The 57,671-nt window shown below is 44.8% G+C and carries 50 protein-coding genes (1 of these 50 only partly in view); 25 read left to right on the top strand and 25 right to left on the bottom strand.

Annotated elements, in window-relative coordinates; genetic code table 11:
- Both upp and I3255_RS09900 read left to right on the top strand, forming a co-directional pair.
- Positions 1-426 carry the 3' portion of a uracil phosphoribosyltransferase gene (upp, locus tag I3255_RS09905; protein ID WP_201600324.1) on the top strand. 234 nt of this gene lie to the left of the window's left edge, so the window shows 426 of its 660 coding nt (coding positions 235-660); its start codon lies off the left edge, out of view; it ends in the stop codon at positions 424-426.
- A 72-nt stretch (positions 427-498) separates the two neighbouring features.
- Positions 499-1,251 (top strand): SDR family NAD(P)-dependent oxidoreductase, encoded by a 753-nt coding sequence (locus I3255_RS09900; RefSeq protein WP_238038680.1) that lies wholly within the window; start codon positions 499-501, stop codon positions 1,249-1,251.
- A 19-nt stretch (positions 1,252-1,270) separates the two neighbouring features.
- Here the strand turns inward: I3255_RS09900 and I3255_RS09895 are convergent, their stop codons facing one another.
- A complete protein-coding gene (locus tag I3255_RS09895; protein WP_238038679.1) occupies positions 1,271-1,924 on the bottom strand; it encodes a hypothetical protein in 654 nt (217 codons plus the stop codon).
- Between the two features lie 173 nt (positions 1,925-2,097).
- Here I3255_RS09895 and I3255_RS09890 point away from each other — a divergent pair, with 173 nt between their 5' ends.
- Complete coding sequence (locus I3255_RS09890; RefSeq protein ID WP_238038678.1) at positions 2,098-3,054, top strand: alpha/beta hydrolase; 957 nt, start codon at positions 2,098-2,100, stop codon at positions 3,052-3,054.
- 174 nt (positions 3,055-3,228) lie between these two features.
- Positions 3,229-4,065: an alpha/beta hydrolase gene (locus I3255_RS09885; RefSeq protein WP_238038677.1), complete on the top strand. Its 837-nt coding sequence runs from the start codon at positions 3,229-3,231 to the stop codon at positions 4,063-4,065.
- 86 nt (positions 4,066-4,151) lie between these two features.
- On the opposite strand, the gene I3255_RS09880 is transcribed toward I3255_RS09885, so the two are convergent.
- Positions 4,152-4,385 carry a DUF1653 domain-containing protein gene (locus I3255_RS09880; protein ID WP_238038676.1) on the bottom strand — a complete coding sequence of 78 codons (234 nt, stop codon included), beginning with the start codon at positions 4,383-4,385 and terminating at the stop codon, positions 4,152-4,154.
- A gap of 59 nt (positions 4,386-4,444) precedes the next feature.
- Positions 4,445-5,659 (bottom strand): tyrosine--tRNA ligase, encoded by a 1,215-nt coding sequence (tyrS, locus tag I3255_RS09875; RefSeq protein WP_238038675.1) that lies wholly within the window; start codon positions 5,657-5,659, stop codon positions 4,445-4,447.
- Between the two features lie 143 nt (positions 5,660-5,802).
- Between tyrS and I3255_RS09870 the strand changes: the two genes are divergently transcribed.
- From I3255_RS09870 to I3255_RS09860, 3 genes are all read left to right on the top strand, one after another.
- Positions 5,803-7,179, top strand: coding sequence for an anhydro-N-acetylmuramic acid kinase (locus I3255_RS09870; RefSeq protein WP_238038674.1), 1,377 nt, complete (start codon positions 5,803-5,805; stop codon positions 7,177-7,179).
- A gap of 153 nt (positions 7,180-7,332) precedes the next feature.
- Positions 7,333-8,667, top strand: coding sequence for a beta-ketoacyl-ACP synthase II (gene fabF, locus I3255_RS09865; RefSeq protein ID WP_238038691.1), 1,335 nt, complete (start codon positions 7,333-7,335; stop codon positions 8,665-8,667).
- Between the two features lie 180 nt (positions 8,668-8,847).
- Positions 8,848-9,672 (top strand): hypothetical protein, encoded by an 825-nt coding sequence (locus I3255_RS09860; RefSeq protein ID WP_238038673.1) that lies wholly within the window; start codon positions 8,848-8,850, stop codon positions 9,670-9,672.
- A gap of 109 nt (positions 9,673-9,781) precedes the next feature.
- Here the strand turns inward: I3255_RS09860 and I3255_RS09855 are convergent, their stop codons facing one another.
- The 5 genes from I3255_RS09855 to I3255_RS09835 form a co-directional block, all read right to left on the bottom strand.
- Positions 9,782-11,599 (bottom strand): aminopeptidase P family protein, encoded by a 1,818-nt coding sequence (locus I3255_RS09855; RefSeq protein ID WP_238038672.1) that lies wholly within the window; start codon positions 11,597-11,599, stop codon positions 9,782-9,784.
- A gap of 272 nt (positions 11,600-11,871) precedes the next feature.
- Positions 11,872-13,437: a peptide MFS transporter gene (locus I3255_RS09850; protein WP_238038671.1), complete on the bottom strand. Its 1,566-nt coding sequence runs from the start codon at positions 13,435-13,437 to the stop codon at positions 11,872-11,874.
- Positions 13,438-13,728: 291 nt separating this feature from the next.
- Complete coding sequence (locus I3255_RS09845) at positions 13,729-14,184, bottom strand: hypothetical protein (RefSeq protein WP_238038670.1); 456 nt, start codon at positions 14,182-14,184, stop codon at positions 13,729-13,731.
- Between the two features lie 191 nt (positions 14,185-14,375).
- A complete protein-coding gene (gene lnt / locus I3255_RS09840; RefSeq protein WP_238038669.1) occupies positions 14,376-15,950 on the bottom strand; it encodes an apolipoprotein N-acyltransferase in 1,575 nt (524 codons plus the stop codon).
- A gap of 276 nt (positions 15,951-16,226) precedes the next feature.
- Complete coding sequence (locus I3255_RS09835; RefSeq protein ID WP_238038668.1) at positions 16,227-17,126, bottom strand: CBS domain-containing protein; 900 nt, start codon at positions 17,124-17,126, stop codon at positions 16,227-16,229.
- 263 nt (positions 17,127-17,389) lie between these two features.
- On the opposite strand from I3255_RS09835, the gene I3255_RS09830 reads away from it, so the two are divergent.
- Entirely contained in the window at positions 17,390-18,745 is a 1,356-nt protein-coding gene (locus tag I3255_RS09830; protein WP_238038667.1) for a DUF4105 domain-containing protein, read from the top strand.
- A 23-nt stretch (positions 18,746-18,768) separates the two neighbouring features.
- Here I3255_RS09830 and I3255_RS09825 read toward each other — a convergent pair whose 3' ends face one another.
- Positions 18,769-19,362 (bottom strand): YcgN family cysteine cluster protein, encoded by a 594-nt coding sequence (locus tag I3255_RS09825; RefSeq protein WP_238038666.1) that lies wholly within the window; start codon positions 19,360-19,362, stop codon positions 18,769-18,771.
- Positions 19,363-19,521: 159 nt separating this feature from the next.
- Here I3255_RS09825 and I3255_RS09820 point away from each other — a divergent pair, with 159 nt between their 5' ends.
- From I3255_RS09820 to ylqF, 3 genes are all read left to right on the top strand, one after another.
- Entirely contained in the window at positions 19,522-20,259 is a 738-nt protein-coding gene (locus tag I3255_RS09820; RefSeq protein WP_238038665.1) for a dienelactone hydrolase family protein, read from the top strand.
- Positions 20,260-20,430: 171 nt separating this feature from the next.
- Entirely contained in the window at positions 20,431-23,541 is a 3,111-nt protein-coding gene (locus tag I3255_RS09815; RefSeq protein ID WP_238038664.1) for a DUF2339 domain-containing protein, read from the top strand.
- Between the two features lie 125 nt (positions 23,542-23,666).
- The gene (ylqF, locus tag I3255_RS09810) at positions 23,667-24,623 is read left to right on the top strand and encodes a ribosome biogenesis GTPase YlqF (protein WP_238038663.1); all 957 of its coding nucleotides are present in this window, start codon (positions 23,667-23,669) and stop codon (positions 24,621-24,623) included.
- A gap of 21 nt (positions 24,624-24,644) precedes the next feature.
- Here ylqF and I3255_RS09805 read toward each other — a convergent pair whose 3' ends face one another.
- Together I3255_RS09805 and I3255_RS09800 are read right to left on the bottom strand one after the other, a co-directional pair.
- Positions 24,645-25,040: a hypothetical protein gene (locus I3255_RS09805; RefSeq protein WP_238038662.1), complete on the bottom strand. Its 396-nt coding sequence runs from the start codon at positions 25,038-25,040 to the stop codon at positions 24,645-24,647.
- 6 nt (positions 25,041-25,046) lie between these two features.
- Positions 25,047-26,171, bottom strand: coding sequence for a hypothetical protein (locus I3255_RS09800; RefSeq protein WP_238038661.1), 1,125 nt, complete (start codon positions 26,169-26,171; stop codon positions 25,047-25,049).
- Positions 26,172-26,362: 191 nt separating this feature from the next.
- On the opposite strand from I3255_RS09800, the gene mutY reads away from it, so the two are divergent.
- On the top strand, positions 26,363-27,601 hold the full coding sequence (gene mutY, locus I3255_RS09795) for an A/G-specific adenine glycosylase (RefSeq protein ID WP_238038660.1): 1,239 nt from the start codon (positions 26,363-26,365) through the stop codon (positions 27,599-27,601).
- Positions 27,602-27,763: 162 nt separating this feature from the next.
- On the opposite strand, the gene I3255_RS09790 is transcribed toward mutY, so the two are convergent.
- Positions 27,764-28,666 carry an acyl-CoA thioesterase II gene (locus I3255_RS09790; protein WP_238038659.1) on the bottom strand — a complete coding sequence of 301 codons (903 nt, stop codon included), beginning with the start codon at positions 28,664-28,666 and terminating at the stop codon, positions 27,764-27,766.
- A 374-nt stretch (positions 28,667-29,040) separates the two neighbouring features.
- Positions 29,041-31,929 (bottom strand): RNA polymerase-associated protein RapA, encoded by a 2,889-nt coding sequence (gene rapA, locus I3255_RS09785; protein WP_238038658.1) that lies wholly within the window; start codon positions 31,927-31,929, stop codon positions 29,041-29,043.
- A gap of 450 nt (positions 31,930-32,379) precedes the next feature.
- On the opposite strand from rapA, the gene I3255_RS09780 reads away from it, so the two are divergent.
- A complete protein-coding gene (locus tag I3255_RS09780; RefSeq protein WP_238038657.1) occupies positions 32,380-33,327 on the top strand; it encodes an NAD(P)-dependent oxidoreductase in 948 nt (315 codons plus the stop codon).
- Between the two features lie 24 nt (positions 33,328-33,351).
- Here I3255_RS09780 and I3255_RS09775 read toward each other — a convergent pair whose 3' ends face one another.
- Positions 33,352-34,977, bottom strand: a complete 1,626-nt coding sequence (locus I3255_RS09775; RefSeq protein ID WP_238038656.1) for an NAD(P)/FAD-dependent oxidoreductase — start codon at positions 34,975-34,977, stop codon at positions 33,352-33,354.
- A gap of 89 nt (positions 34,978-35,066) precedes the next feature.
- Complete coding sequence (locus I3255_RS09770) at positions 35,067-35,780, bottom strand: RluA family pseudouridine synthase (RefSeq protein WP_238038655.1); 714 nt, start codon at positions 35,778-35,780, stop codon at positions 35,067-35,069.
- 407 nt (positions 35,781-36,187) lie between these two features.
- On the opposite strand from I3255_RS09770, the gene trxA reads away from it, so the two are divergent.
- The 3 genes from trxA (at position 36,188) to I3255_RS09755 (ending at position 38,844) form a co-directional block, all read left to right on the top strand.
- Positions 36,188-36,514, top strand: a complete 327-nt coding sequence (gene trxA / locus I3255_RS09765) for a thioredoxin (RefSeq protein WP_201600264.1) — start codon at positions 36,188-36,190, stop codon at positions 36,512-36,514.
- Between the two features lie 524 nt (positions 36,515-37,038).
- Complete coding sequence (gene rho, locus I3255_RS09760) at positions 37,039-38,307, top strand: transcription termination factor Rho (protein WP_055125334.1); 1,269 nt, start codon at positions 37,039-37,041, stop codon at positions 38,305-38,307.
- Positions 38,308-38,613: 306 nt separating this feature from the next.
- Complete coding sequence (locus I3255_RS09755; protein ID WP_201600262.1) at positions 38,614-38,844, top strand: glycine zipper 2TM domain-containing protein; 231 nt, start codon at positions 38,614-38,616, stop codon at positions 38,842-38,844.
- Positions 38,845-39,002: 158 nt separating this feature from the next.
- Here I3255_RS09755 and I3255_RS09750 read toward each other — a convergent pair whose 3' ends face one another.
- Positions 39,003-39,893, bottom strand: coding sequence for a neutral zinc metallopeptidase (locus tag I3255_RS09750; protein ID WP_238038654.1), 891 nt, complete (start codon positions 39,891-39,893; stop codon positions 39,003-39,005).
- A gap of 526 nt (positions 39,894-40,419) precedes the next feature.
- Here I3255_RS09750 and I3255_RS09745 point away from each other — a divergent pair.
- Positions 40,420-40,794, top strand: coding sequence for a hypothetical protein (locus tag I3255_RS09745; protein ID WP_238038653.1), 375 nt, complete (start codon positions 40,420-40,422; stop codon positions 40,792-40,794).
- Positions 40,795-41,031: 237 nt separating this feature from the next.
- On the opposite strand, the gene I3255_RS09740 is transcribed toward I3255_RS09745, so the two are convergent.
- The 5 genes from I3255_RS09740 to rpmI all read right to left on the bottom strand — a co-directional run bounded on the left by I3255_RS09740 (position 41,032) and on the right by rpmI (position 46,239).
- A complete protein-coding gene (locus I3255_RS09740) occupies positions 41,032-41,331 on the bottom strand; it encodes an integration host factor subunit alpha (protein WP_201600256.1) in 300 nt (99 codons plus the stop codon).
- Between the two features lie 247 nt (positions 41,332-41,578).
- The gene (gene pheT / locus I3255_RS09735; protein WP_238038652.1) at positions 41,579-43,978 is read right to left on the bottom strand and encodes a phenylalanine--tRNA ligase subunit beta; all 2,400 of its coding nucleotides are present in this window, start codon (positions 43,976-43,978) and stop codon (positions 41,579-41,581) included.
- Positions 43,979-44,166: 188 nt separating this feature from the next.
- A complete protein-coding gene (pheS, locus tag I3255_RS09730; RefSeq protein ID WP_201600250.1) occupies positions 44,167-45,222 on the bottom strand; it encodes a phenylalanine--tRNA ligase subunit alpha in 1,056 nt (351 codons plus the stop codon).
- Between the two features lie 327 nt (positions 45,223-45,549).
- Positions 45,550-45,906: a 50S ribosomal protein L20 gene (gene rplT, locus I3255_RS09725; RefSeq protein ID WP_011281252.1), complete on the bottom strand. Its 357-nt coding sequence runs from the start codon at positions 45,904-45,906 to the stop codon at positions 45,550-45,552.
- A gap of 135 nt (positions 45,907-46,041) precedes the next feature.
- Positions 46,042-46,239: a 50S ribosomal protein L35 gene (gene rpmI / locus I3255_RS09720; RefSeq protein WP_058023536.1), complete on the bottom strand. Its 198-nt coding sequence runs from the start codon at positions 46,237-46,239 to the stop codon at positions 46,042-46,044.
- 436 nt (positions 46,240-46,675) lie between these two features.
- On the opposite strand from rpmI, the gene I3255_RS09715 reads away from it, so the two are divergent.
- From I3255_RS09715 to I3255_RS09685, 7 genes are all read left to right on the top strand, one after another.
- Positions 46,676-47,119 (top strand): thioesterase family protein, encoded by a 444-nt coding sequence (locus I3255_RS09715; RefSeq protein WP_238038651.1) that lies wholly within the window; start codon positions 46,676-46,678, stop codon positions 47,117-47,119.
- 177 nt (positions 47,120-47,296) lie between these two features.
- Positions 47,297-48,154 carry a phosphoribosyl-AMP cyclohydrolase gene (gene hisI / locus I3255_RS09710; RefSeq protein ID WP_238038650.1) on the top strand — a complete coding sequence of 286 codons (858 nt, stop codon included), beginning with the start codon at positions 47,297-47,299 and terminating at the stop codon, positions 48,152-48,154.
- 211 nt (positions 48,155-48,365) lie between these two features.
- Positions 48,366-48,608: a Sec-independent protein translocase subunit TatA gene (gene tatA, locus I3255_RS09705; RefSeq protein ID WP_201600244.1), complete on the top strand. Its 243-nt coding sequence runs from the start codon at positions 48,366-48,368 to the stop codon at positions 48,606-48,608.
- Between the two features lie 26 nt (positions 48,609-48,634).
- Positions 48,635-49,324: a Sec-independent protein translocase protein TatB gene (gene tatB, locus I3255_RS09700; protein WP_238038649.1), complete on the top strand. Its 690-nt coding sequence runs from the start codon at positions 48,635-48,637 to the stop codon at positions 49,322-49,324.
- Positions 49,324-50,211, top strand: a complete 888-nt coding sequence (gene tatC, locus I3255_RS09695; protein WP_238038648.1) for a twin-arginine translocase subunit TatC — start codon at positions 49,324-49,326, stop codon at positions 50,209-50,211. Before tatB ends, tatC begins: the two co-directional genes overlap by 1 nt.
- 161 nt (positions 50,212-50,372) lie before the next feature.
- Positions 50,373-51,872 carry a UvrD-helicase domain-containing protein gene (locus tag I3255_RS09690; protein ID WP_238038647.1) on the top strand — a complete coding sequence of 500 codons (1,500 nt, stop codon included), beginning with the start codon at positions 50,373-50,375 and terminating at the stop codon, positions 51,870-51,872.
- A gap of 76 nt (positions 51,873-51,948) precedes the next feature.
- Positions 51,949-52,983, top strand: coding sequence for a tRNA-dihydrouridine synthase (locus I3255_RS09685; protein ID WP_238038646.1), 1,035 nt, complete (start codon positions 51,949-51,951; stop codon positions 52,981-52,983).
- Between the two features lie 46 nt (positions 52,984-53,029).
- Here the strand turns inward: I3255_RS09685 and I3255_RS09680 are convergent, their stop codons facing one another.
- Complete coding sequence (locus tag I3255_RS09680) at positions 53,030-53,455, bottom strand: MAPEG family protein (protein WP_238038690.1); 426 nt, start codon at positions 53,453-53,455, stop codon at positions 53,030-53,032.
- 14 nt (positions 53,456-53,469) lie between these two features.
- A complete protein-coding gene (locus I3255_RS09675; RefSeq protein WP_075106436.1) occupies positions 53,470-53,883 on the bottom strand; it encodes an OsmC family protein in 414 nt (137 codons plus the stop codon).
- Between the two features lie 451 nt (positions 53,884-54,334).
- On the opposite strand from I3255_RS09675, the gene I3255_RS09670 reads away from it, so the two are divergent.
- Positions 54,335-54,856, top strand: coding sequence for an RNA pyrophosphohydrolase (locus I3255_RS09670; protein WP_114701778.1), 522 nt, complete (start codon positions 54,335-54,337; stop codon positions 54,854-54,856).
- Between the two features lie 147 nt (positions 54,857-55,003).
- Here the strand turns inward: I3255_RS09670 and I3255_RS09665 are convergent, their stop codons facing one another.
- Positions 55,004-55,837, bottom strand: a complete 834-nt coding sequence (locus I3255_RS09665; RefSeq protein ID WP_238038645.1) for an NRDE family protein — start codon at positions 55,835-55,837, stop codon at positions 55,004-55,006.
- 90 nt (positions 55,838-55,927) lie between these two features.
- Positions 55,928-57,583 carry a DUF4139 domain-containing protein gene (locus I3255_RS09660; protein WP_238038644.1) on the bottom strand — a complete coding sequence of 552 codons (1,656 nt, stop codon included), beginning with the start codon at positions 57,581-57,583 and terminating at the stop codon, positions 55,928-55,930.
- Positions 57,584-57,671 lie beyond the last annotated feature (88 nt).

Raw genomic sequence — 57,671 nt, 5'->3', positions numbered from 1 at the left:
ACTATCGTACCGATTCTACGCGCAGGTATTGGCATGCTTGACGGGGTGCTCGACTTGATCCCTACTGCTAAGATTTCTGTAGTCGGTCTACAGCGCGATGAAGAAACCTTACAGCCAGTCCCTTTCTTTGAAAAATTTGTTAGCCACATGGATAAACGTCCTGCGCTTATCATTGACCCAATGCTAGCCACGGGCGGCTCAATGGTTGCGACCATCGAGATGCTAAAGAAAAACGGCTGTACGAATATTAAAGCATTGGTACTCGTGGCTGCACCTGAAGGCGTACGCTTGGTCAATGAAGCACATCCTGACGTGACTATCTATACCGCTGCATTAGATAGCCATTTAGATGAGCATGGTTACATCATTCCAGGTCTAGGCGATGCTGGTGATAAGATTTTTGGTAAGCAATTATCAAATAGATAAGTTGCATTAGGATAAAAAAGCCGTCATCAAGGTTATGATAGAAACATGCAGCATCAACAATAAGGACAAATCATGAACGTATTGATTACAGGAGCAAGCGCAGGTTTTGGTAAAGCGCTGGCAGAGCGTTTGGTTGCGAATGGTCATCGCGTGGTTGGGTGCGCTAGACGTATCAATAAGCTAAATGCTTTGGCAGATACTTTGGGTGATGCGTTTTTGCCTGTGGTGATGGATGTGAGCGATACGGATTCTATCCCGCAAATCATTGCTGACTTGCCTGATGACTTTAAACAGATTGATGTCTTGGTCAATAATGCAGGATTGGCACTCGGTACAGAGCCTGCCCACAAAGCCAGTCTCGATGATTGGATGCGCATGACGGATACCAATGTTAAAGGTCTAATGGCATTGACTCATGCCGTCTTGCCAGCAATGGTTGAGCGCGATAGCGGATATGTCATCAATGTCGGCTCGATTGCTGGTAGCTGGCCATACTTTGGTGGCAATGTGTACGGCGCAACCAAAGCCTTTGTCAAACAATTTAGCCTAAATCTACGTGCTGATCTTATCGGTACGCAGGTGCGTGTGACCAATATTGAACCGGGCGTAGTTGCGGGTACTGAGTTTTCAAACGTGCGCTATCATGGTGATGATGACAAAGCGGCTAAAGTCTATGATGGCTTTAAGACCATGACAGGTGAAGATATCGGCGATATATTATTGTGGTTGATTGAATCGCCTGCGCATATCAATGTCAATCGTTTGGAAGTGATGCCAGTCGCACAAACCTATAACGGTCTGACGGTGGCTAAAAAAGACAGTTAAAAGCGCATCTATTTAACAATCAGCGTAACTCGTAAGACCGAAGCAATATAGATGTCTCTATATTGCTTTTTTTTATGTCCTCAATCGTGACCTCATTGACCAAGCGCAAGTCCTGAAAGTCCATAATCAATACTTCATTGCGTAAGCGCTCGCTAGTGCGCTTATTATGACGTATCGGAAACCCTAATACTTGCTTACCGACGATGGTGATTTGATTAACAATCATCTTTGAATGAGAAACCTGATGGGTCGCCACTTTTTGCGCGTTAATGATTGCCGTGGCTGGATTTACGGTGGTGGTGAGTAGCTTTGTTTGTCGTACCACTTTGGGCATCTCTCCTGCAAAGAACAGTACCTGATCTAATGGCATATACTGCGCATGACGGGTCAGCTCTTGACGAAACAAGGCAGGCATTTCTACATTAAAACTGTCTTCTGTTTGTTGATAAAACGCGGTAAAGTTGCGATGCAGATACCGTCCAAACACCGTGGCATTGATCCATTCTTGATAAATATCGTTCGCCAGTAGTCGCTTGGAATAGCTATTGGCATCTACCGTAACCTCATTATTTAGCATCGATAATAAAAGCGCTTGTGGACTGATAAATGTCTGTTGCTCCCAGACTTGTGGATACAAGCTACTATCCAATGACGAAAATATCGATTTGCTCATACCCTTCTATCCTTATCAGTGATCGCTACTGCTTTTACCATTAGTCAAATTCTATGCTATGGTCAGATGACTGCTTCAATATAGCAGCCTTTTATTCGCGGTAAAGCCCATTTTGTAGCGATATGTCCCGAAAAATTAAAAGATGGCTTGATAACCAAAAGTGATGTCATTCTATGAAAAGGCCCCTTCTTTCTCTACTCACATCATATCAATTACGAACAATTGACATAAAGACAGCTGATGGTACGGCGCTACCCGTGTCTGTCATTGGGAATGGTAAACCCGTCATGATGATGCATGCTTATGGCATGGATGCACGTGAGTTTTTGCCTTTTATACTGCCACTAATGGGTAAATATGAATTTTACTTGCCACATTTTCGAGGTTTTGGTGCGGCAAAAAATATTGAGTTGACGCAGTTTGATTTCGTGCATCAGTACGCTGATGATATCGATGCGGTAATTGAGCATGTCTGTCTTGAACGGCAGATAGAGTCGTTACCTGTGGCCGCGATTTCTATGGGTGCATTGGTGATGTGGTCTTATTTTGAACGTTTTAGTTCATCACGGGTGAGTCGCTATCTGAATATCGATCAAAGCCCTGTGATTCACAATCAACCAGATTGGCAAGGCGGACTGTTTGGGGATCGGCAAAAAGAGATGTTTGCTGTGTTTCAAGACATTGTCGATAGGACACTACCCTATGCGCAAGTTGAACACTTTACGCACTTGCCGTTTTCTCTCAAACGCCATGTGACCGATGTCGAAAGATTGTTTTCTTTACTCTCTGTCAGCCGTCCACGCTCGAAAGCTGTCGTACAAGCACTTACTCATCAAAACGATCATAAGCTGGCATTTTATAATCACCAAACATGGCAACATAAAATGCGCTGCCTGCAAGCATATTTGGCGATACCTTACGATTTTCGTGCAGGTATAGCGAACGTCACCATCCCAGTGGTCAGTCTCATTGGTGGACAATCAAAACTCTATGACCCCAAATGGCAGCAAGAAATCACACGTATGCTACCCAATGCTCGTGACGTTATTCTGCCACGCTCAGGACATGCCGTGCCAATAGATGAGCCATTGCAATTTCATAAGATACTAAAAGAATTTCTACAAGATTGACTAGGATTTTACACAACCACTTTATAATTACTACTATAACTTTACAACCTGTCATAGTAATTAACTTGGGCTGATTCTATACTAAAAAACTGATGCCAATCACTGCGAATAGTAGTTACTGACAAGCATCAACATAAAAATATATGAATATAATAATATCAAAAGGATAAGATCATGCCCTACGCTACCGTTGCAACACAAGACGATCAACCGGTCGAACTCTATTACGAAACCCAAGGTACTGGCAAACCTGTCGTACTCATTCATGGCTGGCCACTTAGTGGACGCGCTTGGGAAGCGCAGCTGCCTGCGCTAGTCGAAGCTGGCTATCAAGTCATTACCTATGATAGACGCGGCTTCGGTCAATCGTCCAAACCATGGAATGGCTATGATTACGATACCCTAGCTCAAGATTTAAAAGGTCTAATGGAAGCGCTCGATTTACAAGATGCGACTATCGTTGGATTTTCTATGGGCGGCGGCGAAGTGGCTCGCTATTTGGGTAAATACGGCTCAGAGCGTGTCAGCAAAGCGGTACTTGCCTCTGCTGTTCCGCCGTACCTGTTTAAGGCAGATGACAACCCTGATGGCGGTCTTGAAGAAGCAGATATTCAAGGGTTCTTGGATGGCGTCAGCGATGATCGTATTAACTTTTTAAACGACTTCACCAAGAATTTCTTTACGCCAAAAGACGGTAAGTCGCTGGTCAGTAAGCCTATGCGCTTATACAACCGCGATATCGCTGCTTTCGCTTCTGCTAAAGCAACCTTTGATTGCGTCAAATCGTTTAGCTATACCGACTTCCGCGATGACTTAAAAGCGTTTGATGTACCAACCTTAGTCATACATGGTGATGCGGATCAAATCGTTCCGTTTGAAGCAAGCGGTGAACGCTCTCACGATATGATTGCAGACAGTAAACTGCATGTCGTTGAAGGTGGTCCACACGGTATCAATGTAACCCATAGCGAAGAGTTTAATAAAACATTGATTGCCTTTTTGAATAGCTAATTGACTGTCTATATATATAATAAAAAAACGACCTCAACGGGTCGTTTTTTTATTTTCTGAAATTAATGTTTGATCGTTATTAAGCACTAATCGTTTAAGGGTTGAATCAATTCAAACCTTGGAATCTCTTTGCCATCAACGGTGACCGTCTCAGCAAACATCGCAAGTGGGCGTACCCACACGCCGTACTCACCGTACAGACAACGATAGACCACGAGCGACTCTTCAGTCTCTGAATGCTGCGCGATATGTAACACTTGGTAAAGGTTACCTTTGTAATGGCGATAGATGCCTTGGGTTATGGTAGCTTGATTTGTCATTATTACAGTTTACTCTTTATGCTTGGTTATTTACTCGCTATGACAGATTGAGCAATCACTTAAGCAACCGTCACTTTTGCATAGGCTTTCTTGCCTGCTTGAATCACAACCGTTTGACCTGAGCTTAAGCTAAAGCCAGCATTGACCTCTTCGCCATCGACTTTGACCGCGTTGCGCTTAATCATGTCTTTAGCCGCTGCACTATTTTTAGTCAAACCTGCTTGGTTTAATATCTGTGTGATAAACAAGGCCTCTTGACCGTCCTCAAGCGTCAATGTCACTTCTGGCAAATCCACTGGCAACTCACCATCTGCTAAGACGTTACCCGCTGATTTGTGCGCATTTGCAGCCGCATCAGCATCATGGAAACGCTCGATTAGCTCTTCGGCTAGGACACGTTTGATTTCTTGTGGGTTACGCCCGTCTTCCATCTCACGCATTAAGCCTTCCACTTCTTCCATTGGCTTAAAGCTTAAAAACTCAAAGTAGCGATGGATCAAGGTATCTGGCATCGATAGAATTTTTTGGTACATGGTGCCTGGCGCATCATAGATGGCGACATAGTTGCCGAGTGATTTGGACATTTTATTGACACCGTCCAGTCCTTCTAAGATCGGCACCGTAATACAAACTTGTTGCTCTTGGTCATAGCGTCCTTGCAATGTGCGACCCATCAACAAGTTGAAGGTTTGATCCGTACCGCCAAGCTCAACATCCGCTTTTAGCGCGATAGAATCATAGCCTTGCACTAACGGGTAGAGAAACTCATGAATTGAGATAGGCGTTTGCGAGGCATAGCGTTTCGAGAAGTCATCGCGCTCAAGCATACGCGAGACCGTCTGCTGGCTCGCAAGCTGAATCATATCGGCGGCGCTCATGTCTTTAAACCACTCAGAGTTAAAGACCACGCGGGTTTTTTCTTTGTCCAAGATTTTGAATACTTGCTCAGCATAGGTCGTAGCATTGGCTTTAATTTGCTCATCAGTCAATGGCGGACGCGTGCTGTTTTTGCCAGAAGGGTCACCAATTTTAGCGGTATAGTCACCGATTAGAAAATAAATCTCATGACCCAAATCTTGAAAATGCTTAAGCTTATTGATCAGTACCGTATGACCTAAATGCAGATCAGGCGCGGTCGGATCAAAGCCTGCCTTGATACGTAGTGGACGATTTAGCTTTAGCTTAGCGACTAAGTCGTCTTCAGATAAAATCTCTTGCGTGCCGCGCTGAATAAGGGCCAGCTGTTCTTCTAGGGTATAAGTTTGATTGGTCATGGTTCTCTCTATATGTCGCTTTAATTAGGATTTTTATAAATGACAGTTACTGGCTCAACACCTTATGACGTTTAGAAGCTCAAAAGGTTGGAAAAAATGCTAGAATTTGACGGATATACTAGCGTTTTTTAAGGTAAATTGCCATGACCAACCCCGCATCGATTGCTGATACTGACCATAATGCCCTCGCAGACTTGCTTATGAATAATGGTTTGGATAATAGCTCAGACGATATTGATGATTTGACCTCCGATAATTCGAACTATGCCACACTGACCGATGCGCTTGAGCAAACGGTGTTTGAAAGCTTTGATGACGGCTTATATATCGGCATGATGTCAGGCACTAGCTTGGATGGTATGGATGCGGTTGTTTGTCAGTTTAATAATGACATGGGCGATACCGAAAATACCAGTAATAAAGACAGCACCCAACCGCCAATGCAGCTGCTTGCGACGTATAGTCAAGACTTCCCACCACGATTGCGTGAGGTCCTACTGGCATTATGTCAGCCCAATGGTGTGAATCAACTCGTACCAGAGGCCGATGAGCCGAATAGCGAGCTTGACTGGTTTGGTTGGGCAAGTCGCGAATATGCGGAATTTGCCAGCGAGGTAGTCAATACCTTATTACAGCAAGCAAATATCGATGCAGAATCAGTACTGGCAATTGGCTGTCATGGGCAAACAGTACGCCATCGTCCGCAGATGGGTTTTAGCTTGCAATTGGTCGATGCCAATATCATCGCTGAGCGTACAGGCATTAGCGTTGTCAGTGATTTTCGTCGCCGTGATATGGCCGTCGGTGGTCAAGGTGCGCCATTGGTTCCTGCCTTCCACCAAGCACTGTTTGGCGCATCCGATAACACACGCGTGATATTAAATTTGGGCGGTATTGCTAATATAACCGTCTTGCCTGCTGACGGAAAAGATCGGGTTGTTGGCTACGATACTGGACCTGCAAACTTACTATTGGATGCGTGGACAGTACTACATACTGATAATAGCTATGATGCGAGTGGTGCTTGGGCACAGTCTGGAATCATCATTGAACCGCTATTACAGCAGCTTTTGGCACATCCATTTTTTGCTCAATCTCATCCAAAAAGTACTGGCCGCGAAGATTTCAACTTGGCTTGGCTACAGGATGAGCTACAAACATTCGATCAGACTTCTGTCTATACCCGCTACTCATCTGCAGATGTACAAGCCACTTTGACTGAGCTAACCGCCATCAGTGCAAGCGCCCAGATCAGTAAGTTTACAACTAATGATAAAAACAGCTCGGTGTATGTCTGCGGTGGCGGTGCATTAAACGACTATTTGATGACGCGTCTACGAGCCCATCTGCCCCACTCTACAGTGATGACCACTGAGCATTTAGGGCTGGCACCAACATGGGTTGAGGCAGTCGCTTTTGCTTGGTTAGCCAGACAAACACTAATGGGTGAAACTGGTAATTTACCTGCTGTAACTGGTGCCAATAAAGGCGTGGTATTGGGGCAAGTTTGTTTTGCCTGACCAGTTAGATTTTAGTTTACATACGTGCACCTATGTGTTTTATAATAACTTTAAGAACGCCATCCTCTTAGGACCCGTAAGTATAGGACATATCGCATGAGCCAACACAGCACTTCACCTATCGACCAAGCCACCAATGATGACACCAATAATATGACCGCAGCTCCTGTATACAAATCGCGTCAAAAACCCCCTCATTACGAGCGCTCTGATGTTACGCGTGTGGTCGTGACAGGTATGGGTGCCATTACACCGCTTGGTCTAGATATTGATAGCTCATGGACCAAACTGCTCAATGGTGACAGTGGTATCTCACCGATTACGCATTTTGATGCGACTGGCTACCGCGCGCAAATCGCAGGTGTGATCAAAGACTTTGAGGCCAAGCAGTACATGAGCGCCAAAGATGCGCGCCGCTATGATGAGTTTATACACTACGGGATTGCAGCGTCTTCTATGGCACTACAGCACGCTGGTCTTATCGATGAAGTCAGTGCTGCTGATGCGCCAGTACAAGGGGTTGATCAAGATCGCTTTGGTATTATATTGGGTTCAGGTATTGGCGGTATCCAAACCATCGAAAACAGCCGCGATACCCTACACGAAAAAGGGGCTGCCAAAGTCTCACCCTTTATCATCCCAGGCTCTATTGTCAATATGGCAGCAGGATTGGTCGCGATTAAGCACAACTTAAAAGGGCCAAATCTTGCGACATCAACGGCCTGTACTACCGCAACTCACGCTATCGGTCTTGCAGCGCGTTTGATCGCCTACGGTGATGCCGATGTGATGTTGGCTGGCGGTAGTGAAAAAGGCTCAAGCCCACTTGGTATAGCAGGATTTAGCGCCATGCATGCTCTCTCAACGCGTAACGATGAGCCAACCAAAGCATCACGTCCGTTTGATAAAGGCCGTGACGGTTTTGTACTTGGTGACGGTGCTGGCATGGTCGTCTTAGAAAGCCTTGCCCACGCTAAAGCGCGCGGTGCCACCATACTGGCAGAGCTGGTCGGGTTTGGCATGAGCGATGACGCCAGTCATATTACCGCACCACCAGAAGACGGTAGCGGCGCTGCAAAAGCCATGCGCAATGCACTCAATGATGCTGGGATTGAACCCGCAAGCGTCGGTTATGTCAATGCGCACGGTACCAGTACACCTGCAGGTGATGTCGCTGAATCAATTGCTATCGAAACCGTGTTTTCACCAGTGAAAGACAGTATTTTGGTGAGCTCAACCAAATCTATGACAGGACACCTACTTGGTGCAGCGGGCGGCGTGGAAGCTATATTTACCGTACTTGCCCTACAGCATCAGCACGTGCCACCAACGATTAATCTAGAAGAGGTAGAAGACAACTGCAATCTCGATTACGTGGCCAATCAATCACGTAAAGTCGATAACTTGCAATATGCTGTATCCAACAGTTTCGGCTTTGGCGGTACCAATGGATCCTTGATATTTGCACGCTGGCCTATCAACCACTAATAGCCAAAAGCATATCGTGCGATGCGATACCGCGTTTTTGCATTACCGCGTTGTCAAATTGTCGAATTGTCACTTTGATACGTCTGAACATTGTAACGTTGGTGTCAGTTTGGCTACGTTTGTCCACTTGCAGCCCCTTATCGTACTTGCGTATGATAAGGGGTAATTTTTGGAACATTTATGGAAGATACCATGTCAAGCTACTCATTTTCCCATCAGTTTTATCAGCGCTGGACGTGTGCACCGGATCCAGTACGCGCCGCAATCACCCAAGAGCTAAAAGATATCACCACCCTACTGCAAGCAGATACCGTATTTGAAAGCTTCACTTTTCATACACATGACTTAGATACCCATGTGGACGAGCTGTATGACAACTATAATGCCGAGCAAGCCATCGCTAAGGCAATCATAGACAAACAAGAACAAGAACGCGCGGCAGCTGAAAAGCAACAGTTAGAAGAAGAACAGAAAAAAGAGGCCGAAGAAACTGCGCGCAAAGCAGAAGCTACGCGACGTGAACAAGCAGAGACAGCTCAAAAAGAACAAGAAAAAAATGAGCAGCTAGCAGCCGACAAAAGCAGTATGGATGAAAAAACCATCTCTGATAAAGGCGTCACAGATAACGATACTGATGACAATTCAGAAATTAAAAAAACTGACTCTGAAGTAGCCGATAATGAGAGTAAGACTAGCGATCATAAAAACGCTGATAGCAAAACCATAAGCGATCAAACTAATGCGCTGGTCAATCATAATCTCAAAGACATTAATAATAACTCCAGTGCAGCCATCAACTTGGTATTAGAAGACAGTGAGCTGGATCCGGCGGATCAAACGTTAATTCGTGAGCTTGAAAACCAAATCGACGACTACTTGAGTGAGCAAATGATGCTCATGTCTGAAAATCTGAAATCTTGGCTACGTGCTGAGATGACTCAGCATTTCAGCGAGCAAAATACGTCAGCTACTACTGAAAACGCGGCTAAGAAAAATATTCACTAACGGCAACAACCCCTATTTTCTAAAAAGCCTTGCAGCACAAACATTAAAATGCCCCGTAAATAATTTACGGGGCTTTTTAGTACTTTTAGTTAATGTTTTGAGCTGGGTACTAGATGGCTTTGGTACGTTCAGTCAACCACTCAAGGGCGGCACCTTCTACGCGATCATTTAGCTCAGCATATACTTGGCTATGATAGCTATTTAACCAATCAATTTCGACTTGATCCAGTAGTGATGGCTCGATCAAACGCGTGTCGATTGGGCAATAAGTAATGGTTTCAAAGTGTAAGAATTGACCAAACTCTGTCTCAGTAGGATTGGCAACTGGTGTATTCACGACCAAGTTTTCGATACGGATACCCCATTTGCCCTCGCGGTACAAACCTGGCTCATTACTTGAAATCATACCGACTTTCATCGCACGCTCTTTTGGTGTACTGGCGCTATAAGCGATCACTTGTGGACCTTCATGCACGTTTAAGAAATACCCAACACCGTGACCAGTACCGTGGCCATAGTCCATCTGAGCCTGCCACAATGGTGCGCGGCAGATCGCATCAATCAATGGGGAGGCGATACCATCAGGGAAATGAGCACAGGCAAGTGCAATATGGGCTTTGAGTACGGTCGTAAAGTCGCGTTTGTGCTCAGCGGTAACTTGTCCAATACCGACCACGCGGGTGATATCTGTCGTACCGTTTTGATACTGAGCGCCTGAGTCAATGAGTAGTAAACCACCTTCACCCTCAGCCACATCAAGATAGCTAAACTTCTCTGGGGTTGCGCGGTAATGCGGCAATGCCCCATTTTCATTGAAACCAGCGATGGTTGGGAAGCTTGGCGATACATAATGCGGCTGACGGCTACGCACCTCTATCAGCATACTATCTACATCCAGCTCACTTAGGCGCTCGCCTGCTGCTAGACGCTGCTCAAACTCAGAAAAGAACTCCGCTAAAGCCGCGCCGTCTTGACGCATTGCCTCACGCACATGATCAATATCTGAGTCAGACTTGACAGATTTAAGCAGTGTACTCGGTGCCATCTGCTCAATAAAGCCAACATCATCTGCCATTTTGGACAAAGTGCCGACTGCGATTTTACTTGGGTCTAATAATAACAAATCTTCCGGTGTTAACGAACTCAATGCATCTTGTACCGCAGAGTAATCAGCCAATGTGATACCGCTGTCTTTTAGACTTTGGGCAATATCTTCGCTCACTTTATCGGTATCAACAAATAACGTTGCGCTGTCTGTATCAATCAACATATGTGCTAAGAACACTGGGTTGTAATCAACATCAGCACCGCGCAAGTTCGTCAGCCAAGCGATGTCATCTAAGCTTGAGAGTAGATGATGGGTTGCGCCAGCATCCTTCATGCCTGCGCGTACTGCCGCAAGTTTTGAAGTCGCAGGCTGCGCAAGAAACTGCTCATCGTGTGCATACAATTTAGCATTAGGCAGTGCTGGACGATCTGTCCAAACGCTCGTCAATATATCGCGTTCAGTGATTAAGGTAATGTCATTGGCATCAAATGCATTCAATAGTCGATCTTGCTCAGCGATAGAGAGCACATTGCCATCAACTGCCACGCTATCTCCTTCTTGCAAATGCTCGGCCAGCCAATCGATATGATTTGGTTGACCAGGCGCTAGCTTCTCCAAAGTGATACCCGTACCCTCTAGCTGCTCAGCTGCGTGTACCCAATAACGGCTATCCGTCCATAGACCAGCAAAATCAGCAGTCACGACAAGCGTCCCTACTGAACCCGTAAATCCTGATAGCCACTGACGGGTTTGCCAATACTCTGGCAAATACTCAGACAGATGTGGATCAGCAGAGGGCACGATGATCGCAGTGAGGTCTTGAGCCACTAGCGTTTTGCGTAGCGTATCGATACGCTCTTGAATGATTTGTTTATTCATGATAGGTGTCCTTATTTATTTTAGATAAATTATTTAGAAATCGAGAGGTGAGTAGCAACTATGAATAGTCGTCTTATTAGATGCCGCTTAATAGGATTGCAGCAGAACATAACTAGATGTTTGGGCAGAATGTAGGCTTTCAATAGCCTAAAAAATATCTCACTAATTAAAACAATAAAACGTGCTGCCAGTTATGGTAACACGTCTTATCATGAGTTATGGACTGATTCTATGGGCATGATAGAGGATTTGTATACACCAATTATCTGTCTTTATTGGCTTACCTCGTCAGCGTGCTCGCTTTTTTGCAGCATATTATTGATAGGTTTGGCCAATACCAGCAGTATCACGGCAGAGACTACCAAGAAGATCGTCATAGTGGTAAACAAAGTCGGCAGACCTTCGATTTTGTCCGCTGAGACATGACCACCAAAGAAGGCCGCGACCAAGTTACCCATCGCAATAGAAGCAAAGAACAATCCCATCATCTGACCTTGCATGCCTTTTGGCGCAAGCTTGGTCATTGATGACAGACCTACTGGGCTAAGCGCTAACTCACCAAGGGTCAATAACAGCAGACTCCCCACCAACCATAAAGGCGAGGCTAAGCCAGCACCAGGCGCTAAGATACTTTTTGATGCAAAAATCATCAAAGCAAAACCGGCAGCTGCAAGTAGCATCCCGAGTGCAAATTTTGCCATACTGCTCGGCTCAAGACCTCGGTTACCCAGCTTGACCCAGATAATACTAACGATAGGCGCCAATATTAAAATAAATAATGGGTTCAACGACTGAAACCAAATGCTTGGTATTTCAAATCCCATAACATTTAGATCTGTATAACGATCAGCAAATAAGTTAAAAGAGGTTGGCTGCTGCTCAAAACTTGACCAAAACAGCGTCGAGCCAATGATTAAAATAAAACAGATCAGTAAGCGCAGTTTGTCCGTCTTATCCAATCGTGGTGAAATAAACATAATGGCAAAGTAAAGGATGACGACGGCAGCAATGATATAGGTCATATACTCTGCGACCAGCTCAGGGTTAAACGATACCATACCTGTAGAAACTAACAGCACAATGGCGACTAACAGCGCAACAAAACCACCTACCCAGCGGCCAATGTTTTTGTAGCGGTCATTGGAGTGTTCCCACTCGGCATCGATACCTTTGGCTCGCGCAAAACGCGTCAAATTCTTTTGAGCGACAAAACGATAGATGAGCAAAGACACTAGCATCCCCAAACCACCGACACCAAAGCCGACGTGCCACATGCCTTTTTCTTTAAACACACCGACGATAAGTGCAGCCAATAACGCGCCGATGTTAATACCCATATAAAATAAGGTAAAACCGCCATCACGGCGAGAGTCACCCTTAGGATACAAAGCGCCAACCATCACTGAGATACAGGTCTTAAATAACCCTGACCCTAAGACGATACAGATCAAACCAACGAAAAATAACGCCATCCCGAACACAGCGGAGAGTGCAATACATAAGTGACCAAGGGCAATCACAATACTACCCCACCACAGTGCACGCTCTTGACCCAGCCAGTTATCTGCTAGCCAACCGCCCGGTACGGCTGCCAAATATAATGAACCGGCAAAAATACCATAGATAGCAGAAGCCGTGACTTCATCAAACCCAAAACCACCACTACTCACTGTTGCTACCATAAATAGCACGAGTAGCGGACGGATACTATAGTAAGAGAAACGCTCCCACATCTCAGTAAAAAACAACGAGCGTAATGGCGCAGGGTGTCCCATAAAGCCATTGTCTAGTGCTTGCAGCTCAGCCGCACTAGCTTCTGATTTTGATTGTGTACTCACAACTTTATTCCTTTAAAGATTATTTTGGTAATGACCAAATGCCTAATTATTCCGATAAGCGGTCATATAGGCGGAACATTGTTTCACTTGGTTATAACCAAGTAAAGAAAAAGTTGGCTAAAAATTACACAAATACCCACAAAAAAGCTCGCTCTCAATCGCTGAGAACGAGCTTTTTTGTGGTCTTCAATGCAGTCCTATCATATTGATATTACTGTTAGTAGAGGCTTTGATAACCACTCATTTAAGAGTTGTTTTTGCTATATAAACAATCAGTTGCAATGTCAAAAATTACTGCGCTACTGCTGTGTCATCAGCGGCAGTGCCAGCATCCCCAGCATCTAAGTCACCATCCGCTTGCTCAGCAGTCAAATCAGCATCGGCAACTGCTGCTTGGCTTACTGTACCAGAAGCGGTCGCTGTACCTGCTTCTGCAGTGACAACTGCACTATCTGCATCTGTCGCTGGTGTAACGGTTGCATCTGCAGCCGTATCAGGTGCTGCTGCATCTACTGGTGCTGTTTCAGCATTTGCTTCAGTCGGGGCAGCAGCGTCTTCGGTAGCAATGGCTTCTGCTTCATCAGCGGCCTCTGATGTTTCCGTTGGCTCAGCCGTAATATGCTCACCAGCTGGACGCAAAAATGCAGAAACACCAATAAGTAAGACAATACCTAAGAATAAGGCAATGCCACCTAGAGTGTATAACAGCTCTTTTTTTGGATTGTTATTGACGATACCTTCTGACATACCTTATCCACCTTGCACAAAATATTTGAAATATTGACCTATTATATCGCAATTTATACTGATTTGTGAAAACCCTTAAGTATTTAAAGGGTTTATTATCAACAATTTTACTATTCGCTTTTAGCGTTGATGACAGTTATTTACTCAAACTGCTAACTGTCATTGACTACTATATTCAGCAAATATCAATCTTATTTACCCAAACGTACTGACGTTTTGGGACGCTTACCTAAGTAACTCAGTATCAGCAGCAGCGCCATAATAAACAAAATAGGATATTGGCCAAAACGCATAAACGGCGTATTACCAACGCGTGCCTGTATATTACCGCGTAGTACAGTGCGCTCAAACTGCGGAGCACGCGCTACGATGCGACCTTTATGATCGATGATAGCTGTCACCCCCGTGTTGGTCGCACGCATAAACCAGCGACCATTCTCTAATGCACGCATCTGTACCATTTGCAGATGCTGTAGCGGGCCTGCCGACGTACCGAACCACGCATCGTTTGAGATGGTCAACAAAAAGTCTGTGCCAATCGCGTTTTTGCGCGTGGTATCTGGATACGCGACTTCATAGCAGATAGCCGCACCCAAGTTATGGCCTCGTACACGCAGTGGTGACTGATGATCACTGCCGCGGCTATAGCTCATGATATCTTGGCTGCCTGCCAGATTTGGTAGGATATCAAGCACACCTTCAAACGGAATATATTCGCCAAAAGGTACCAGACGTTGTTTTTTATACAAACCATCTGCCTGAGCCCCTAGCGCAACCACACTATTATAAAACGGCGCATATTTATCTTTACTGGCATCAAATGCTGCTTCGTCTTTATAAGGAATGCCCGTCACCCATGTCGTGTCTGTCTCTTTGGCCATTTTTACCATTTCATTGATAAAACCGACCGCTTCTGTCTGAAACATCGGAATCGATGACTCAGGCCACAGCACAATGTCACGTCCCCACTCGTCGCGAGTCAAGGTTGCGTAGATTTTTAGGGTTTCTATTTGATACTCGGTAAGCCATTTTAGATCTTGCGGGATATTGCCTTGAATTAAAGACACTGATAAATCAGGCGTGCCTTTTGGTTTGGTCCACTGCGGATTGATCAGCCATAGCGAGCAGCTAACAACCAACAAGGCTATCGACGGAATCATATAGCCTGCGCGGCGACGCAACAGCTCAACGAGACTGGCAGCCAGTAGCACCGCCACAAAAGAAACCGCAAAAACACCCGCAACAGGCGCCAAGGATGACAACCAATATTGCTCAGTAAATGCATAACCGACGAATAGCCAAGGAAAACCAGTGAATAGCCACGTTTTCATCCACTCTTGGAGTATCCAAAGCGCAGCAAAAGATAATGGCTGCTTGCCAACCACTCGATTAAAAATCAGCGCCAAAAAGCCATGGAATAACCCCATGCCGAGACCCATCAGCGCAATCATAATCAGCGCAAGCCATACGGGCGTCGAACCATAGACATGGATAGATGTGTATAGCCAAAACGCACCAACACACCAAAGCCCCGTACCATATGCCTGCCCAATGAGAAAGGCGCGGCGACCTGTCATCTCTGGCATCAATAGCGCATACAAAATGGCAGGTGATACCAACGCAACTGGCCAAATACCGTAAGGCGCGAGCGCAAGTGTGAAAGCGCCTCCTGCCAACAAAGCGATCAGTACCGCCAGTCCCAGATGTAAGCCTTTTGGCTGTTCAGGGTTCAGGCGTTTTTGTAAATCAACAGTAGACAGACGCATAGCAGTTATCCAAGACCATATTTTTCAAAATTTCACAGCTCAGCACTGAGACAAAACCCAAGCAAAAACTGACTGCATAATGCTTTATGCAGGACCACAAATAAAATCCACCCATGATACCAGTCAAAACCGATTAATGGGTAAATTTGCGTAGCGAAAACCTCATACCAAAATACAAAAGACAGAAAGCAAAAAACACGATTATTCATCGTGTTTTTTATTGAGCTTGCTAAGAATGTTTTATCACTAATTATTGATTATGGGAATACAAGCAAATTAATGGCTGCCTATCAGTATCTGCTGATCCCCATTGGTTTTGGTAAGCTCTAGATTTTGGATAAATCGTCCTTCCACATCAGTGATGGTGATTTGCCAATCATCTATCACCACGCTCTCGCCCTCCAAATCACCAACGAAACCGAGTGCTTGCATGACCAGACCGCCCATGGTGTCGACATCGGTATCATCAAAACGACTGCCAAGCTCATCATTACAGTCCTCAATCACCGTAGATGCTTGGACACGCCATGTGTTTGGCCTTTCGGGATCAGCGACGATATTATTAATATCGCTGTCTTCATCAAAGTCATCATGCTCATCAACGATGTCACCAACGATTTCCTCTAACAAATCTTCCATGGTAACGACACCACCAAAGTTGCCAAACTCATCGACGACGATCGCCATATGCACTTGCGTGCGCTGCAATGAGCGCAGCAGGGTATCAGAACGAGCTGTTTCACTGATATATAATGGCTGGCGCACCAAGTCTTTTAGACGTTTGCTATCGATTTTGTCTTCTTGGTTGCGTACCATGTGCACCAGAATAGGAATCAAATCTTTTGCCAATAGGATACCAATGACGGCATCATCATCTTGACTGTCAAAAACAGGATAGCGCGAGTGCGTCGTATCAAGAATGATATCCATCACTTCGTCAAGGCTAGTGCTTTCGTGCAGACCGATCACTTGCGGTCGCGGTGTCATGATTTCGCGCACTTGTGTCGCCGGCAGATCGAGCACGCCTTCTAACATATCGACCGTATCGGGCTCTAAAAACTGGCGCGAGTCTTGTACCAGACGAATCAATTCATCACGGGTTTCGGGGGCGGTCGATAGCCAGCGTTTTAAGCCGCGCATCGACCAACTACTCGGGCTGGGAGTGTCGTCAGACATGGTGGTGTGATTTAACCTCTTTAGTTAATGGCAATTAGAATAACCGTTCATAAGATAAGTAGAGCATAGATGGGGACAAAAGCGCCAAATAAAACAGCGAGCTTATCATTATCTGTGTAACAAACAACAGACATACCAGCACAATTTAGCTTCACTTTATCGCAAGCCTCACCGACATTCAACGACAAATTCACTCAAATTGTATTGTCAGTGTGTTATAAACTTTGCTATGGTCAAAGCCATTATTTATCAAAACAAACTTTATGTCGCTACGCTCCGTTTTTTCCCGCTTATTATCATCGCGTTCACGCAGCCAGCTTGCAGACAGCCATTCTGTCAGTCGCGACTTGGACAACAGATCAGCAGATAACAAACCACCAAGACCGACATGGCGACATCGTCTCGTGATTTTTTTGATCGCTATCACAATATTGCTATCAGCGGTGTGGTTGCTATTAGCGATTTGGTACCAGTACGGAATAAGCTCCGTACTCACTTGGCTTGCAACAATCATCATCGTGGGTATATTAGCCGCACTGCTTGGTACGCGTTATTGGCATACAGTCACAAAGATACTGCTCAGTGTCTCATCGACTGGTAGAACGTCCATTATCAAAAATTCGGTTGGTAAAAATACATCACTTAAAAACACAGCGCCTAAAAATATAGCACTTAAAAACACAGCGACTAGATACCTCATTGGTTTATACGGAGCAACTTGGCTCATAGGTCTAGGCTGGTTTTTTTCTATCGAACCCCAGCAAGATCGCGACTGGATGGCTGAGGTCGACCAGCAAGTTTCTTATGAGCGCGATGCAACCAACCCTGATTTGATTACCTTAACCAATGTCCGTAATTTTGATTGGCGCACAGACGAGGACGCCACAGAGCATTGGGAGACGCGCACGATTGATTTATCTAAACTCTCTGGCGTTGATGTGACCAACTCTTACTGGATGGGGCCACTGATTGCTCATACTTTGGTCAGTTTTCGTTTTGAAGACGATAGACCACTTGCCTTCTCATTTGAGATTCGTAAAGAAAATGGCGAGTCGTTTTCGGCACTGGCGGGATTTTTTAGACGTTATGAGCTGAGTCTGATTGCCGCAGAAGAGCGCGATATTATCTATACGCGTAGCAACGCACGCGGTGAGCAAGTCTATCTGTTTCCTATCAGCAATTTGCAGCAACATGAGGTGCGCGCGCTGTTTGAGTCTTACTTGACCGCGATTGATGAGCTAAATAACAAACCCGCTTGGTACAACACGTTGACGAGTAACTGTACTAATATTATCTTTTATATGGCGCGTATCGTTAGTGGTGATCGCTTGCCGTGGGATTATCGAATTTGGGTGTCTGGTTGGTTACCAAATTATCTATACGATGTCGGTATGCTCGATGCTGCGCCAACAAAAGACAATCAGCCGTGGTCGATGGATACGTGGTATGAGCGCACCCATATCAATCCAAAGACGCTTGGGTTTGATAACCTGCACTCTATTGCCAATAGCCGTCAGTTCTCTCGGCAAATTCGTCAAGATATTCCAATCCCTTTACTGGCCGACTCTCAATCTAGCGCTGAAGCAAAAGCCAAATCAGCGGCTCAGAGCTCTTATTAGCATGATAACCTGCCCTATAGCAGTTATGGATTCACCCAATTCACCACACGTGTTTCCATTTCTTCATCAGACATGCCAATCTCCGACACACAGCGGCCAGCGACACCCACATTGGCCGCACGCATCTCGTGCTGGGTGACTACAGCATCCTGAGTCAATAACAGATGCCAGCTTGGTAAATTCTGCCCTTTATACAAGCGCTTGTAGGCGCAATGTGATGGTAGCCACATCATATTAGGCAAGTTGTCCATTGTCAGCTGAATACAATCTGGTACATGCTCTTGGCGCGTCGCATAATGTTGGCAATAGCCTGTCGCACAGTCCATGAGCTGGCACGTCACATCGGTATACTCGACCAGCTCTTCGTCATCATCATTATCGATGTATTTGATTAAGCAGCAGCTGCCGCAGCCATCGCACAACGCTTCCCATTCGCTATGGTTTAGCTCGTTTAAGGCAAATCGTGACCAAAACTGCGGGCGTAGTGGCTCAGAACTAGAATCAGTATCCGCACTATCAGGAAATAAACTTACCGATTGCGCAAGCTTACCATCTGGATTGACGCCTGAATGCAAGTCTGATTGTTCATCATTTTTGTTTAATAAGTTTATAGTCATAGGGTTGCAGTAGCATTTTGATAAAGAGCGTTACACTATTATAGCTGTTTTTGCTAGATATGGGCGTTAAGGTAGTACGAGTTAGAAAACGAACCATCACAAAGACAAATAATCAAAACGACGAATAATTAAAACTCATAACATAAAAAGGACAATCATATGTCAGTTAAGACTTTCGAATTAATCAGTACCACCGAAAACGGTGTTGAACTCATCAGCTATGTGGCACTACCAGACAACGCTTCTGATGATAATCCAGTATCAGGTATCTTGGTCGCACCAGAATGGTGGGGCGTGGTCGATCATCCAAAATCAGTAGTAGAGCGTTTGGCAGAAGCTGGTTATGCAGCGGTCGCAATGGACGTTTATGGCGAAGGCAAACTCACTACCGATGCCGCACAAGCGAACATGTGGATGGAGCAAGTGCTTGCTGATCAAGACATGCTGATGGCACGCTGCCGCTTGATTTTGAATGACTTTAGCGATCAGTTATCAGTTGACGGCGACAATCTAGGCGCAATCGGTTACTGCTTCGGTGGTAAAGTTGTCCTAGACATGGCTCGCGAAGGCATGCCGCTAAAAGCGGTTGCAACCTTCCATGGTAACCCAACGCCAAAACAACCAGCAGACAAAAACTTCACTGCAAAAGTACTGGTCGCTCATGGCCGTGATGACTCAATGGTATCAATGGATGCTATCGAAGGCCTAAAATTAGAGCTAGACGCCGCTGACGTAGATTACACTATCGATGTCTATGACAATGCTAAGCATGGCTTTACCAATCCACATGCCGATGAGCGCGCTGAAAAAAATGAAGTAGACCTTGGCTATAACGAAGCGGCTGCTAAGCAAAGCTGGGAAAATATGCTTGAGTTTATGAAAGCAAACTTGGCATAAAAAAGATCTGGTATAAAACTTATCAAGAAGGGCAGCTTAACTATTAAGCTGCCCTTTTATTTCGGGTCTTGTTTTATCAATGACCTTTTGGGTGAGTAATCAGAGCGGTCTTGTGCTTCTTAGCAAATCACGTCATTATCACATTACTATCAATTAGATTGAGCGACGAAGATGTTATATCTATTGGTAACCCAGTTGGGTTGGCTGGCCTTTACAATTTTATTGATCGTGGTAGTCGCGCTATACACCAAGATAAAGCGGCAAATTGCGCATCTGCGCCGCGATATCATAAAACTACAAGCGGATCTTGAGCAGCAAAAAAATCGCAGTATAAACGCCTCATCTACCCATTTGGCTGATGAGCGTGTTTATACGCGAGCGAGCGCTAGTGAAGGCAATATTCCTGAGAATGACGCTACTAAAGATGCAATTTTTGATTCGCAACAGCGGTCTACAGATGCGTTTTCAACCCTGTCATCTACATCATTGCCACCACCACTGCCTGTTACTACTCCAACTCCGACCAAAAATAAAATAGTAAATGCGCCGATTGAGCCTGATGAACGCTCACTACCTATTGTGACGTCGCTTATTCATTCAATAAAAAACTGGTTTTTCGGTGGCAATCTCGTCGTTCGGGTCGGCGTATTGGTACTGCTAGTAGGCGTGGTGCTACTGCTGCGGTTACTCAGCGAATATATCGAAATTTCAATTACCACAAAGCTCGTGGCAATTGGTATCGCGGGGCTTGCGTTGGCAGCACTTGGGTTAAAGCTCACGGCAAGACGCTTCTCGTATGGGATTACGCTACAGGGCGCAGGCTTAGCGATTACATATTTGAGTACCTTTTTTGCTTACAGTGTTTATGAAATCATTCCGAGTATTCCAAGCTTTATTGGGCTTGGATTATTGTCTGCTATGACCATTGCCCTCGCCGTACGTCAAAACGCTTTTCCGCTCGCGTTGTTAGCATTGTCTGGTGGATTTTTTGCGCCGATTTTGACCAGTGAAGATACGGGTAGTTTGGTTATCTTATTCAGTTATTATCTACTGCTAAACGTCACCATTGCCGTCATTGCTCATTATCGACCGTGGAAAATACTGAATCTATTTGGCGTGGTTGTCACGTTTGGACTAGCCTACTATTGGGGCAGCACACAGAACCTTGATCCCATCATTGAGACGCAGCTTTGGCCATTGGTACTACTTATCACATTGCATTGGTTGCTTTACTTATTTGTCGTCATTCGTTACGCGCAGCAAGTTATTGCCTACAACGCACTCAGTGAAAATACCCTTAGCCCTATAGATAGTACAAATAATATCAATAGTTTAGATAAATCTACTGTAAGTAACGATACCTATTTATTTCCCATCGATACTGGCTTACTGTTTTCAGTACCGCTGCTGTCTTTCGGCTTATTTTCTGCTTTGCTCGATAAGATTCCTAATGCCCTGACCATCACTAGCGCGATTTTAGCGACTGTTTACCTTGGACTGGGCTGGTTGTTTATCCAGCGTAGTGAGCGCTATGCCTTAATCACTGAAGGCATGCTGGCTTTAGGATTTGGGTTTTTGGCACTGGTGATTCCGCTGGCGCTAGATGCGGAATGGATTGCTTTTGGTTGGTCAGTACAGGGACTTGCTCTGGTATGGTTTGGCAGGCGTTCGCTGCGGTCATGGTCGGTGTTATTCGGCTTGCTATTACAGCTCGTCAGTATCGGTATGCTCGTGACCACAGCGATATTCTCTAGCAACGACTATCCAGTTTTAGCCTTTAGTATTTCAGCAATTGCTTATCTGGCGACAGCCTTTATCTTACGCGCTAGCAACTCCCTTGCGATGTTGATGAATAAGCTAGATAACAGTAATAGTCAAAATCGTGACGCTATAACGCCTTCTACCACAAAGGTACAAAAGCGTGACAACCCATCAGATACGATGACCAATTACGCTCATGCACTGGGTATCAATGATCAAGCAGCACAGCCATGGCTGAACGCTATCAATCATCAAAGCTATGCGTTCAAACTCGTTTGGCACAGTCCTAGACTGATAAAGTTTTTAACATTGACGGCGATAGCGTGGATGCTGCAAGTGCTGATACTTGATTTGCATCATTGGTTTGATAGTTGGCAATCAGATACGACAGTCATTGCGCTGTCAGCACTCATCAGTCTGGCCGCCTATTGGGTCATCAACCGCTATCGTCCGTGGGCGGAAGTTAGACAGCTGAGTCGTGGATTACTAGCCCTGTTCTACTTCATGCTAGTGCTGCAACTGCCACAAAAATTCGAGCGAAATCTAACATGGGTAACAGCGGAGTGGTTGGTATTCATAGGTTTGATAATTGGCTGGTTACTGATAGGCCAGCTATGGCTAAAAACATGGTCTGATACTAAAAATACGGCACATTACACTGAGGTAAGCTGGCTCGGTACTGGGCTGTTACTGATTGCTGCCGCGGCGCATTATGGCCTACCAGACTCTGATGGTGTGATGGCTATCTTGTTTTCAGCGGTACTCATACTATTTGGGTTATGGCTCAATCATCGTTATATGAGAAAAAATGCAGAAAATACATCGACTAACAAAGTTTCAGAAAAAGGTCTGCTGTATTGGTTTGACTGGCAACAGGCACTATTAGGATGTGCTGCCATCTTTGCTCCCATTGCTTTACTGTGGGTTGTTCTTACCAATTGGTCATATGATGGTGTGATTTGGGGATTGCCCTATTTTCCATTATTTAACCTATACGACATCACCTCATGGCTGACGCTGTTGGTTGGTTTTAGTCTCTATTATATAAGCCAAAAAAACCGCGACGAGATACTTATCGAAGCAAGTGCAACTGCCAAATCTAAGCGCATATTTACCGCTGAGAACCTGCTAATCATATTGGGACTGATCAGCTTTTGGTTAATTTCCAGCATGTTGGTCAGAACGCTACATGCCTTTATCGGTACGCCACTTTGGGACGGTACTCAGGGCGGTGCATGGAGTAGCGAGCAAGTACAAACAGGATTGACGATTTTATGGACGCTCTTGGCATTGGTCGCCACCATCATGGCTAGTCGCTATTGGCAGCGCGCGCTTTGGTTTATGGGTATTGGATTATTAGGTATCGTCGTACTCAAGCTGGTCTTGGTCGATTTGTCACAGACCGAGGCAATTTGGCGAGTGATTTCCTTCCTTGGCGCAGGTAGCTTAATACTATTAATTGGTTACCTTGCCCCATTACCACCAGCGCATGAGGAAACAGAAGACCAAAATCAAGCGTGATGACAAAACTGGTTGGGTGAAATTGTGCCGTGAGCAAGGTGGTTCTGTAGTAAACTGGACACCATTAGAAAGTAGACGTTGATTGTTTTACTTTTAGCATTTTTTATAAAAGGTTATGAAAGCAGATGGATAAGAGAGCAAGTATTCAGTGGTTCCCTGGGCATATGAACAAAGCCCGTAACGAAATCAAAGAAATTATGCCGCAGATGGATGTAGTCATCGAGGTTATCGATGCGCGTATCCCCTATAGTAGTGAAAACCCAATGGTCGCAGCACTACGCGGCGAAAAACCTGTGATTAAAATCCTGAATAAAGCTGACCTTGCCGATCCTGATTTGACGCAAGCATGGATGGATTATCTCGAGCAGCAAGATGGGGTCAAAGCCATTGCTTGCGATACCGAAAAAGCCAATGATGTAAAACGTATCATCGCCATCTGTAAGCATCTCGTACCTAATAAAGTGGGAACAGGTCGTCAAATCAAAGCGATGATTATGGGTATTCCAAACGTGGGTAAATCTACGTTGATTAATACGCTAGCTGGACGCGCTGTGGCAAAGACGGGTGATGAGCCAGCCGTGACCAAGTCGCAGCAGCTCATTAAACTTGACGATGACATCATGCTTTATGACACACCCGGTATGCTATGGCCAAAGGTTGAAAACGAAAACTCTGGCTATCGTCTAGCAGCGACGGGCGGTATCCGTGATACGGCTTTTGATTTCGCTGATGTGGCAAGCTATACCGCTGAGTATTTGATGCACGCCTATCCTGAGCTGCTAAAAACTCGCTATAAAATTGAAGAACTGCCGAAAACTGACTGGGAGTTTTTTGAAATGGCTGGTCGTAACCGTGGCTGTGTACGTTCGGGCAATCAAGTCGACACCTACCGCATGTCTGAAATTCTCATTAACGAGCTGCGTAGCGCGAAGATTGGTCGCATCACGCTAGAAACACCAGCGATGATAGAAGCTGAAGAAATCGTGGTCGCAGAACAACGCATCGCTGCTGAAGAGAAGAAGAAAGCACGCGAGGAAGAAAAACGCTTACGTCGTCTAAAAACGCGGAAGAATAGGAAGTAGGTTTAATAAACGTAAGACCAATCATGTAGAAGTGAAAATTTTCCCGTCAGGCAAAGAAACCAACCCTAGCAAATAATAAAACACCAACCCATGTTTCTTTGCCAATGGTGCAATTACTCTAGCAGCTTCTTGCATATTACTATCTGGCAGCGGCAGAGAGACAGCAAAGGTATCTTGTAGCTGTACATGAGCGACCGTTGCTCCAAATGCTAATGAGAGCTCGAATGATAAATCACCTTCATGGGCAAATTGCTGTAGCTCAGTGGCAAACTCGAATATGTTTTCGCTATGAGCGCTGACTTCTATCTCTAGCAGCTGCGGTAGTAATACACCAGCGCTATCATATGAGTCTGGTAGATACTCATCACCATCACCCAAACTTGCATCCCAAATATAAAACAAAGTATATTCAGTCATAACTGGTTACTCCAATGGCTCTACGGTAGATAAAATCTCTAAAAGTCTATCCCAGCGCTTATTCATTCTATTCTTAGCATACTCGTTTGGTGAGTTATCTATCAGATCACGATACTGTATAACCAACTCATCGAAGTCCTCTCGACCCGCAAGTTTGGCTAAAATAAGGTGTTTATCCACACTCTCACCATAGCTGTGCCCTCTTGCAATCCTATCATGCAGTAATAAAAAAAGTTGATTATAGCTGTCTATTTTATCTGCTTCATCCAGTTTACTGGTAAACTCAGTATTGATAAATTCAGGAATCTGTTTTTGCTTATCTGTAAAGCTTCTATCGCATACATTAATGTAATGTAGCTTTAAATAAGGAAACTGCTGTCTAAGTTCAGTTGGCGGCGATACTTTGTCATAAATCTCTTCAAACACTGGTGATACAAAATACGCATGAATTTTTAATCTAAAATAGCCGTTCTTACCTTCCGCTCCTCCGGTTAGACGCACATGACCATAAGGCATGGCCTTGGTACAACCATCGACTTCAAGAGAGTCAATAACTTTAACGCTTGTTACTTGACTACACTGATAACCATAACGTTCTAAACAATCATGCATGAATGGGTGCAGTATTTTTTCAAAGTCCTCTCTATCTCTAGGAACCTGTGCCTCTGGCTTATAAATATCGGCGGACTGTTTTGCAAGCGCCCGCTTTTCTTTTAGCAGTGTCATCCCTCGTGCGATGTTAGGCGGATAGATCGTACCATCTGGATAGGCGGCCATACCCCGCGTGTCATAAAACACTAGCCCTAATTCTTCACATAAAGGGGCGATAACATCTAGCGCTTCACCGTGCAGTGCTTCAGGTGTGGGTATGGCGACGCAAGCGGTCTTAGGATGTGTTTTCATCTCTAAATTTGTATTTACGTAGGCTTCATAAAAGACTTCTGAATAATCCGAGGTTCTGGCTTCGTCCACGAGACGATCTGCCAGCTCAATGATATTTGGGCTGATAGTATCCACTGGCTGATGACGCAAAGCTTCAAAGTCTTGAGTTGCTTGCTCCCACGAACTGTCTTTACTTGGTGTACAAGTAATTTGATGAATATCCCAAACGAAAAAGGTTTGTGCTGACAAGATACTATCTCCTAAACCATTAATGAAAACATTGGTTTTACTTATTATCAAACCGAAAGTGCAAAACACATAATAACTAACTAATGCTTTTCCTTAAAAATAACAAACCATTGCATAGCGAGTCAGCCCACCCCATAAATTAGTTAACCTTTTATGGTCTAATATTTTTTATTAATTGACAAGGATTATTCTTGCCTACTTTATTCTCTCAACCTGAGTCATCTCTAAACTCTTTTGCTCCGCGCCTACTCGATTGGTTTGCCGAAAATGGTCGTCATGACTTGCCGTGGCAACAGCATCAAACTGATACACCCAATCCTTATATCGTTTGGTTATCTGAAGTCATGCTCCAGCAAACGCAGGTTACCACCGTACTGCCCTACTTTGCACGCTTTATGGACCCCTTTCCAACCGTACAAGATCTGGCCGCAGCAGAATGGGATATGGTTGCTGAGCATTGGGCAGGGCTGGGCTACTATGCGCGCGCCCGTAATTTGCATAAAGGAGCGAAGCAGTTGGTTGCAGTGATTGATGAGACAGGCGAGTTTCCGCAGACGCTCGCAGGTTGGGAGGCGATTTCTGGCGTTGGCCCATCAACTGCTGGGGCGATTATGGCGATGGGATTGCACCGTTATGGCGTCATTTGTGATGGCAATGTCAAACGGGTATTGACGCGCTGGGCAGCCATTGACGGCGATATCACTAAATCTGCTACAACCAAAGAGCTATGGGCATTGGCAGAACGCCTAACACCGACAGAGAACTCAGGATTGTTTGCGCAAGCCATGATGGATATGGGCGCGACATTGTGTACCCGTAGCAAGCCTGCTTGCCTGTTATGTCCATTAAAAGACGACTGCCTAGCCCATGCACAGGGACGCGAGACTGATTACCCCGTCAAAGCAAAAAAACAGCCCAAACCGAGTAAGTTTAGCGATGCGTTGCTGATAGAAAGCGTAGACGGTGAGATACTATGGCTACAACGCCCTGACAATGGTATCTGGGGTGGGTTATGGAGCTTACCATTACAGTTTGTCGAAAAAGTCGACGGTAAAGCGAATGGTAAGACTGCTACTAAAAAATCAGAAAATGACGAGGGTAAGCCATCAGGTGATATACGCAGTAATGAAAAAGTATACGAGGCAGAATTTACCACAGCTGAGCAAATTATCAATGAATGGCTAATAAAGAATGAACTGGTAACCGAATCAGTTAGCAATACATTATTAGATGACGCCCCTATTAAGCACTCATTGACGCATTTCCATTGGTATTTAACACCGCGTAAATTAACCGTCGATAACGCGCAAATACTAGCACTCAACAAGAAACTAGCAGCAGCCGAGATTGATTTTAAATGGCTAACAGAACAAACAGCGCGAGACAGTTTGGGTCTGCCTCGCGCGATGGAAAAGATTATTGAGCGGTAAATCTAGAAGCGATAATTAGACATTGATATTAATATAAAACGCTAAGCGCTATTTTTAAAGTATCTTTAAAGGTAGGGCTTAGAACTTTTTATCAATCAAGGTTCTCCAATATCCGTCTAAATGTTAAGACAAGATTTTTAGGCTAAATTCTAAGACTAGATTTTAAGACTTCGGCACACGCAAGCGCATCAGGCCTTCTTGCTGCACGGTGGCGACCAGTTTGCCATCTTGCCAAAACTGACCATGGTTCAGCCCTTTCGCGTTGGACGTGGTATCACTCCACATATCATAGAGCAGCCAGTCATTTAAATCAAACTCACGGTGAAAATGCATAGAGTGATCAATACTAGCAGCTTGTAATCCACTGGTCATAAAGCTCACGCCATGTGACATCAGCCCTGTACCGACCAAGTAAAAATCAGAAGAAAACGCCAAAAGCGCCTGCTGAATAGCAATGGGCTGATTGCCGAGCTTATGGATGCGTAGCCAGTTGGCTTGCTTAGGTTTCATTGGTTCTGGATTGATCGGATTGCGCGGCTTGACAGGTTTTATCTCAACATGACGGCGGCGCATAAACCGTGCTTTGAGCGCATCTGGTACTTTGCCCACGTATTCTTCTTTTAAATCTTGCTCTGTCAATAGATCTTCTGGCGGCGGATAGACAGGCATATCTTCTTGATACGCAAGACCATCCTCCATTGGCGAAAACGAGGCAATCATTGAAAATATCACCTGTTCAATCGGCGGCTTACCACGCACTTCTTTGTACTGAATAGCCGTCACTTCACGGGCAGATAGACTGCGACCATCACGCAGACGGCGCACTTGATATATCACTGGTTGATTGATATCACCACCGCGCAAAAAATACCCATGCAACGAATGACAAGGCTTGTCTTGATCTAATGTATGCGCTGCTGCCATGATCGCTTGGGCCAGTACCTGCCCACCAAATATACGACTGCCCACATAATCATGGCTCTTACCCTCAAAGACATCGGGGGTAACCTCAATAAGCGCGATTGTAGCCAGCAGCTCATCAATCAGTTGTGAATTATCGGACATGACAATATGTTTCCTTATTTTTATCAAACATGCTTAGCATCCGAACATATGCATCTTATAATCTCGATGCCATATAGACGCTGCGCTTGAATTTAAAATAATATGAGATCGCTTGCGGAAATACACAAGGGAGACTTTAGAACAAACACACAGCCATAGCTCATCAGGCCATGGCTATCTGTTCATTTTCGATAGAAAAGGTAAACATCTTACCCAATATTGTTGGCTTTGACTAGTTACTGTCAGCTTACTCATAAGTATTGCTTAACTATTTGTACGAGACAAATCGCACTTAATACATTGATTCAAGCAATCTAATTCATAAAAAAACGAGATGTCTAACAACATCTCGTTTTTGACAATCATCTAAAAGTTTATGGCTTCACTGCGACCAGTACGCGAATAGAGTCCGGCACTAGCGATAAATTACCAAGCGCTTGCTCTCCTTGAGCCTTGAGCTGCTCTAAGCGTTCAATTTCTTCAGGGCGTACGTTTGGATTGATGGTTTGCAAGTGCTTGAGACGTTTGATCTCGCGTGACCACTGCTGGCTAAAGCGCGCGCTTGCTTGCTCACCAATCTCAGCGATTTGCTGACGGGCGATGTCTTCGGCTTCGTAATAACGCTGCTCTATCACATCGCCGCGCACTTTAATCACTTGGCGAGCACGGTTTTTATCCAAACGTTCCACATGTGGCATAATCATATCAGCGCTGATACGAGCCGATAAGTCACTGCCCTGCTCACTGATAAAGACACGAATATTTTGCGTGGTCAATGTCGCTGGTAGATTAAGCACTTTTGGTGCGATGGCTTCAACACGGAAGTTCACCTCTAGCAGTACCATACCTTGTGGGACGGCGGCACTTTTTAGCATAGCAACGGTCGTATTACCAAAGGTACTGGTACTAGCAAGCTCATAGATGGCACGCATCAATGGATGCTCGTGCGTGATAAATTCGATGTCTTCACGTTGGAGCGCTTGCTCACGCTCAAAGGTCAACGTCATACCGTCTTCATCACCAAGCGGCAAGCCATCGATATAGTCGCTGATCTCAGTGCTATCGATCGGTGCAATAACCCACGAGCCATCACGCTGGATATTATGGTCAATATTGGCAGACGCAAAGAAACGCTCGATAAAATGCGGCAGCAAGTTATTGCCATCAAAGTCACGCATGGCATCAGCGATACGACCAGCGACACGCGGACGGCATGAGTTGTACTCTAGCAGACGATCACGGCCCGATTGCAGCTGTGCTTCTAGCCCCAATCGTGTCTGTAACGCCTCATCAATGACGTCTTGTAGGATGACATTGTTTTCAGCAGTATCCGCGCCTTCTAGCATTGGCTTGAGCTCTTGAATATATTGCTCTTGCACGCTTTGTGCCGTTGGCGATATCTGGTTGAACATGTTCAGCGCATCGTTATACCAATGATATAGACGCTCTTGCGCCGTGCCCTGCACGTAAGGGACATGCAGCATGATTTGCTGCGTCTGACCGATACGATCTAGGCGACCGATACGCTGCTCCAAGGTATCTGGATTGGCCGGTAAATCCCATAAGATCAGCTGGCTTGCAAACTGGAAGTTACGACCTTCTGAGCCAATCTCTGAACACAGTAGTATCTGTGCGCCTTCGCTATCCGCAAAAAATGCTGCCGCTTGGTCACGCTCAAGCAGGGTCATTTGCTCAGTAAAGATAGCGGTTTTGATACCTGCATGCAGACGCAATACAGCTTCTAAACTCTCTACCGTCGCACCACTACGAGCGATTAATAGTACTTTCTGCTGCTTAAGCTCACCGCGCAAGATTTCAACCAACCAAGAGACACGTGGGTCGTCTTCTAGCCAGCCACCATCTGGTTGGTTTTCTTCGCCCCATAGCTGCTCACGCAATTTGCCATTGGTTTGATAGCTGTCTTTCCATGCGTCAGGGAGTGGCAGTGGGTGCGGCTGGCTGCTACGACCATAGAACCCTTTCACACTCTCACGCGTATTGCGGAACAAAATACGACCGGTACCGTGACGATCTAATAGCTCGTTGAGCGCATAGGTGCGCAGTTTGTCGTCTTCATTGATCGTGGAAAGCTCATCCATACTGATGTCTAACAAGCTACTAAGAGCAGCGATTTGACCGTCATTGAGCGGCTTGTCTTCTATTAATACACCAGCGACTGCTGCTGTCTCTGCAAACGCTTCTTGACCATCGATGAACTCATCTAGATCATCGAAGCGATCTGGATCAAGCAGACGCAAACGGGCAAAATGACTTTGCGCGCCAAGCTGCTCTGGCGTTGCTGTCAGTAGCATCACGCCTGGCGTCTCTTCTGCAAAGTCTGCCACCAGATCGTATTTATCATTGCCGCCTTGCGCTTCGTCCCAATGCAGATGATGCGCTTCGTCCACGACCAATAGATCAAATCCTGCCTCCATCGCTTGATCATACAAATCTGGATGGTCAATCAACAAGTCCATACCCGCAATGATACATTGCTCAGTGGCAAAGACGTTTTGCTCAGGATCATGTTCTTTAATCGCAGCCGTACGTACCAAGTCAAATAGCGCAAAATTCAGATTAAAGCGACGACGTAGCTCAATCATCCATTGATACTGCAAGCTATCTGGCACCAAAATCAAAACGCGCTCAGCTTTACCCGTTAGCAGCTGCTGATGGATAATCATGCCCGCTTCGATGGTTTTACCAAGGCCAACCTCATCAGCCAATAGCACACGCGGCGCGATACGCTTACCGACTTCATGCGCGATATAGAGCTGATGCTCGATAATATCGACACGCGCTCCCATCAGACCTTTCAGTGGATGGCCTGCCAACGCTGATTGCATACGTAAGATATCTTGGCGCAGCTCATACCAATCGCCGCGCTCGATACGACCAGCAAGCAAACGCTCAAGCGGCTTGGCTAGCGTGATATTGGCCGCAAGGCGCGTCTCCATGATGCCGCGCTCGTGCTCATCGACGCCATATTTGAGCACGCCCATGACTTCATCGACGGCATTGACCGTATAGCTTTTGCCATCTTGGTCATAGATAGTATCGCCGACCTTAAACACCACGCGCGATAATGGCGCAGAGTTTTTTGCGTAGACGCGCGTCTCTTCACTTTGTGGAAATAAAATATGCACACATCGATCATCGACATCGATAACCACACCTAAGCCAAGCTCAGACTCCGTATCAGATAAATAACGTTGGCCAACGGCGAATTCAGTACTGTGCAATGAAGCAATAGAGATAGTCATAAGGCGATGTCTTTTGTACTCAGATAATTAAAAATTAGATAGCAATGGTGGCTTGTGATAGCAGTCAGGTTAAAAATGAGGCAAATTGTTAATAGATGCAAACGTAGTGTCATAATCTTAGTAAAACCGAAACCAGCAGCCAAGCCGTACTATTATATAACGTTAGCGGCTAGATGAGTGCGTTAAGTTCAATTTTCAAGAGGTGGCTTATGATACCCATGACTTTATAAGGTCTATGGGCCCAATCATGCTAAGTAAATCCACTCATGATATAAATTACTTTGTTTCTTAGGCACTTATGCCGACTTAACCAAGAGGCGCTTATACCAACTTAGCCAATATTTAATGGATTCGTTTTTGACTAAAAACGCCAACGTGCTACATTAAGTCGATAACCATTCATTTGACAACTATTACCATCTATAGGACAACAATAAATAAGGAATCATAATGCAAGCCGTTTTTTTGGATAAAGGCACTTTTTCTGATGGTATTGACTTACCCGCACCAGAAGGCGTAAGCGATTACATCACTTATAACGACACACCAAAAGACACAGACCTCATCATTGAGCGCTGTAAAGATGCCGATATTATCATCACCAATAAAGTGCAAATTGGCGCAGAAGTAATCGCTGGTCTACCTAAGCTAAAATTGATTCAACTGACTGCCACTGGCATGAATAACGTTGATCAAGTTGCTTGCGATAAGCATGGCGTAGCACTTTATAATGTCGCAGGTTATGCGGTAAAAAGTGTGCCTGAGCATACTTTTATGTTAATGCTAACCGCCATGCGTGCCGGTATTCATTATCACCAAAAAGTCGCTGATGGCACATGGCTAGCAAACGGAAATTTTTGTCTGCTGGATATTCCCCTGATAGATTTGGAAGATAAGACGCTAGGTATCATTGGTATTGGCACCATTGGCAAGCGTGTAACCGAAATCGCACGCGCATTTGGTATGACAGTTCTATGGGCGGAGCATCAAGGGCGCACGCCTCGCAGCGATGAGTACACGGCGTTTGATGAGGTATTAGCTCGTGCAGATGTGATAAGCCTGCACTGTCCGCTGAACGAGAACACCGAGCATCTTATTAATAAAAACACGTTAGCAAAAATGAGCAAACAACCGCTCATCGTCAATGTCGCTCGTGGCGGCGTTGTTGATAGCCAAGCATTGACCGATGCGATTAACAACGAGCAAATTCTAGGCTATGCCAGTGACGTGTTCGAACAAGAGCCCATCGCGAACGATGACCTATTACTCAGTCTCAGCGATCATCCGCGCGTCATATTTAGCCCGCACAATGCGTGGGGCAGCAAAAGCGCCCAAGAAACCTTATGGCAGATATTAAGCAAACAAGTTGCTGACTTTATCGATAATCAGCATCAATAGCGACTGTCAATGATGAGCGAGCTACTAACGACTAAACCGCAACCAGTCGTCTTTTATTTTGCGGTATTTAAGCATGACACGGTCGCTTAGATAGTTGTTGGTCACGTACCATGGGTAGCGGTCGCCTTGTTTCGGCAGTCTGTCTTTGGCACGCTTGACATATCCAGACGATAGCGAGCCCATCACTGTATCTGCTTGGGCATGGGCGGTAGCATTCACCGTCTGTGCCTGTGGCAGCGCGACTTGGTAGCGGTTTTTGTGCATATAACTCAGTAGCCGAACCAAATACTGACAGGCTAAATCAATCTTTAGCGTCCATGAAGCGTTAGTGTAGCCAAATAGTGCAGCCATGTTAGGCACGCCTTCGATCATGACTGCTTTATAAGTCATGCGCGTGCCGATATCAATAGCCTGCCCGTCGATATATACCGCTGCCCCGCCTAGCATTTGCAGCTTCAATCCCGTTGCTGTGACGATGATATCAGCGTCAAGATGCGCGCCTGATTGCAGCATGATACCTGTCTTGGTGAAGCGCTTGATCTGATCGGTCACCACTGCTGCACGTTTACCGTGCAAAGATTTAAACAAATCACTGTCTGGTACAGCGCATACGCGTTGATCCCAAGGATTATAATCGGGCATAAAGTGCTCGATATCAACTCCGCTACCTTTTAACTCTTTTGTCACGCCGCCTTTTAGGACGACTTTCATCAGCTTCGGCGCGTGAGTAGCTAATTTATACAGCCCCTGCTGCCGTAACACATTGCGCGCACGTAGTACCGTATAGGCCTGCTCCTTTGATAAAGGAGAGAACTTGCCCGATAGCCAGTCGATAGCATGATCATCACCCGGTACGCTTGCCACATAAGTGGGCGTCCGCTGTAGCATCGTGACATGGCGCGCACACTGCTCACTATCTTCATCCACTAACGCCGGTAATAGCGTCATTGCGGTGGCACCACTCCCAATGATGACCACTTTTTTGTCGTTATAGTCTAAATCATCCCAATGCTGCGGATGGACGATACGACCACGGAAGTCGTCTTCTCCATCAAAATGAGGTCGATAGCCTTGCTCATAGTCATAGTAACCCGTAGCACCGACGATAAACTTTGCCGTCTTAACGAATACCTCTCCGCTGGCATGATTTTTTATGGTTGCTGTCCATAACTGATCCATGCTCGACCATGATATTTGCTGGACTTCATGCTCATAGCGAATGTGTTCCGTAATACCAAACTCACGCGCCGTATCAGCGATATAACGCTTAATATCACCACCTGCTGCCAGCATTCTATAATCTAGCCACGGTCTAAAGTTATAGCCAAAGGTTAAGGCATCAGAATCAGAGCGAATACCAGGATAGGTAAATAAATCCCAAGTCCCACCCAAATCAGCACGCTTTTCCAATATGGCAAAGCGCTGCGAGCCTCTTTTGTTATTAACTGATTTGTTCTGCCTTTGCTTTTTTGCACCTTTATGACCAAATAAATTTTTACCGTTTAGTTGCTGTAAACGGCAGGCCATACCAATACCAGCAATACCTGCACCAATGATCAGCACCTCATAATCGGCCAGCTTGTCCATTTGCGGCTTTTTACGTGTCAGGCGACTTTTGATCGCCTGTTTTGTAGTGGTAATATCAAGCATATTCTCATCCTTGTGTTTGCATGATCAGCGATAGCCTTAGTGCCTCTATTAATCGCGCGCTTCGACTTTAATTTCAGGCAGCTAATGCATCAAAATGGGCATGGACTTTCCCAGTCCATCCAAGCACCTAGTACTGGATGCTTTAAGCGCAGTTGCTGGGCGTGTAAGTTCAGTCTTGGCGCAATCTCTAGTGCCACGCCTTCAGCATAAATCGGGTCGCCAATCATCACGTGACCTGCATGCACCATATGCACGCGTAATTGATGGCTGCGACCTGTCACTGGTTTTAGCATCACTCGAGTGACGGTTTGACCATTGCATTGTTCATGGGCTACAACTTCATACAGTGTTAATGCATGCTTTGACCAGCCGTGATCGACGATATGACGCGGCTTGGTAGTCGGCTCATAGCGTACTGGCACCGATATCTCACCCGTTGCGCCGACTTGCTCCCACGCGCCAAAAACTCGTGCTTGGTACTTTTTTTGTGGTAGACGTTCAATAAATTGCTTACTAATATTGGTTTGGGCAGCGGCATTTTTTGCAAAAATAATCAGACCTGAGGTATCCATATCCAGTCGATGAATCAGTTTTACCGCTGGATTGGCACGCTCAAGCCGAGCAAGCAGACTCACTTTGAGAGTCTTGCCATCGACACTTAATAGGCCTGCCGGTTTATCAACCACCCAAATATCATCGTCTTCGTAGACCGTAATCTCTTGCGCAAAATCCTTGAAAAACTCAAGCGGATAGGCATTTTCTTGCGCGTTAAGGGCGTCGACTTCTTCATCAGCAAAAGGCATAACAGTAACTACTTATATAAATTGAATGAAATACGTGGATTTTTGACTGCTGGTATATTTGGTACAATGGCAGATTTTTTATTGAACTCAAAATAGGCAAGTTCAACACCGCAAACGACCACCGAAGAGCTATTGAAATAATACGTCAGAGCATTTTTTAGCAGATCGCTAGTAGTAAGTAACAGAGAAAACCGAACCTGTGTCATTCTGTTTCGATTTATTGTGCTAATCGTAATTGTTAGTCAATTTAACCAGCTTGAATCTGTCAAGACTGAGCAAACATGTTAATATGATGGCACATTTTCACCATTTCTAAACGATTCTTTGACCACTGACCAGCTTATTATTAGACCAATATGATTGCTTGCTCGTGGTGATAGAATAAATAAAACAAGAGAGATAAAATTATGTCAGACCTTATTGTTAATACTACCGACACAAACTTTGACCAAGACGTTTTAGAATCAGATGTGCCTGTATTGGTAGATTTTTGGGCAACTTGGTGTGGTCCTTGTAAAGCGATTGCGCCTATTTTAGAAGATTTAGCGACTGAGTACCAAGGTAAAGTTAAGATCGTTAAAGTTGACGTGGATAGCAACCCACAAGCAGCGAGCCGTTTTGGTATCCGTAACATCCCAACGCTATTTGTCTTTAAAGATGGCGAAAAAGTGGACTCAGTCATGGGCCTACAGCCAAAAGCTGAACTGGCTAAAGTATTAGACAAGCATTTATAAGCTGAATCTACTCGTTTCAGATGACTTTAAACGGACGAGATAGACTCATCAAGAAAGCCATTATCTGACTATGATAGTGGCTTTTCTGCTTGTTTTTTGTGCAAAAAACTTGATTATATGACTTTTTTGGCAAAATTTATTGACAATGCTATTGTGAAGACCGTATAGTCTGCTGACAAGAGAAAACCAACTGTTTTCCTAGTATCTTGTCGCTATTCTCCTCGTGTTTATCAACAAAAACACAATCGTCATTATAAACACCATTGCTGAACAAAATGACTAAACGCAATTACTGATATTGGGTTTTTGACGCAGACTCTTATGTAGCCTTTTTTATCCTTATTTCTTATGACCTTGCATCCCATGATTGCAGTGCGTACATAAGCAGACATGCAAAACCAAAACTACATAAAATACAGCGCTGTGCACACACCTATATCATCATATTACCGTTATTTTAATCACTGTCGTGACTTGTGCTGCTAATGGCATCTCTCATCTGATCAATTGCTAATGACCTATCTATGAATCTTACTGAATTAAAGAAAAAATCAATCGCTGAGCTATTGGCTATCGCCAAGGAAATGGGTCTTGATAATATGGCGCGTAGCCGTAAACAAGACATTATCTTTGCTATCCTAAAAACCCATGCGCGGAACGGTGAAGCTATCTATGGTGATGGTGTGCTTGAGGTTCTTCCTGATGGTTTTGGATTTTTGCGCTCATCAGAAGGCTCATATCTAGCCGGTCCTGACGATATCTATGTCAGCCCAAGCCAAATTCGCCGCTTTAGCCTAAAAACTGGTGACAGTATCGCTGGTACGATTCGCCCACCAAAAGATTCTGAGCGTTATTTTGCGCTATTAAAGGTTGGTGAGATTAACTTTGATACCCCAGATCGCTCACGTCATAAGCTTATCTTTGAAAACCTAACGCCCCTATTCCCAACTGAGCACTTAAAACTTGAGCTGGGCAACGGGACCACTGAAGATCTGACTGGTCGTATCATCGATCTAATCGCTCCGATTGGTAAAGGTCAGCGCTCTATCATCGTCGCACCGCCAAAAGCGGGTAAAACGATGCTGCTACAGACCATCGCTCAGTCAATTACCCGTAATAACCCCGAGTGTTATTTGATCGTACTATTGATTGACGAGCGTCCAGAAGAAGTCACCGAGATGGTACGTACGGTACGCGGCGAAGTGGTTGCCTCTACCTTTGATGAACCGCCACAGCGTCACGTACAAGTGGCTGAAATGGTCATCGAAAAGGCCAAGCGTTTGGTTGAACATAAACAAGACGTGGTTATTTTGCTTGATTCAATCACTCGCCTCGCCCGTGCTTATAACACGGTTATCCCATCATCAGGCAAAGTGCTAACTGGTGGTTTGGATGCCAATGCCCTAGAGCGTCCAAAACGTTTCTTTGGTGCTGCGCGTAACGTTGAAGAAGGTGGTAGTTTGACCATTATTGCCAGTGCATTGATCGATACTGGTAGTAAGATGGATAGCGTTATTTTTGAAGAATTCAAAGGAACGGGTAACCAAGAGATTACGCTTGAGCGTGACTTGGCCGAAAAACGCGTCTTCCCTGCGATTAATATCAAAAAATCTGGTACACGCCGCGAAGAGCGTCTATTGGACGAAGACAAGCTGCGTAAAGTCTGGATCTTGCGTAAGTTGCTGCAACCGATGGATGGTGTTCAAGCCACCGAGTTCTTGTTGGATCGTCTCAAAGAAGCAAAAACTAATGATGAGTTCTTTGAGCAGATGAAGCGCAAATCACAGAATTAATTTGCGAGCTTTATTCTAAAATAATTTATATTAAGACTGCCAATAGGTGGTCTTTTTTATCTCCGATTGCCAAAATACTCGCCTACCTATTTTTGACCTAAGTACCTCATATAAGCAAGCACCTGTTTGATGATACAGTCTGGAAACATCAATTACATGTTGTTTGCAAAGTTTAGCGCTTTTACTACGACTATATAGTCAGCAACCGACTATTATGGCAGATAGTAGGAATACATTTGAAACTACCATGGACATTGTTTTTTAAAGGTCTTACATTCTAAATTTGATGGATAAATAGGTGATAATATGAAATTTGCTAAAACGATTGCAATGACAGCAATTACGAGCTCAGCACTAATCATGACTGGTTGTAATTCATATGGTGGCGGTATGAGCAATACTGCTAAAGGTGCTACTGCTGGCGCTGCTGCTGGTGCTCTTATCAGAAGTAAAGGCGATAGCAAAGACATCGCTCGTGGCGCATTAGCTGGTGCAGCTATCGGCGGCGCTGGTGGTTACATTCTTGATAATAACTAAATCCTGCTACCTGATATCGCTTCATTATTAAATTGAGCGATATCAACTAGAGGATAAAAAAGCCTGCAATTGATTGCAGGCTTTTTTATGTCAATTTTTTGCGTGGTTATTGTTGTACTGATAACCTGTGCGCGGAGTCATAAAAAGTAATGTCATTTTTAAAGCGCACCGCTAAACGTATCGCAAGATTGTACGTTACCACTCTCTAATCCACGAGTGAACCATTCGACACGCTGCTGACTGGTACCATGAGTGAAGTTATCAGGTGCGACCGCTCTACCACTTGCCTTTGCCAATCGATCATCGCCGATCTGACCTGCAGCATTAATAGCTTCATCAATATCGCCCGCTTCTAAAAACTGTACACGCTCTTGATTACGCTGCGCCCAAACGCCCGCAAAGCAATCTGCCTGTAGTTCTTGTAACACTGATAACTTATTGGATTGTGCTTGGGTCACTTGCTGACGGGCTTCATTGACCTGCTGACTAATCCCCAATAACGTCTGAACATGATGTCCAACTTCATGTGCGATGACATAGGCCTGCGCGAAATCACCCGCTTTGCCTTGGTTTTCTTGGCCACCTGATCCTTGCTGATCACCTGAAATACCAAGGTTTTGACGCATCTCCACAAAGAAGGACGTATCTAAATAAACCGTTTGATCCCCTGGGCAGTAAAACGGACCTGTTGCCGCGCTAGCACCACCACAAGCTGAATTCACTTGACCATTGAACAGAATCAATGAAGGCTCTTTATAAGTACTACCCGCTTCGTTAAATATCTGATGCCAGACCTCTTCAGTATCCGCCAGCACAACTTTGACAAACTGGGTATCTCGATCATCGCTTGTCGCAGGTTCGCTAGAGGTTCCATTACTACCACCACCAGCGATTACCTGACCTGTTTGCAGCGCAGTCATAGGATTTACCCCAAATACCAGCCATAAAATACCTGCGATAATGATACCGCCAATACCACCGCCTATCATTTTTCCGCCGCCCGTACTGGAGCGTACGTTAGAGCTGCCTCGTCTACCTTGCCATTTCATAGTTTGTTCCTCAAATATACGATATCTAGCCGTTCGTATCAGTCATTATTTATTTTGTACCGCTCCTAACCAGATCCTTCAAATCAATATTTTAGCCAGCTGCGTTTCACTTGATTACTGTAAAAGCAATCTAAAAACACTTTATGGTAAGGGCGATCATTATTGATTCCCACCATCTCAATAATCGGCGTATTTACTTTTATTTTGCTCGATAAAGCGTGATAGACACTAAAAAATCATGCTAATAAATGGACGCCAAAAGTTCTCTGCAATAGGCTGATGTCATTGATTATACGTCGATTAATTTGGTTTGTTGTATTAAAAATACTATCGAACAGCTGAAGTAAAATATTATTTTAAATATTATTGTTACTTAATTGTACGACCCTATTCCCATTTTCATATAAAACATATAGAATGCGTGGAAGCTGAGTAGCTGTGACTAAGACTAGTTGAATTCTGAGAAATCTCGGAATTCGACCTTTGTTGCTGCTACTGCTCATTTCATTTTTCCGGAGAAAACCTTATGAAACTTAAATTACTTGCTCTAGCTGGTATCATGACTGCAACTATGGGCCTAACTGCCTGTGACAGCAACAAAGAAAACGCTGCTGAAGATTTATCTGACGCGCAAGAAGAAGTGCAAGACGCTTCTGCAGAGCTAGATGATGCTGCTGCTGAAGGCGAAATGACTGCTGATGCTGACGCTGCTGTTGCTGACGCTGAAGCTGACATCGCTGATGCACAAGCTGCAACTGCTACTGACGAAATGGATGCTGAAGTTCCTGTAGACGGTACTACTACTAGCGTTGACGTAGCTAGCGAAACTGATACTGCTACTGCTGATCCTGCTGCTGTTGAAGCTGCTGACACAGTTGTTGTTGAAGAGCCAGCTCAGTAATTTATTGTTCATACAATAAATAAACAGTAATAAAAAAAAGAGAGCATATGCTCTCTTTTTTTATGCCTGCAATTTATGACAGCTAGTTACTCATAACCATACTTGGTATTTATTTGCTATACAAGATACATGCAGCGCAATATATGAAGAATCATCATCACCGTCATGTGCAAACACATATCAATAATTTTACAAGGTTATAGCGAAAACAAGCAGGCTTTCATACTCAATAACGCACTAAGTATCGAATAAACGCTCATCAACTTTCTGACGAAATTTTTGTCCCGTTTTGAACGTAACCACGCGGCGCGCGGATACTGCGACAGGCTCCCCTGTTTTAGGGTTACGGCCTGGACGGCTGTTCTTGTCTTTAAGCTCAAAGTTGCCAAAGCCTGAAAGCTTGACCTCTTTGCCATCAATCAAACTCTCTGACAGCTCATCAAAAAAGTTCTCCACCAGACAGCGACCTTCTTGGCGTGTCAGATTTAGATGACTCATTAAGTGCTCAATCATGTCAGATTTGGTTAAGGTGCTCACAGTACGACTCCTATGCTATGTCGTGATGTCGAATATCATGGTTTAGCGGTATGAGGGTTAAGTCTAATTATTATAAAGGTTTTTTGAGCAGTTTTTAATAAACTATGCATTAAAATCCTTTATTAATAATGACTTAACTTATTCTACAAGTAAAAGGGTTATAAATAATAGTTTTTACGAATAGCAATGCTCCATAGCCTCATAACTGAAAAGGCTATAGAGCATTGGGCATTTTAAAGACTAAATATTAGCTGTCACGTAACTGGACTGCGTGTTGATCCGTTAATGCCTGTACAACCTTATCAGTGGCAGCCTTTACAGCTTCATCCGATAGGGTTTGTGTAGCATCTTGCCATACGAGTGCAAACGCCAATGAGCGCTGACCTGCTGGTACTTTATCGCCTTGATACACATCAAATAGCCACAGATCAGTCAACAGATCACCTGCCGCAGCTCGTATCGTCGATTCTAACGTCTGCAAACTGATATCACTGTCTACTAAAATAGCAATATCACGGCGTACTTGTGGGAACTTGCTAGGCGTCGTAATCGCATGCTGCTCACGAGTAAGCGTTAATAGCGGTGCCAGTGACAATTGGGCAACCCATGTCGTCGGCAGATCTAACTGCTTAGCAGTATTTGGATGTAGCTGACCCAACCAACCAACATATATATCATCGATATATAACTCAGCGCTTTGTCCTGGATGGAGGAAGCTCAGCGTACTACGCTCGTAGCGAATGCGTGCATTATCGATCTGCGCTGGTAATAACTGTTCAATGTCATGTTTTAGATCATAAAAGTCTAGCGCACGATTTTGATAAGCCTGCTCGCTCCATATATCACCCACTGCGACCAAGGCAATGCTTGGGGTTTGGACCAAATCACTGATACTTTGCCCCACAAAGCTAAGACCCGTTTCAAAGAAACGTACGCGTGGCTGCTGACGATTCAAGTTATATTGCACGCAAGGCAGTAGGCTCGATAGCAAGGTACGACGCATGACCGCCAAATCACTAGAGATAGGGTTTGCCAGTGCCAACACCTCCCCTAGCGCTTCATCATCAAGCAACGCTTCTAGTTTTGCATCACTAAAACTAAAGCTGATGGCTTCCATGTAGCCATTGTCAACCAATGCCAGCTTCATCTGATGCGTCAAATCTGCAGTATCATCATAATCCATGCTGACCTGCAAATGCGGCAATACACTTGGAATATTGTCATAGCCATAGATACGGGCAATCTCTTCGATGAGATCCTCGCGGATACTCATATCAAAGCGATAAGACGGCGGCGTGCAGACCAGTGCGTCATTTTGCTGCTCTACCTCAAAACCTAATTGGGTCAAGATACGTACCATCTCAGATGGCTCAATATCAATCCCAATGACATCACGAACTTTCGCGATGGGCAATGTAATCGGTGCGCGTGCTGGCAAATGCTCAAGGTTTTCAGCCGTGACTATTTGACCTGCTTCCCCGCCAGTGATACTGGTGATTAAATCACAAGCTCGTGCCAACGCTAATGCTGGCAATTCAAAATCGACGCCACGCTCAAAACGCTGTGATGCGTCCGTATGTAGCCCAAAACGACGTGCGCGTGCAGCAATAGCTAGCTGATTAAAGAAAGCACTTTCTACAACGATATTGGTAGTGCTATCAGTGACACTACTACGCTGACCACCCATAATACCAGCCAGTGCCAAGGCACCTTTATCATCAGCAATTACAAGCTCATCACCGGTCAAGGTAACGGTTTGCTCATTTAGCAAAGTAATGGTTTCATCAGGCTGTGCCAAACGTACAACGATATCACCTTCGATCATGTCTGCGTCAAACGCATGTAACGGTTGACCCAACTCCATCAATACATAGTTGGTCACATCGACCAAGAAGTTGTGTGAACGTAGGCCCGACTGTACTAGCGCATCTTGCATCCATTTCGGAGTATCGATGCTACGGTCAATATTGCGAATCGACTGCAACAAATAGCGAGGACACGCTTCCTTTGCATCGACTGTCACGGCTGGCGTTGCAGCAGTGCCAGCAGTATTGGCCGAGATTTCTGGCATTTGTACAGGTAAGTCGTTGATGACAGATATTTCACGAGCGATACCACGTACGCTAAAGCAATCACCACGGTTTGGGGTGATTGAGATATCCAATACTTGATTATCTAAACCTAGATATTCACGAATATCTGCACCAACTGGTGCATCTTCAGGCAGCTCAAGCAAGCCATCTATATCATCAACTAAATCAATTTCAGAAGCGCCACATAGCATGCCATTTGAGGCCACACCGCGTAGCTTACTCTTTTTGATTTTAAACCCTTTCTTATCATCGCTTGGCAATACCGCACCAACGGTAGCGACAGGCGCTTTCATGCCAACGGTCACGTTAGGAGCACCGCAGACAATTTGTAATGGCTCAGCGTCACCGATATTTACCTGAGTAACACGTAATTTATCTGCATCAGGATGCTGCTCAACGCTGATGACTTCACCGACAACCACACCGCTAAAAGCACGGGCAACTGCATAGCGATCATCAATCTCAAGACCTGCCATTGTCAGCTGTTCGGCTAACTGTTCGCTAGTATTTGTATGGTTTACCCACTGACGTAGCCACTGTTCGCTAATTTTCATAAATATCTCGGATCAGAATTTTATAATAAAGATGTTGGAGTAAAGCTTGGCGAATTCACTTGCTATAAGCAATCCTATATAAACTAGGTACAGCGTCAGGCTCGCTCAGTCTACGGTTTGTAGCACTTTCACGTGCCTTCCTTGGATCTAAATTATCTTGAACTGACTATATAGGTATAAGGAAAACTCTAGCCAAATTGCTTTAAGAAGCGTACGTCATTTTGGAAAAACAAACGCAAGTCATCAATACCGTAATATAGCATCGCAAAACGCTCGATACCCATACCAAACGCAAAGCCTGTGTATTTGTCGCTATCAATACCGCAATTGGTCAATACTTGTGGATGCACCATGCCGCAGCCCATCACTTCAAGCCATTTGCCATTGTCATCTAAGATATCCACTTCTGCAGAAGGCTCAGTGAATGGGAAAAACGAAGGGCGGAAACGTACGGTCAGCTCTTTGGCAAAAAATGCTTCTAGAAACTCACTAATCAGACCTTTTAGCTCAGCAAAAGTGCTCGACTCGGTGACCATAAGACCTTCTAGCTGATGGAACATCGGCGAGTGGGTTTGGTCTGAGTCGTTACGATACACACGGCCTGGGCAAATGATGCGAATCGGCGGCTCGTTCTTTTCCATGGTACGAATCTGGACAGGACTGGTATGCGTACGCAATAGATAGTGCGCATCGAAATAGAATGTATCATGCATCGCGCGCGCAGGATGGTGCGACGGTATATTCAACGCTTCAAAATTATAGTAATCGCTCTCAACTTCAGGGCCAGTTGCGACATTGAAACCCGCTTGAATAAAATACTGCTGCATACGCTGAGTAATCATCGTTACTGGATGTAGATGACCTTTTTGACCACCGCGAGCAGGCAACGTGATATCAATGCTTTCACTCTCTAGCTTGGCATTGAGCGCGGCGACTTCTAACTGCTGCTGTTGATCGGTCAACGCTTGCTGAATGCGACTACGTACCTCGTGCAACCAGCCGCCGTAGGTTTTTTTATCATCAGCATCGAGTTTGCCCATCTGCTTTGACCAGCCCGTCAATGGGCTCTTTTTGCCAGTCAATTGCACACGCAAATCTTGTAAGGTACGCGCATCAGTTACTTGTAGAATTAAAGCTTCAGCAGCACTCGCAAAGTCAGTAAGCTGAGCTTCATTGAGCTCGTTTAGCTCTGAAGACAAGGTCGGTAGCGCCGACAAGTCGTTGGTAGCAGCAGGGTTAGTCATAAGACGCATTATTCCTGATTTGAACGGACTATTAATTGTAGGGGTTTGACCAAATATTGCAAACCATTTATCCAGTTATGTTTATATAAAAAATTGATATAAATACTGTTTATGAGAATGGCTTGAGTATTTAGTCGATGACAAACGTATTTCGTATCGACAAAGCCTCGACGTCGAACAGGCATAGAATAATTTCATATAAAAAAAGCCACCGACCAGCGGTAGCTTTTATTAATATCGTACTATTAATCAATATTAGTTCTATTCGTTTAGATGCTTACTTAGATAAATTTTATATCTACTTAATATCTAAAGAGTAGTTAATATTTATGCTAGTTCCGCTTTTGCTTTTTCGACCAATGCTGTGAAAGTCGCTGCATCATGCATAGCGATGTCTGCTAGAACGCGACGATCGATTGCGATGTTTGCTTTTTTCATACCATTGATAAAGCGGCTATAGCTCAAACCGTTTAAGCGTGCACCAGCATTGATACGTGCGATCCAAAGACGACGGAAAGTACGTTTTTTGTTGCGACGGTCACGATAAGCATATTGACCAGCTTTGGTCACTGCCTGTACCGCTACGCGGTAAACACGTGAACGGGCACCGTAGTAGCCTTTTGCGCGTTTTAAGATTTTTTTGTGACGGCGATTTGCCTGTACACCACGTTTTACACGGGCCATAATTTACTCCAAGATTTTGTAATCACTGTTAAGCGAGTGATGATGCTGTCAAATAACAAACATCATTGTCAGACTGCAAAGTCAAATATCATTTCATCAGATAGTTTTCAATCAAAGATAGATGACAGTAGGCTATTAGATGTATGGGCACATACGACGAATGGCTGCTTCGTCAGATTTATGTACCAACTTAAGACCACGCAACTGGCGAATACGCTTAGGTGATTTCTTGGTCAAAATATGGCTTTTGAATGCTTGCTTACGTTTAAAGCCGTTTGCTGTTTTTTTGAAGCGTTTAGCGGCACCGCTTCTGGTTTTCATCTTAACTTTCATGATGATTTGCCTCTTTTTCTGTTTTAGAACCTGGTCGTCAAATAGTCATACCGAATAATCGTTATATAAATAACAATTAAACCTCTATTTGCCTCGAGGTGGGAGGCGCTATTTTAGCAGATAGTGCCTTGTTTTGCCAAGTAAAGTTTTGGCCAACCTTTACTTGGCAATAAATACAGTTAGCCAGAATAAGTAGAACTACAGCGCGGTTCTTAAAAACCTCATGAAAACGGTCAATTTTCATCCAAATAGATTGAATGTCAGCTGAAGCTGTGCTTAAGTAGATACTTAAGTTACATCATAATATGATGTGTCATGGAAGCACACTCATTTATTAAGTGTATACAGCTTTATTGTCTGTTCTTCATTATTATGATTCTGCCAGCCTATCGCATGATAAGTAGCATAATTTTTTGCCATCACTTTAGGAGATAGTGTGTCAAAGCAAGAGTTGGTATTTGAGGATTGCTTGTTTGTTTTTGAGACAGTGATGCGCGTGCGTCATACCGAAATCGACTTAGGGCAGCATGTGACCATCGAATCTCTGACTGCCCTTCTGTCCGAAGCGCGACTAAGGTTTCTACACGCTAAAGGTATTAAAGAAATCAATTCAGATAATCAGGGCTTGATTATTGATGCATTGCAGTTGGTTATTTTGAGTCGTATACAAGCGCGTGAAGAGCTTTTGTTTGAAGTCGGTGTTGAGCCAATATATGATAATGGCGGTAGTATAGTGATAAAAGTTACCCGTATGCACACGGGCGAAACGGTCGTAAAAGCACGGCAGCATTTTAGAAATTATGATTTTAATCTCAATAAAGTGATTAAGCTCGATAACACGACCAAAGAGGCTCTATATCCTCATTTATTTAGGCTGTAAAATGGCGAGTCAATCGTACCCCTTTTATTCTAATGCTCACGCAGCTTTCATATGACATCATATTTCAGAGCATTGTAGACAATCTCCTCGCTCCAACCATAAGTAGTATAATTACTTATTGATATTTTTACTCTCTAACTAATTTTTACTCTCTAACTATAAGACGACACATACATTATGACTCTACCTGCTTGGCTGACTGCCGTAACTTTTAATGCTGATGGTTTGATTCCTGCAATTGCTCAAGATCACAAGTCAGGCCGTATTCTGATGATGGCTTGGATGAATGCAGACGCATTACAGCTCACCGCACAAACACAAACTGCGGTTTATTTTTCGCGCTCGCGTGGCAAATTGTGGCACAAGGGCGAATCATCAGGTCATACGCAAACCGTCCACGATATTCGCCTAGACTGTGATGCAGACGTAATTGTATTAAGCGTGACTCAAGCGGGCGGTATTGCTTGTCATACAGGCCGCGAGTCTTGTTTTTATCAGCGTTTAGATCTATCAGGCCAAACACCTGAATGGCAAACTGTCGATAAAGTATTAAAAGACCCTGCGGATATTTATCATTCTGATAAATCTACTAGCACCAGTTCTGAAAACGAAAATGCTAACGCGACCACCGACTCTAATAACACTCAAGCTCAAGTCGATACTACTCAAGCGCCAATTGACAAAGGCTCTGTGCTACAACAGCTCGATCAGGTATTGGCAGAGCGCAAACAAGCCGATGCCGACAGCTCTTATGTCGCCAGTCTATATGCTAAAGGTTTGAATAAAATATTAGAAAAAGTCGGTGAAGAGAGTACAGAGAGTATCATTGCTGCCAAAGATTTTGCTCACTGCGATGAAGGTAGAGATAAAGCTGCTTTTGAGGCGGCGCGTCATGAGCTGATCTATGAAGTGGCAGATGTGTGGTTCCATACGCTCGTTGGCTTGGCATGGTTTGACATAGAGTCAGACGCTGTACTAAATGAGCTAGGAAGACGTTTTGGCTTATCAGGTATCGACGAAAAAGCGGCTAGATAGTTATCGAGATACAAAAAAAAGCATCGACCCTGTTTGATTATTGTTGATTTCACCTATTTGTAATAACTGCGGGTTATAATATAGCCCTGTTTTATCTCGCATTATATGTGATGCTTTTTTTGATACATAAACCTTTTATCAATGTAAAGCAGGCTTTATCAACACAAAGCAGACATATAAAGACTGAAAATCAAGTCACAAGGATACCATTATGGGTAGTTTTTCTATTACGCATTGGCTAATACTGCTGGTCGTCGTCGTTGTCGTGTTTGGCACTGCAAAACTAAAAAACGCTGGCAAAGATTTGGGCGGTGCGGTTAAAGGCTTTAAAGAAGCGGTCAAAGATGAAAACACAGAGCATGCCAAAAAACGCGTGGTGCTTGACCATGATGGCACGGCCCATACCGACGAGCGCCCAACAACCACTAAGGTTGATGATAAGCATAATGTATAGCCTCTAGACAGTGACATCGGATCATTATGTTTGATATCGGGTTTTCTGAACTACTTCTCTTTGGCGTAATCGCCCTAATCGTCTTGGGCCCAGAAAAACTGCCACAGGCAGCACGTACGGCTGGGCAATGGTATGCCAAAATTCGCCGCACCGTCTCCACATTACAGTCTGAGATAGAGGCAGAGCTAGACTTGGCTGAGACACGCCAGCAAATGCAAAAAGAACTTGCCAAAATTCGTCAAACCGAAGCCGATATGAGGCGCGAAATGGCGGAGATGCGCGGTAATATGAAAGCTTTTGAAAGCTCACATAGTCCATCTTCAATGTCTGATAACGTCGCAAGTAGTAGAGATAGCAAAAATAGCAAAGAGAACGGAACAAATCACAATCAACCAGCCGCGCCAAAAGCGTTTGACTATAGTTATACAACTGACAGTCATGCCACTGAGGCGCACGAAGACACTGCAGAAGATAACCAACTGTCGAAGAGTGACCACAGCGATGCTGATAGTAATGTGGTCGATAACGACAACATGGCGCAAGCTGCCCAAACCTTCACTACTAGGCCGTGGGAAAATATGTGGTTCCGTTTGGGTGCTTACGATAAAGCCCGTCGCCTCCCAATGCCACCTTACCTACCAAACTATAAAGCCGATACCTTACTAAATAGCTCGGTAATTACGCAGACTTCTGATAATAAGCAGGGGACTGACTGATGCAACTACTCAAACGAAAAAAAAGCCGCCAAGAAAAACTCACTGATTCAGATATTCCTGCTTTAGATGGCATTGATCAAGACGATAAGGCAACAACTGATAGCACTCAAAACGAATCATCAGATGATGTTTTAAGCGCATTGGGTGACATGCCTATCACTGAGCATTTGATTGAGCTACGCCGCCATTTGATCAAAATATGCGTGGCTGTCTTGATCATCTTTTTGGGTTTGGTCGGTTACTCACGTGAGCTTTATAACTTTTTATCAGATCCGTTGGTCGCACAGTTACCTGCTAACTCGACCATGATTGCCACAGATATCACCTCGAACTTTATGGCACCGATACGTTTAACGGTCTTCGTCGCCGCCTTTTTGGCAATGCCCTATATTCTTTATCAAATTTGGTCGTTTGTTGCGCCAGGTTTATATAAAAAAGAGAAGAGAATCGCTATCCCAGTACTGCTGTCTTCTATATTTTTGTTTTATGCGGGTGTGGCTTTTTCTTATTTTATCGTGCTCAAAGGGGTCTTAAAGTTTTTTATTTTGTTTGCCCCGCAAAACGTATTACCGATGACGGATATCGATAGCTATCTAAGCTTTGCCTTAAAATTATTTATGGTATTCGGCTTAACGTTCGAGATTCCCGTTGTGACCTTGCTATTGATATTGGCCGGTATTGTCTCCATTCAGAGTCTAGAAGAAAAACGTCGTTATATCATTGTGGGCTGTTTTGCTGTGGCTGCCGTAGTCACGCCGCCTGATGGGGTATCCATGCTGATGCTGGCAATCCCGATGTGGTTACTGTTTGAGCTTGGGTTGTTTTTGGCTAAAATTTTGATCAAAGAAGAACCTAGCACTGATCTGATATCAACAGTCAAAGAATAAAGCATTTACCCGTCTGACTTATCTTGTTTTCTTCTTGCCCCACGCGTAAGCTTAGTGCTTATTGTCACGATTAAGTACCACCATCTATAAGCCATTGTTTATCCAGTGGCTTTTTTTGCCCCTTGTGTTTTTAATCACTTTTGTATTTAGGTAGCTTTATTATGTCCGCATCGATGCCAGCTTATATGAGCGATCCCACTGATGAGCAGCTCGCCGCGCTGAATATGGCAATGGACCACAAATCATTTAAAGTGGTGGCGTATGCAGGCGCTGGTAAAACCACGACACTCAAGCTAATCGGTGAGCGCTTGCGAGGTCGCGGACTGTATCTGGCCTTTAACAAAGCGATTGCCAATGATGCTCGTTCAAAGTTTCCACCCCACGTCGAGTGTCGTACTTTTCACTCGCTAGCTTATCGTCATGTCGCGCGTGATATTACCGCCAAGCTGTCTTTGCCGCGCTTTTCACCTAAGCGTCTCGGTGATGATTTGGGCTTGCAGCCTGTACAAGTCCGCCGGCAAATGGATGGGGTTAATAAATACATCACGCTGACACCCGCACGATTGTCTCGGTTCGTCAGTGATGCGGTAAGTAACTTCTGTAGTACGCATGCCAGCTATCCTGCGCCAAGGCACATACTGTTCCCAAGTTGGCTCGATGACTCGGATGCAGAGCAATTACGCGAAATGCTCTACCCTGCCGTTGAACAGCGCTGGCTACAGTCGATTGATGCACGTCACCCTGCGGGTATTGGCCATGATATTTATCTCAAACTATGGGCATTGTCCAAGCCGAGCATTCCTGCGGACTTTATTTTATTTGATGAAGCGCAAGATGCCGATCCATTGATGATGGGTATCTTGACGCAGCAGTCGAGACAAGTCATCTATGTGGGCGATGCACATCAGCAGATTTATGAATGGCGCGGCGCGGTGAATGCGATGAAAAAGCTGCCATTGCCGCAGACATTACTGACGCAATCCTTTCGCTTTGGTGAGCCGATTGCAGAAGTGGCAAATACCCTACTAAAAGCACTACAAGAAGAAGTGCCGCTAAAGGGCAACCCGAATAAGCAGTCCTCTACCGATAAAGGCATGGTACATAGTAAAAAGGACGCCATTTTATGCCGTACCAATGCTGCGGCGATGTCGCAATTACTCACAGGGTTAAAGCACGGGCACCGTGTGGCGCTACAAGCCGATACCGATCGCATGCTCAAATTCTGCCAAGCAGCGGAGAACTTAAAAAATGGCAGATCGGCTTACGGGGTGCCTGAGCTGGCTTACTTCTATAATTGGGGTGATGTACAAGAGTACGCTGAAACCAATGAAGGCAGTGATCTTAAAACACTGGTCAAACTGGTCGATGACCATGGAACTAATGTGCTCAGCCAAGCGGTCAATAGCCTGACCAGTATCGAAAATGCGGATTACGTTATCTCTACCGCGCATAAAGCCAAAGGGCTTGAGTGGGGCAAAGTACAACTAGATGATGATTTTTACTACGATGTGACGACCAATGCGGTTAAGATAAGTTCAGAAGAATTACGCCTGCTTTATGTCGCTTGTACGCGGGCGCAGAGTAATCTAGATATTCATAATATCAAAGACTTGATCTCTGGATTACAGACGGGCAAAAAGGTGATTTTTGGCAACACTTAGTCACGTTTCACGTTTGCCAATTTAAGTCCTTAGTCTACCTCTATTTATAACGACCTTTTAGCAGTGAATAACCAGCATGAATCAGAGCCAACAACTTCAAGAACGCCAAAATACCGTTGACCAGTTATTTGCAGCTCCCGTGCGTTTGCTCGCACCCATGGAAGGTTTGACCGATCCACTGATGCGCCAAATCTTAACTCAAATTGCGTCTGACTTGGGCCGTCCTTATGATTGGTCAGTGAGTGAGTTTATTCGTATCACTCAGCATGTCTTGCCAGCGCACGTCTTTTATAAATACGTGCCAGAGTTACATCACGATGCCAAGACCGCTTCTGGCACACCCATTCATGTGCAGCTTTTGGGTAGTGACGCGCAGCTCATGGCAGAAAACGCCGCTTATGCTTGCGAGCTTGGCGCGCCTGCGATTGATATCAATTTTGGATGCCCTGCTAAGACGGTGAATAGCCATCGCGGCGGCTCGGTGCTGCTTGATGAGCCTGAAACCATGTATCAGATTATCAGTGCGGTACGTCAGGCTGTACCCGCGCATATTCCCGTATCAGCCAAGATTCGCTTGGGCTATACCGATACTAGCCGAATGAATGATATTCGCGGCGCGATTGCCGCAAGCGGCGCTGATTGGCTCACTATCCATGCACGCACCAAAACCCAGGGCTATAAGCCACCTGCTTATTGGGACAAAATCCAAAGTTTTAATACGCTCGATATTCCTGTGATTGCCAATGGCGAGATATGGAGCGCAGCGCAAGCAAATGACTGTATGATGCAAGCAGGCACGTCACATCTCATGTTAGGTCGCGGTGCAGTCACACGCCCTGATTTGGTTGCACAAGTTGATAATGACACTAAAAACAGTACTGACAGCGGAGAGAATACGGCAACCTTGTTATGGCAAGATTTGATCGCGCATCAAATTAAGTTTTTAGAGGGTGCAGCAAAGAACGATGTGGTGTTGGTTGGACGCTATAAGCAATGGTTAGGGATGCTCACTAAAGGCTACGCTGAGGCGCAAACAGTATGGGAGGGTATTAAACGAGAGAAAAACAAAGCGGTGATTATCAATGTACTACAAGCAAGCGTACAACAATAATCACCTGAGCATATGTGGTCTACTTGGTAAATATAGACAGGTAATGCTATACACTGACTCGTATCGCCAGATAAAACAGCATCAGACAGCATGCCATGGATAACACCCAGAGAATAGAGCGAAACGTCGATAAGTTGGTGATATAAGCGGTGCAATAACCAATTCGTATGATCACATAGAGCCAAGCCAACACATTAATGATCGATTGCGGTACGAAGAACAGCATAGCCACCAGCACTGCCGCCAAAAATACCGGCAAAGTCTCATAGCTGTTTTTTTGTGCAGCATCAGCACGTGCCATCATCCCTGTTGCATTTTTAAAAAAATCGCGAGGATGTGCATTATTTCTGACCCTAAAGCCGCCAGATACTTTTGCAATTATTGATACAGCCCATGGCAGTAAGCTCGCTACCACCATCGCCCAAATGGCAGACGCAACTTTATCAGAAACCAAGTCAAAAAATGCACTGATCATTATATAAGTCCTTAGCCTGCAATCACTTCAAAATCATGGGTGATATTAACCCCACCCGCGACCAGCATGCGACTGGCTGAGCAGTATTTTTCTGCGGATAAATGAATGGCTTTTTCAACCTGTTTGTCTTTAATGTCTTGACCAGTGACCACAAAATGCAGGTGAATATCGGTGTAAACGGCTGGTGTGGTTTCGGCACGTTGCGCAGTTAGTTCACAACGCACATCCGTCACTGCTTGACGTGATTTTTGAAGAATTGACACCACATCGTAGCTCGCACAACCACCCAGCCCTAGTAAGACTAGCTCCATTGGGCTTGAGCCCTTTTCTTTGTCCGCATCGATTTGTACGTTATGTCCTGATGGTGACACGCCCATAAAGGCTTTGTTTTCTTGCCATGTGACGCTTGCTTTTGATTCTGACATTGTAAATGTTCCTTACTTTAATTGGCATATTGCCTATTTTTATTGTTTGAAATATATGCAGCTTTGCTAGTGTAGCATAAGCCAAAGCAAGATTTTATAAAGCCATTGTTTGGCTATGGTGTCGTGAGAAAACAATTTCTTGGTTTTACCCTCTTTTTTAATAAATGATTTGAGCACTATGCAGCTATCGTTACTCGCATCGATATTTATTAAATTTTTATTTAAAAAACCTACAAAAGTCTGTTTATAAATAGTTGATTTTAAAGGGTAAAACTCGTGAAACATTTTATAGCAAAATACTGTTACACATTTTGCTTGTTTCTTGGTTTAATAACGGTAATGAATCTTGTTTTGAGCTGATATCGATAACAATCACCTTATAATAATTACGATTGCTATCATGGTTTTAATTCGAAACGAGCTATTTTTAAACAAATTAAAAGGTTTAGTCATGATAGATGCAGACGGCTTTCGCGCCAATGTCGGCATCATCTTGGCAAATACACAAGGGCAGGTTCTGTGGGCAAAACGTATTGGTCACAACGCTTGGCAATTTCCGCAGGGTGGTATCGACCGCGGGGAGACGCCGATGGATGCAATGTATCGCGAACTCTGGGAAGAGGTCGGTTTACATCCGCGTCATGTGGACTTATTGGCAGTCACTCAAGACTGGCTGCGCTATCGTCTGCCAAAACGTTACGTACGCCATGGCCAGCATCCCTTATGTATTGGGCAAAAACAAAAATGGTTTTTGCTACGCTTAGATGAGCCGAATACCCAACATATCCGCTTTGATGAAGGGAAACCTGAATTTGACCATTGGCAATGGGTCAGCTACTGGTATCCACTCGGACAAGTGATTCACTTTAAACGAGGTGTTTATCGTCGCGCCTTACAAGAATTGGTACGAGAACTTCCCTTAAAGCAAGAACTGATCATTCCTGAGCAAAACAATCATTTGATTCAGTCTTAATTTTTAAAATGTCCTTTTACCTTTTATACAAACAATGAAAAGCCTGTATCCAGTGATACAGGCTTTTTTGTGTGAATGGTTTTAATAATGGTGTATAGGTTCTCGTGAAATCAGTAGAATTTATCACTGACATTGAATAATAAGTTTTTACTCACTAGCCACTGAATGCGGATACTCTCGACTGACAATGTGCGCGGTAAACTCTGAACCTTTTTCCTTCTCTTGCCTCAAAGTTAAAATACTCTGTGTTCGTGTGCCATAAGTAGGCTTGCTGGTATTAGTATTGCCAAAGCTCACAGGCTCAATATAAACAGACGATAAGGTTTGCTCAAGCTCAGTGCTCATCCCTGTATCTGGTAACTGATCGGCTGGTGCCTTGGTATTATCTGACAACACATTGAATGCAGCTGCTTGCCAGTAGCTAGCCGCGCTGTCCTCAGCAATTAGCGGTAGCACTTCTTGGCGCAAACGACCACGCAACCGCTCAGTCTTAAACCAACTGTCCTCTGGCTGACCGTTAGAAAGTACGTGTAGACCTGTATGCAGTGGCGTAGGTGCATGACCGCGATTATTAACGATTACCGCTTGCCGAGCGTCACCGATAATCAAATTGAAACCTGCATAAGCTTGTAATTCAATCTGCCGTGCAAACGCCATCGGACTGAGCGTACTGGTCAAAAAACGCGTGACCAACTCACCACGAGAACGCTCATTAATGCCTGCCTGCACACCATCGCGAAAGTTTAATACCGCAGCCCAACGTCCATTTTGTTCATAATATTCCGACTTTTTCGTTTGTGACGCTTGCTGATGAACACCCAACCACGTACCGCCACTTTGATTATCACGCCCTGCATAAATCGGCTGATCAGACCATTGATGCAGAGGCTCCGTCGGACGCTGCAAAAACTCATCGCGATTGGACAAGAGTACTAATGGCAGCTCGTCAAACAACTGCCAAGCAATGGCGACAATACACATAGGATTCCTTTTATAATGGTTTGTTGGGCGCGAGATTTTTGGTAAAAATAAACATCATCGCTTAAAACTGATTTGCTCAGCAAGTATCATTTATCGATCACCACTCAATATTTTATTGGCAGGGTAACTGATTTGGGATGTTGTACGTATCACCTGTGACTGCTTACTTGGCACGTTAAACTCCCACGCTACCATGCCTTGATTGTCATTCCAATTACGCTCCGTGACAGGCGGCGTGTGCGTGACCGTAACTTTCAGGCTATCATCACGGCTGATAGGCTCGCTACCCAATACTTGCAAACGCACAGGACGGTTATGCTGATTGGTAAATTGATAGGCCTTAGTCGTTGTTAAGGTTTGTGTACGGTTTAACACGCCTTTTTCCCCTTGCTTGTCTTCATTGATCAGCTCTTTGACCATCATGCTTGGATCACGACCAAAACCAATCCCCTGCTCTTTTAACATCTGATAGTTATAGCGCGATTGTCCAACATAATTGTCATCACGGTACAGCTGTAGTGAGCCATCTACCCACTCTGGCGTCAAGAACGGCGCTGATGCGTACCAATAGGCCGCCGTCTCAACGCTTGGGGTACTACGAACCCACAGCTTACTGCTGCCAGATTGCTCACCAATGACAGTGCGCACTCGCCTGCCACCACTGGGTATCGTCACTCGCTGCGGCAAGCGATACTCAATGATACCGTTTTTGTTTTGGCTATTGACCGTAAAGTTCGGCAGTGGTGCCATATTTGGTGCTCTAGAATCGTCGCTATAGCCCTCTCTGGCAGATACTACGACAGGCATGTTATCCGACATAGGTATTGCATACTCAACATTTTGGTTTTCTTCATAGAGTGATAGGCGCGGCACATGAGGCAGTCGTCCTGTCGCGCGCTGGTTGGGATTGGCCGTACTGAGAGTGACAGGAACGTTGGTCCAGTTCTCGCCGGTTTGTTGGGCGATAATCGCAGAGGCGGTGATATTTAGCTGCTCGCTATTGGTGTTGAGGCGTGCCTGATAGGTGGGCTCCCACCCTGCGCCTTGTACTTGATAATGCAATTTAATGCTACTTGGCGCGCGACTGGCAGTGCGTACACTCACCTGTGTCACATTATTGGAGGTTGATGTGGCGCTGCCTGCCATGAGCTGATTTAGTGCGTCTTGGGCGCGTGCTTGGCGCTGCTGAATGTCCAAAATCTTTTGGTTAAGACTTACCGCTTGAGTCTCTATATCGCGTGTGTTGTTGGCGATAGTCCCTTCGGTGTTGAGTTGCGTAACTGTGGTCAAATTTTGCAAATAGGCTTTTGCTAAGCGCGCCGCTTCTAATTCCGCATTAATACTAGCTAAGGTATTTTGTTGTGTTTGCACCTCGGCATCGCCTTGATATTGGCACTGGATTGCTTGCTCTCCTGTTAACTCTTCAATACTGATTTCACCAATACTGACATTACCCACCGCCTGTACGCTCAAACTGTCTTTATCTATATAAGGTGACAGGCACGAAAATATAACGATTTGCTCACCACTACCTGTGATCGGCAATGAACGTGTCACACTCGCCAAGCCTTGATAAACCGTCACTTGCTCGATACTACTCGTGGCCGCTTGGGCGACGGGTAACCCTAATACCGTACTGCCACCAAGCACAAGTGGCAAAACCATAAGGCGCGATCGTTGCGAGCGCCATGATGAGGTGCGAGCAGGAGCTGTTAGGCCAGACCACTCGGTTAAATATGCGTTCATATATCTTTCCTTAGAAGTGAAATCAATCATGGCGTCAGCGTAATCCATTTACGAGATACGTATGTGAAATAATGTCTATTCTATAGGC

Origin of the sequence: Psychrobacter sp. Ps6 (genome assembly GCF_022129235.1) — a bacterium.
Taxonomy (GTDB): domain Bacteria; phylum Pseudomonadota; class Gammaproteobacteria; order Pseudomonadales; family Moraxellaceae; genus Psychrobacter.
This window is presented reverse-complemented; position numbering and strand designations above follow the sequence as displayed.

What these genes read in the sequence shown, in the direction of transcription:
- I3255_RS09900 (WP_238038680.1), top strand. Translation starts at nt 499, where the DNA reads ATGAACGTATTGATTACAGGAGCAAGCGCAGGTTTTGGTAAAGCGCTG.
- I3255_RS09895 (WP_238038679.1), bottom strand. Translation starts at nt 1,924, where the DNA reads ATGAGCAAATCGATATTTTCGTCATTGGATAGTAGCTTGTATCCACAA.
- I3255_RS09890 (WP_238038678.1), top strand. Translation starts at nt 2,098, where the DNA reads ATGAAAAGGCCCCTTCTTTCTCTACTCACATCATATCAATTACGAACA.
- I3255_RS09885 (WP_238038677.1), top strand. Translation starts at nt 3,229, where the DNA reads ATGCCCTACGCTACCGTTGCAACACAAGACGATCAACCGGTCGAACTC.
- I3255_RS09880 (WP_238038676.1), bottom strand. Translation starts at nt 4,385, where the DNA reads ATGACAAATCAAGCTACCATAACCCAAGGCATCTATCGCCATTACAAA.
- tyrS (WP_238038675.1), bottom strand. Translation starts at nt 5,659, where the DNA reads ATGACCAATCAAACTTATACCCTAGAAGAACAGCTGGCCCTTATTCAG.
- I3255_RS09870 (WP_238038674.1), top strand. Translation starts at nt 5,803, where the DNA reads ATGACCAACCCCGCATCGATTGCTGATACTGACCATAATGCCCTCGCA.
- fabF (WP_238038691.1), top strand. Translation starts at nt 7,333, where the DNA reads ATGACCGCAGCTCCTGTATACAAATCGCGTCAAAAACCCCCTCATTAC.
- I3255_RS09860 (WP_238038673.1), top strand. Translation starts at nt 8,848, where the DNA reads ATGGAAGATACCATGTCAAGCTACTCATTTTCCCATCAGTTTTATCAG.
- I3255_RS09855 (WP_238038672.1), bottom strand. Translation starts at nt 11,599, where the DNA reads ATGAATAAACAAATCATTCAAGAGCGTATCGATACGCTACGCAAAACG.
- I3255_RS09845 (WP_238038670.1), bottom strand. Translation starts at nt 14,184, where the DNA reads ATGTCAGAAGGTATCGTCAATAACAATCCAAAAAAAGAGCTGTTATAC.
- lnt (WP_238038669.1), bottom strand. Translation starts at nt 15,950, where the DNA reads ATGCGTCTGTCTACTGTTGATTTACAAAAACGCCTGAACCCTGAACAG.
- I3255_RS09835 (WP_238038668.1), bottom strand. Translation starts at nt 17,126, where the DNA reads ATGTCTGACGACACTCCCAGCCCGAGTAGTTGGTCGATGCGCGGCTTA.
- I3255_RS09830 (WP_238038667.1), top strand. Translation starts at nt 17,390, where the DNA reads ATGTCGCTACGCTCCGTTTTTTCCCGCTTATTATCATCGCGTTCACGC.
- I3255_RS09825 (WP_238038666.1), bottom strand. Translation starts at nt 19,362, where the DNA reads ATGACTATAAACTTATTAAACAAAAATGATGAACAATCAGACTTGCAT.
- I3255_RS09820 (WP_238038665.1), top strand. Translation starts at nt 19,522, where the DNA reads ATGTCAGTTAAGACTTTCGAATTAATCAGTACCACCGAAAACGGTGTT.
- I3255_RS09815 (WP_238038664.1), top strand. Translation starts at nt 20,431, where the DNA reads ATGTTATATCTATTGGTAACCCAGTTGGGTTGGCTGGCCTTTACAATT.
- ylqF (WP_238038663.1), top strand. Translation starts at nt 23,667, where the DNA reads ATGGATAAGAGAGCAAGTATTCAGTGGTTCCCTGGGCATATGAACAAA.
- I3255_RS09805 (WP_238038662.1), bottom strand. Translation starts at nt 25,040, where the DNA reads ATGACTGAATATACTTTGTTTTATATTTGGGATGCAAGTTTGGGTGAT.
- I3255_RS09790 (WP_238038659.1), bottom strand. Translation starts at nt 28,666, where the DNA reads ATGTCCGATAATTCACAACTGATTGATGAGCTGCTGGCTACAATCGCG.
- rapA (WP_238038658.1), bottom strand. Translation starts at nt 31,929, where the DNA reads ATGACTATCTCTATTGCTTCATTGCACAGTACTGAATTCGCCGTTGGC.
- I3255_RS09780 (WP_238038657.1), top strand. Translation starts at nt 32,380, where the DNA reads ATGCAAGCCGTTTTTTTGGATAAAGGCACTTTTTCTGATGGTATTGAC.
- I3255_RS09775 (WP_238038656.1), bottom strand. Translation starts at nt 34,977, where the DNA reads ATGCTTGATATTACCACTACAAAACAGGCGATCAAAAGTCGCCTGACA.
- I3255_RS09770 (WP_238038655.1), bottom strand. Translation starts at nt 35,780, where the DNA reads ATGCCTTTTGCTGATGAAGAAGTCGACGCCCTTAACGCGCAAGAAAAT.
- trxA (WP_201600264.1), top strand. Translation starts at nt 36,188, where the DNA reads ATGTCAGACCTTATTGTTAATACTACCGACACAAACTTTGACCAAGAC.
- rho (WP_055125334.1), top strand. Translation starts at nt 37,039, where the DNA reads ATGAATCTTACTGAATTAAAGAAAAAATCAATCGCTGAGCTATTGGCT.
- I3255_RS09755 (WP_201600262.1), top strand. Translation starts at nt 38,614, where the DNA reads ATGAAATTTGCTAAAACGATTGCAATGACAGCAATTACGAGCTCAGCA.
- I3255_RS09750 (WP_238038654.1), bottom strand. Translation starts at nt 39,893, where the DNA reads ATGAAATGGCAAGGTAGACGAGGCAGCTCTAACGTACGCTCCAGTACG.
- I3255_RS09745 (WP_238038653.1), top strand. Translation starts at nt 40,420, where the DNA reads ATGAAACTTAAATTACTTGCTCTAGCTGGTATCATGACTGCAACTATG.
- pheT (WP_238038652.1), bottom strand. Translation starts at nt 43,978, where the DNA reads ATGAAAATTAGCGAACAGTGGCTACGTCAGTGGGTAAACCATACAAAT.
- pheS (WP_201600250.1), bottom strand. Translation starts at nt 45,222, where the DNA reads ATGACTAACCCTGCTGCTACCAACGACTTGTCGGCGCTACCGACCTTG.
- rplT (WP_011281252.1), bottom strand. Translation starts at nt 45,906, where the DNA reads ATGGCCCGTGTAAAACGTGGTGTACAGGCAAATCGCCGTCACAAAAAA.
- rpmI (WP_058023536.1), bottom strand. Translation starts at nt 46,239, where the DNA reads ATGAAAGTTAAGATGAAAACCAGAAGCGGTGCCGCTAAACGCTTCAAA.
- hisI (WP_238038650.1), top strand. Translation starts at nt 47,297, where the DNA reads ATGACTCTACCTGCTTGGCTGACTGCCGTAACTTTTAATGCTGATGGT.
- tatA (WP_201600244.1), top strand. Translation starts at nt 48,366, where the DNA reads ATGGGTAGTTTTTCTATTACGCATTGGCTAATACTGCTGGTCGTCGTC.
- tatB (WP_238038649.1), top strand. Translation starts at nt 48,635, where the DNA reads ATGTTTGATATCGGGTTTTCTGAACTACTTCTCTTTGGCGTAATCGCC.
- tatC (WP_238038648.1), top strand. Translation starts at nt 49,324, where the DNA reads ATGCAACTACTCAAACGAAAAAAAAGCCGCCAAGAAAAACTCACTGAT.
- I3255_RS09690 (WP_238038647.1), top strand. Translation starts at nt 50,373, where the DNA reads ATGTCCGCATCGATGCCAGCTTATATGAGCGATCCCACTGATGAGCAG.
- I3255_RS09685 (WP_238038646.1), top strand. Translation starts at nt 51,949, where the DNA reads ATGAATCAGAGCCAACAACTTCAAGAACGCCAAAATACCGTTGACCAG.
- I3255_RS09675 (WP_075106436.1), bottom strand. Translation starts at nt 53,883, where the DNA reads ATGTCAGAATCAAAAGCAAGCGTCACATGGCAAGAAAACAAAGCCTTT.
- I3255_RS09670 (WP_114701778.1), top strand. Translation starts at nt 54,335, where the DNA reads ATGATAGATGCAGACGGCTTTCGCGCCAATGTCGGCATCATCTTGGCA.
- I3255_RS09665 (WP_238038645.1), bottom strand. Translation starts at nt 55,837, where the DNA reads ATGTGTATTGTCGCCATTGCTTGGCAGTTGTTTGACGAGCTGCCATTA.
- I3255_RS09660 (WP_238038644.1), bottom strand. Translation starts at nt 57,583, where the DNA reads ATGAACGCATATTTAACCGAGTGGTCTGGCCTAACAGCTCCTGCTCGC.